The sequence below is a fragment of the Sphingomonas kaistensis genome (assembly GCF_011927725.1).
GTDB lineage: Bacteria > Pseudomonadota > Alphaproteobacteria > Sphingomonadales > Sphingomonadaceae > Sphingomicrobium > Sphingomicrobium kaistense.
The window spans coordinates 1,172,731-1,226,002 of record NZ_JAATJC010000001.1 but is presented as its reverse complement, the minus strand read 5'-3'; the positions used below and the strand labels follow the sequence as shown (position 1 = coordinate 1,226,002).

The 53,272-nt window shown below is 67.2% G+C and carries 61 protein-coding genes (2 of these 61 running past the window's edge); 17 read left to right on the top strand and 44 right to left on the bottom strand.

What is annotated here, in order from left to right:
* Together GGQ97_RS06050 and nadA are read left to right on the top strand one after the other, a co-directional pair.
* Window positions 1–468, top strand: the 3' portion of a protein-coding gene (locus tag GGQ97_RS06050) for a DUF4230 domain-containing protein (protein WP_168068105.1). 234 nt of this gene lie to the left of the window's left edge; 468 of the gene's 702 nt are visible here — the last part of the coding sequence; its start codon lies off the left edge, out of view; its stop codon occupies window positions 466–468.
* A gap of 16 nt (window positions 469–484) precedes the next feature.
* Entirely contained in the window at window positions 485–1,513 is a 1,029-nt protein-coding gene (gene nadA, locus GGQ97_RS06045; protein ID WP_168068104.1) for a quinolinate synthase NadA, read from the top strand.
* Here the strand turns inward: nadA and GGQ97_RS06040 are convergent.
* The 3 genes from GGQ97_RS06040 to GGQ97_RS06030 form a co-directional block, all read right to left on the bottom strand.
* Window positions 1,500–1,805 carry a hypothetical protein gene (locus GGQ97_RS06040; protein WP_168068103.1) on the bottom strand — a complete coding sequence of 102 codons (306 nt, stop codon included), beginning with the start codon at window positions 1,803–1,805 and terminating at the stop codon, window positions 1,500–1,502. The two genes, nadA and GGQ97_RS06040, sit on opposite strands and share 14 nt — an antisense overlap.
* A 16-nt stretch (window positions 1,806–1,821) precedes the next feature.
* Window positions 1,822–2,925, bottom strand: coding sequence for an alpha/beta fold hydrolase (locus tag GGQ97_RS06035; protein ID WP_168068102.1), 1,104 nt, complete (start codon window positions 2,923–2,925; stop codon window positions 1,822–1,824).
* A gap of 67 nt (window positions 2,926–2,992) precedes the next feature.
* Window positions 2,993–3,709 carry a sulfite exporter TauE/SafE family protein gene (locus GGQ97_RS06030; protein WP_280740545.1) on the bottom strand — a complete coding sequence of 239 codons (717 nt, stop codon included), beginning with the start codon at window positions 3,707–3,709 and terminating at the stop codon, window positions 2,993–2,995.
* A gap of 262 nt (window positions 3,710–3,971) precedes the next feature.
* Between GGQ97_RS06030 and GGQ97_RS06025 the strand changes: the two genes are divergently transcribed.
* Window positions 3,972–4,262 carry a UvrB/UvrC motif-containing protein gene (locus GGQ97_RS06025; protein ID WP_168070772.1) on the top strand — a complete coding sequence of 97 codons (291 nt, stop codon included), beginning with the start codon at window positions 3,972–3,974 and terminating at the stop codon, window positions 4,260–4,262.
* Window positions 4,259–4,510 (top strand): DUF3253 domain-containing protein, encoded by a 252-nt coding sequence (locus GGQ97_RS06020; RefSeq protein ID WP_168068101.1) that lies wholly within the window; start codon window positions 4,259–4,261, stop codon window positions 4,508–4,510. Before GGQ97_RS06025 ends, GGQ97_RS06020 begins: the two co-directional genes overlap by 4 nt.
* Window positions 4,511–4,582: 72 nt before the next feature.
* Here the strand turns inward: GGQ97_RS06020 and GGQ97_RS06015 are convergent, their stop codons facing one another.
* The 3 genes from GGQ97_RS06015 to GGQ97_RS06005 all read right to left on the bottom strand — a co-directional run bounded on the left by GGQ97_RS06015 (window position 4,583) and on the right by GGQ97_RS06005 (window position 7,276).
* A complete protein-coding gene (locus GGQ97_RS06015) occupies window positions 4,583–5,629 on the bottom strand; it encodes a methyltransferase domain-containing protein (RefSeq protein ID WP_168068100.1) in 1,047 nt (348 codons plus the stop codon).
* Window positions 5,630–6,120: 491 nt separating this feature from the next.
* The gene (gene arfB / locus GGQ97_RS06010) at window positions 6,121–6,531 is read right to left on the bottom strand and encodes an alternative ribosome rescue aminoacyl-tRNA hydrolase ArfB (protein WP_168068099.1); all 411 of its coding nucleotides are present in this window, start codon (window positions 6,529–6,531) and stop codon (window positions 6,121–6,123) included.
* Window positions 6,521–7,276, bottom strand: a complete 756-nt coding sequence (locus GGQ97_RS06005; protein WP_168068098.1) for an RluA family pseudouridine synthase — start codon at window positions 7,274–7,276, stop codon at window positions 6,521–6,523. The genes arfB and GGQ97_RS06005 overlap by 11 nt, the downstream gene beginning before the upstream one ends.
* A gap of 241 nt (window positions 7,277–7,517) precedes the next feature.
* Between GGQ97_RS06005 and ctrA the strand changes: the two genes are divergently transcribed.
* Window positions 7,518–8,231 carry a response regulator transcription factor CtrA gene (ctrA, locus tag GGQ97_RS06000; RefSeq protein ID WP_168068097.1) on the top strand — a complete coding sequence of 238 codons (714 nt, stop codon included), beginning with the start codon at window positions 7,518–7,520 and terminating at the stop codon, window positions 8,229–8,231.
* Window positions 8,232–8,241: 10 nt separating this feature from the next.
* On the opposite strand, the gene GGQ97_RS05995 is transcribed toward ctrA, so the two are convergent.
* The 6 genes from GGQ97_RS05995 to GGQ97_RS05970 all read right to left on the bottom strand — a co-directional run bounded on the left by GGQ97_RS05995 (window position 8,242) and on the right by GGQ97_RS05970 (window position 13,870).
* Window positions 8,242–8,769 carry a PEPxxWA-CTERM sorting domain-containing protein gene (locus GGQ97_RS05995; RefSeq protein ID WP_245197899.1) on the bottom strand — a complete coding sequence of 176 codons (528 nt, stop codon included), beginning with the start codon at window positions 8,767–8,769 and terminating at the stop codon, window positions 8,242–8,244.
* Window positions 8,770–8,842: 73 nt separating this feature from the next.
* Window positions 8,843–9,619 carry an arginyltransferase gene (locus GGQ97_RS05990; protein WP_168068095.1) on the bottom strand — a complete coding sequence of 259 codons (777 nt, stop codon included), beginning with the start codon at window positions 9,617–9,619 and terminating at the stop codon, window positions 8,843–8,845.
* A 122-nt stretch (window positions 9,620–9,741) separates the two neighbouring features.
* Window positions 9,742–10,776, bottom strand: a complete 1,035-nt coding sequence (locus GGQ97_RS05985) for an LLM class flavin-dependent oxidoreductase (RefSeq protein ID WP_168068094.1) — start codon at window positions 10,774–10,776, stop codon at window positions 9,742–9,744.
* Entirely contained in the window at window positions 10,773–11,684 is a 912-nt protein-coding gene (locus tag GGQ97_RS05980) for an ATP-grasp domain-containing protein (protein ID WP_168068093.1), read from the bottom strand. The genes GGQ97_RS05985 and GGQ97_RS05980 overlap by 4 nt, the downstream gene beginning before the upstream one ends.
* Before the next feature lie 71 nt (window positions 11,685–11,755).
* Complete coding sequence (locus GGQ97_RS05975) at window positions 11,756–13,180, bottom strand: NAD-dependent succinate-semialdehyde dehydrogenase (protein ID WP_168068092.1); 1,425 nt, start codon at window positions 13,178–13,180, stop codon at window positions 11,756–11,758.
* 9 nt (window positions 13,181–13,189) lie between these two features.
* Window positions 13,190–13,870 (bottom strand): PepSY domain-containing protein, encoded by a 681-nt coding sequence (locus GGQ97_RS05970; RefSeq protein ID WP_168068091.1) that lies wholly within the window; start codon window positions 13,868–13,870, stop codon window positions 13,190–13,192.
* 305 nt (window positions 13,871–14,175) lie between these two features.
* On the opposite strand from GGQ97_RS05970, the gene GGQ97_RS05965 reads away from it, so the two are divergent.
* Complete coding sequence (locus GGQ97_RS05965; RefSeq protein ID WP_168068090.1) at window positions 14,176–15,039, top strand: choice-of-anchor P family protein; 864 nt, start codon at window positions 14,176–14,178, stop codon at window positions 15,037–15,039.
* Between the two features lie 87 nt (window positions 15,040–15,126).
* Here GGQ97_RS05965 and GGQ97_RS05960 read toward each other — a convergent pair whose 3' ends face one another.
* Window positions 15,127–15,984, bottom strand: coding sequence for an ATP-grasp fold amidoligase family protein (locus GGQ97_RS05960; RefSeq protein WP_168070770.1), 858 nt, complete (start codon window positions 15,982–15,984; stop codon window positions 15,127–15,129).
* Window positions 15,985–16,099: 115 nt separating this feature from the next.
* Here GGQ97_RS05960 and GGQ97_RS05955 point away from each other — a divergent pair, with 115 nt between their 5' ends.
* Window positions 16,100–16,369 (top strand): YdeI/OmpD-associated family protein, encoded by a 270-nt coding sequence (locus GGQ97_RS05955; RefSeq protein WP_168068089.1) that lies wholly within the window; start codon window positions 16,100–16,102, stop codon window positions 16,367–16,369.
* A gap of 24 nt (window positions 16,370–16,393) precedes the next feature.
* Here the strand turns inward: GGQ97_RS05955 and lpdA are convergent, their stop codons facing one another.
* The 6 genes from lpdA to mdh form a co-directional block, all read right to left on the bottom strand.
* Entirely contained in the window at window positions 16,394–17,785 is a 1,392-nt protein-coding gene (gene lpdA / locus GGQ97_RS05950) for a dihydrolipoyl dehydrogenase (protein WP_168068088.1), read from the bottom strand.
* A 45-nt stretch (window positions 17,786–17,830) separates the two neighbouring features.
* On the bottom strand, window positions 17,831–19,069 hold the full coding sequence (gene odhB, locus GGQ97_RS05945) for a 2-oxoglutarate dehydrogenase complex dihydrolipoyllysine-residue succinyltransferase (protein WP_168068087.1): 1,239 nt from the start codon (window positions 19,067–19,069) through the stop codon (window positions 17,831–17,833).
* A gap of 8 nt (window positions 19,070–19,077) precedes the next feature.
* Entirely contained in the window at window positions 19,078–21,906 is a 2,829-nt protein-coding gene (locus tag GGQ97_RS05940) for a 2-oxoglutarate dehydrogenase E1 component (RefSeq protein WP_168068086.1), read from the bottom strand.
* Between the two features lie 72 nt (window positions 21,907–21,978).
* A complete protein-coding gene (sucD, locus tag GGQ97_RS05935) occupies window positions 21,979–22,863 on the bottom strand; it encodes a succinate--CoA ligase subunit alpha (protein WP_168068085.1) in 885 nt (294 codons plus the stop codon).
* A gap of 68 nt (window positions 22,864–22,931) precedes the next feature.
* On the bottom strand, window positions 22,932–23,444 hold the full coding sequence (locus GGQ97_RS05930; RefSeq protein ID WP_168068084.1) for a hypothetical protein: 513 nt from the start codon (window positions 23,442–23,444) through the stop codon (window positions 22,932–22,934).
* Complete coding sequence (mdh, locus tag GGQ97_RS05925; RefSeq protein ID WP_168068083.1) at window positions 23,437–24,411, bottom strand: malate dehydrogenase; 975 nt, start codon at window positions 24,409–24,411, stop codon at window positions 23,437–23,439. Before mdh ends, GGQ97_RS05930 begins: the two co-directional genes overlap by 8 nt.
* A gap of 180 nt (window positions 24,412–24,591) precedes the next feature.
* On the opposite strand from mdh, the gene GGQ97_RS05920 reads away from it, so the two are divergent.
* Entirely contained in the window at window positions 24,592–24,966 is a 375-nt protein-coding gene (locus tag GGQ97_RS05920) for a hypothetical protein (RefSeq protein ID WP_168067052.1), read from the top strand.
* Between the two features lie 57 nt (window positions 24,967–25,023).
* On the opposite strand, the gene GGQ97_RS05915 is transcribed toward GGQ97_RS05920, so the two are convergent.
* From GGQ97_RS05915 to GGQ97_RS05865, 11 genes are all read right to left on the bottom strand, one after another.
* Complete coding sequence (locus GGQ97_RS05915; protein ID WP_168068082.1) at window positions 25,024–26,400, bottom strand: M20/M25/M40 family metallo-hydrolase; 1,377 nt, start codon at window positions 26,398–26,400, stop codon at window positions 25,024–25,026.
* Between the two features lie 68 nt (window positions 26,401–26,468).
* Window positions 26,469–26,843 carry a VOC family protein gene (locus tag GGQ97_RS05910; protein WP_168068081.1) on the bottom strand — a complete coding sequence of 125 codons (375 nt, stop codon included), beginning with the start codon at window positions 26,841–26,843 and terminating at the stop codon, window positions 26,469–26,471.
* Window positions 26,844–26,897: 54 nt separating this feature from the next.
* Complete coding sequence (gene zapE / locus GGQ97_RS05905; protein WP_168068080.1) at window positions 26,898–28,004, bottom strand: cell division protein ZapE; 1,107 nt, start codon at window positions 28,002–28,004, stop codon at window positions 26,898–26,900.
* Window positions 28,001–28,468 (bottom strand): PaaI family thioesterase, encoded by a 468-nt coding sequence (locus GGQ97_RS05900; RefSeq protein ID WP_168068079.1) that lies wholly within the window; start codon window positions 28,466–28,468, stop codon window positions 28,001–28,003. Before GGQ97_RS05900 ends, zapE begins: the two co-directional genes overlap by 4 nt.
* Window positions 28,469–28,520: 52 nt before the next feature.
* A complete protein-coding gene (locus GGQ97_RS05895; RefSeq protein ID WP_168068078.1) occupies window positions 28,521–29,306 on the bottom strand; it encodes a succinate dehydrogenase iron-sulfur subunit in 786 nt (261 codons plus the stop codon).
* Between the two features lie 71 nt (window positions 29,307–29,377).
* A complete protein-coding gene (locus GGQ97_RS05890) occupies window positions 29,378–29,845 on the bottom strand; it encodes an MgtC/SapB family protein (protein ID WP_168068077.1) in 468 nt (155 codons plus the stop codon).
* Window positions 29,846–29,870: 25 nt separating this feature from the next.
* The gene (locus tag GGQ97_RS05885; protein ID WP_168068076.1) at window positions 29,871–30,326 is read right to left on the bottom strand and encodes a peroxiredoxin; all 456 of its coding nucleotides are present in this window, start codon (window positions 30,324–30,326) and stop codon (window positions 29,871–29,873) included.
* Window positions 30,323–33,007, bottom strand: coding sequence for a bifunctional [glutamine synthetase] adenylyltransferase/[glutamine synthetase]-adenylyl-L-tyrosine phosphorylase (locus GGQ97_RS05880; protein ID WP_168068075.1), 2,685 nt, complete (start codon window positions 33,005–33,007; stop codon window positions 30,323–30,325). Before GGQ97_RS05880 ends, GGQ97_RS05885 begins: the two co-directional genes overlap by 4 nt.
* 363 nt (window positions 33,008–33,370) lie before the next feature.
* Complete coding sequence (locus GGQ97_RS05875; protein ID WP_168068074.1) at window positions 33,371–34,066, bottom strand: sigma-70 family RNA polymerase sigma factor; 696 nt, start codon at window positions 34,064–34,066, stop codon at window positions 33,371–33,373.
* Window positions 34,067–34,079: 13 nt separating this feature from the next.
* Complete coding sequence (locus GGQ97_RS05870; RefSeq protein WP_168068073.1) at window positions 34,080–34,220, bottom strand: hypothetical protein; 141 nt, start codon at window positions 34,218–34,220, stop codon at window positions 34,080–34,082.
* A gap of 78 nt (window positions 34,221–34,298) precedes the next feature.
* Window positions 34,299–35,099 carry a response regulator gene (locus GGQ97_RS05865; protein WP_168068072.1) on the bottom strand — a complete coding sequence of 267 codons (801 nt, stop codon included), beginning with the start codon at window positions 35,097–35,099 and terminating at the stop codon, window positions 34,299–34,301.
* A 237-nt stretch (window positions 35,100–35,336) separates the two neighbouring features.
* Between GGQ97_RS05865 and GGQ97_RS05860 the strand changes: the two genes are divergently transcribed.
* The gene (locus tag GGQ97_RS05860) at window positions 35,337–35,555 is read left to right on the top strand and encodes a NepR family anti-sigma factor (RefSeq protein ID WP_245197898.1); all 219 of its coding nucleotides are present in this window, start codon (window positions 35,337–35,339) and stop codon (window positions 35,553–35,555) included.
* A 31-nt stretch (window positions 35,556–35,586) separates the two neighbouring features.
* Window positions 35,587–37,149 carry a sensor histidine kinase gene (locus tag GGQ97_RS05855; RefSeq protein ID WP_168068071.1) on the top strand — a complete coding sequence of 521 codons (1,563 nt, stop codon included), beginning with the start codon at window positions 35,587–35,589 and terminating at the stop codon, window positions 37,147–37,149.
* Between the two features lie 283 nt (window positions 37,150–37,432).
* On the opposite strand, the gene tatC is transcribed toward GGQ97_RS05855, so the two are convergent.
* Genes tatC through argS form a run of 9 tightly spaced genes read right to left on the bottom strand, consistent with a single transcriptional unit; the run spans window position 37,433 to window position 44,420 of the window.
* Complete coding sequence (gene tatC / locus GGQ97_RS05850; RefSeq protein WP_168068070.1) at window positions 37,433–38,203, bottom strand: twin-arginine translocase subunit TatC; 771 nt, start codon at window positions 38,201–38,203, stop codon at window positions 37,433–37,435.
* On the bottom strand, window positions 38,200–38,622 hold the full coding sequence (locus GGQ97_RS14320; protein WP_245197897.1) for a Sec-independent protein translocase subunit TatA/TatB: 423 nt from the start codon (window positions 38,620–38,622) through the stop codon (window positions 38,200–38,202). The genes tatC and GGQ97_RS14320 overlap by 4 nt, the downstream gene beginning before the upstream one ends.
* Before the next feature lie 12 nt (window positions 38,623–38,634).
* Complete coding sequence (locus GGQ97_RS05840; RefSeq protein ID WP_168068069.1) at window positions 38,635–38,913, bottom strand: twin-arginine translocase TatA/TatE family subunit; 279 nt, start codon at window positions 38,911–38,913, stop codon at window positions 38,635–38,637.
* A 32-nt stretch (window positions 38,914–38,945) separates the two neighbouring features.
* The gene (scpB, locus tag GGQ97_RS05835) at window positions 38,946–39,518 is read right to left on the bottom strand and encodes an SMC-Scp complex subunit ScpB (protein WP_168068068.1); all 573 of its coding nucleotides are present in this window, start codon (window positions 39,516–39,518) and stop codon (window positions 38,946–38,948) included.
* Window positions 39,515–40,261 carry a segregation and condensation protein A gene (locus GGQ97_RS05830; RefSeq protein ID WP_168068067.1) on the bottom strand — a complete coding sequence of 249 codons (747 nt, stop codon included), beginning with the start codon at window positions 40,259–40,261 and terminating at the stop codon, window positions 39,515–39,517. Before GGQ97_RS05830 ends, scpB begins: the two co-directional genes overlap by 4 nt.
* A 9-nt stretch (window positions 40,262–40,270) precedes the next feature.
* Window positions 40,271–41,281: a beta-N-acetylhexosaminidase gene (nagZ, locus tag GGQ97_RS05825; protein ID WP_168068066.1), complete on the bottom strand. Its 1,011-nt coding sequence runs from the start codon at window positions 41,279–41,281 to the stop codon at window positions 40,271–40,273.
* Between the two features lie 3 nt (window positions 41,282–41,284).
* Window positions 41,285–41,923 carry an SPOR domain-containing protein gene (locus GGQ97_RS05820; RefSeq protein ID WP_168068065.1) on the bottom strand — a complete coding sequence of 213 codons (639 nt, stop codon included), beginning with the start codon at window positions 41,921–41,923 and terminating at the stop codon, window positions 41,285–41,287.
* Window positions 41,924–41,941: 18 nt separating this feature from the next.
* The gene (locus tag GGQ97_RS05815) at window positions 41,942–42,691 is read right to left on the bottom strand and encodes an SPOR domain-containing protein (RefSeq protein WP_168068064.1); all 750 of its coding nucleotides are present in this window, start codon (window positions 42,689–42,691) and stop codon (window positions 41,942–41,944) included.
* Window positions 42,692–42,695: 4 nt separating this feature from the next.
* Window positions 42,696–44,420, bottom strand: coding sequence for an arginine--tRNA ligase (gene argS, locus GGQ97_RS05810; protein WP_168068063.1), 1,725 nt, complete (start codon window positions 44,418–44,420; stop codon window positions 42,696–42,698).
* A gap of 107 nt (window positions 44,421–44,527) precedes the next feature.
* On the opposite strand from argS, the gene GGQ97_RS05805 reads away from it, so the two are divergent.
* Genes GGQ97_RS05805 through GGQ97_RS05795 form a run of 3 tightly spaced genes read left to right on the top strand, consistent with a single transcriptional unit; the run spans window position 44,528 to window position 46,908 of the window.
* Window positions 44,528–45,895, top strand: coding sequence for a M48 family metalloprotease (locus tag GGQ97_RS05805; RefSeq protein ID WP_168068062.1), 1,368 nt, complete (start codon window positions 44,528–44,530; stop codon window positions 45,893–45,895).
* 4 nt (window positions 45,896–45,899) lie between these two features.
* Window positions 45,900–46,619 carry a DsbA family protein gene (locus GGQ97_RS05800; protein ID WP_342448458.1) on the top strand — a complete coding sequence of 240 codons (720 nt, stop codon included), beginning with the start codon at window positions 45,900–45,902 and terminating at the stop codon, window positions 46,617–46,619.
* Window positions 46,620–46,647: 28 nt separating this feature from the next.
* A complete protein-coding gene (locus tag GGQ97_RS05795; RefSeq protein WP_168068061.1) occupies window positions 46,648–46,908 on the top strand; it encodes a hypothetical protein in 261 nt (86 codons plus the stop codon).
* A 21-nt stretch (window positions 46,909–46,929) separates the two neighbouring features.
* Here GGQ97_RS05795 and GGQ97_RS05790 read toward each other — a convergent pair whose 3' ends face one another.
* Window positions 46,930–47,415 (bottom strand): hypothetical protein, encoded by a 486-nt coding sequence (locus GGQ97_RS05790; RefSeq protein ID WP_168068060.1) that lies wholly within the window; start codon window positions 47,413–47,415, stop codon window positions 46,930–46,932.
* Window positions 47,416–47,661: 246 nt separating this feature from the next.
* Between GGQ97_RS05790 and GGQ97_RS14315 the strand changes: the two genes are divergently transcribed.
* Complete coding sequence (locus tag GGQ97_RS14315) at window positions 47,662–48,477, top strand: choice-of-anchor L family PEP-CTERM protein (protein ID WP_168068059.1); 816 nt, start codon at window positions 47,662–47,664, stop codon at window positions 48,475–48,477.
* Window positions 48,478–48,601: 124 nt separating this feature from the next.
* Here GGQ97_RS14315 and GGQ97_RS05780 read toward each other — a convergent pair whose 3' ends face one another.
* From GGQ97_RS05780 to GGQ97_RS05770, 3 genes are all read right to left on the bottom strand, one after another.
* A complete protein-coding gene (locus tag GGQ97_RS05780; protein WP_168068058.1) occupies window positions 48,602–48,790 on the bottom strand; it encodes a hypothetical protein in 189 nt (62 codons plus the stop codon).
* The gene (locus tag GGQ97_RS05775) at window positions 48,787–49,335 is read right to left on the bottom strand and encodes a GNAT family N-acetyltransferase (RefSeq protein WP_168068057.1); all 549 of its coding nucleotides are present in this window, start codon (window positions 49,333–49,335) and stop codon (window positions 48,787–48,789) included. The genes GGQ97_RS05780 and GGQ97_RS05775 overlap by 4 nt, the downstream gene beginning before the upstream one ends.
* 96 nt (window positions 49,336–49,431) lie before the next feature.
* Window positions 49,432–49,827, bottom strand: coding sequence for a JAB domain-containing protein (locus tag GGQ97_RS05770; protein WP_168068056.1), 396 nt, complete (start codon window positions 49,825–49,827; stop codon window positions 49,432–49,434).
* A gap of 149 nt (window positions 49,828–49,976) precedes the next feature.
* On the opposite strand from GGQ97_RS05770, the gene GGQ97_RS05765 reads away from it, so the two are divergent.
* The 3 genes from GGQ97_RS05765 (at window position 49,977) to GGQ97_RS05755 (ending at window position 53,064) form a co-directional block, all read left to right on the top strand.
* Complete coding sequence (locus tag GGQ97_RS05765; protein ID WP_168068055.1) at window positions 49,977–50,771, top strand: thymidylate synthase; 795 nt, start codon at window positions 49,977–49,979, stop codon at window positions 50,769–50,771.
* Window positions 50,772–50,978: 207 nt separating this feature from the next.
* Complete coding sequence (locus GGQ97_RS05760) at window positions 50,979–52,694, top strand: sensor histidine kinase (protein ID WP_168068054.1); 1,716 nt, start codon at window positions 50,979–50,981, stop codon at window positions 52,692–52,694.
* 4 nt (window positions 52,695–52,698) lie between these two features.
* Window positions 52,699–53,064, top strand: coding sequence for a response regulator (locus GGQ97_RS05755; protein WP_168068053.1), 366 nt, complete (start codon window positions 52,699–52,701; stop codon window positions 53,062–53,064).
* A gap of 45 nt (window positions 53,065–53,109) precedes the next feature.
* On the opposite strand, the gene GGQ97_RS05750 is transcribed toward GGQ97_RS05755, so the two are convergent.
* Window positions 53,110–53,272 carry the 3' portion of a S9 family peptidase gene (locus GGQ97_RS05750; protein WP_168068052.1) on the bottom strand. It continues 2,255 nt past the right edge of the window, so the window shows 163 of its 2,418 coding nt (coding positions 2,256–2,418); its start codon lies off the right edge, out of view; it ends in the stop codon at window positions 53,110–53,112.

Genomic DNA, 53,272 nt, shown 5'->3' with positions numbered 1-53,272 from the left:
ATCCTCCGCTCCTCGCAAAAGGCGACGGTTCCCTACAGCGTTGGCTACACGCTGAACCTGTCCGACGTCGGCGCCGACGACTATCGGTGGGAGCCGGCCGCCCGAACGCTCACCATCCGCGTGCCGACCGTCACCGCGGAAGCCCCCAACGTTGACGAAGCCAACCGCGCCGTCGCCGGCACCAGCGGGATTTTCGTCACCCGCGGCGCCTCGGCCAATCTCGCCCGCCGCGCGTCGCAGCTCGCCACCGCCAAGGCCGGGGAGGTCGCGGCCGAGCCCGCCAATCTCGCCAAGGCCCAGCAGAATGCCGAAAAGGTCGTCGCCGACCTCGCTCGGACCCCGCTCGAAGCCGCCGGCCTCGGCCCGATCACCGTCCGGGTCATCACCCCTGCCGCCGGCGTCCGCGACGGCGAACGCTGGGACGTCAGCCGCTCGATCGAGCAGGTGCTGGCGGATCGCCCGCGCTGAGCCTATCTGGAGCCCCATGACCGCACCCCTCCGCCCGCCCGCCGGTACCGACCTCCTCGCCGAGATCCAGCGCCTCAAGCAGGAGCGGAACGCCGTCATCCTGGCGCATTACTACCAGAAGCCCGAGCTTCAGGACCTGGCGGACTTCGTTGGCGACAGCCTCGACCTCAGCCGCAAGGCCGCCGCCACCGACGCCGACGTCATCGCCTTTTGCGGCGTTCGCTTCATGGCCGAAACCGCCAAGATCCTCAGTCCCGAGAAGACCGTGATCCTGCCCGACATGGACGCCGGCTGCAGCCTCGAGGACAGTTGCCCGCCCGACCAGTTCGCCGCCTTTCGCGCCGCGCACCCGGACCATATCGCGCTGACCTACATCAACTGCTCGGCGGCGGTGAAGGCGCAGAGCGACATCATCGTCACCTCATCCAGCGCCGACGCGATCCTCGCCCAGATACCCAAGGACCAGAAGATCATCTTCGGCCCCGACCGCCACCTCGGCGGCTATCTCGCGCGCAAGACCGGGCGCGAGATGCTGCTGTGGCCAGGCATCTGCATCGTCCACCAGGCGTTTTCCGAAACCGAGCTGCTGAAGCTCAAGGCGCAATATCCGGATGCGCCGGTCGCCGCGCACCCCGAATGCCCGCCGCACATCATCGACCACAGCGACCATGTCGGCAGCACCCGCTCGATCCTCGACTTCGCCATCGCCTCGCCGGCAAAGGTGATCCTGGTCGCGACCGAGCCGCACATCATCCACCAGATGGAAAAAGCCGCCCCGAACAAGACCTTCATCGGGGTCCCGGGCGGCGACGGCAACTGCAACTGCAACATGTGCCCCTACATGGCGCTCAACACGCTGGAGAAGCTCTACGTCGCACTGCGCGACCTCGAGCCGCGGATCGAGCTCGAGCCCGAACTGATGGACCGCGCCCGCGTGCCGCTCGAACGGATGCTCGACATGGCCGGTCGCACCGTCGGGCAGGGCGATGTCGGTCGCCCGATCATCGCCCCCCGCGCGGGCGGCGAACCGATCAGCGGCGATTGACGCCCAGCCGGCCGACGCCCTCGACCGTGGTCGCGCGCCTGGTCCGGCGGTCGTAGGCGCACAGCTTCACGTCGATCACGTTGCCGCGGTTATAGCCCTCGACGATCCTGAGCTCGACCGGCACCCGGTCGGAAAAGCTCGCCTTGTCGGCGATGATCTTGGCCTGCTTGAGCCCCGACGCGGCGACACATGCCCGCGTCACCTGCCGGTCCATCTGCGCCCAGGCCGCCGGCGTCGATGCCGCCGCGCCGCCCGCCATCATCACCAGCATTCCCATCACGATCAGTCGCATAGCCTGTCTCCCCGGTTCAGAAACGCCCACAATCGCTTGGTGCACGGGCACCGGCAAAACGTTGATCAATCCACGCCAGCGTCGCCGCCGCGCTTTGCTTGGCGGTGGTCGCATGATCCTTGCCCGGCAGGTCGATCCAGCGCACCCGCACCCGGTTGGTGCACATCCGCCGCGCGAACTCCCGCGTCACCGCCGGCGCGACCAGCGGATCGCCCTGGGTCTGCGCAAACAGCACCGGCACCTGGCTGACCGGGCTGGTGCTGTTGGCCGCGACGTAGCCACTCCACGGCGGGGTCCGCCCGAGGTCGGTCTTCGCCAGGTCCTGCCGCAACGCCAATATCCCCAGCAGCGCGCCAAGCTTGGGCGTCGAATCGACGCTTACGCAATTGCGCGCCATCCGCTGGATGATTCCCGGCGTCCGCGCCCGCCCCAGCCGCAGCGGCACCTGGTAATATTTGCTCCAGCTGTCGGTCGCGAGCGCGGTCAGGAAGGCCCGCGCGCTGGCATCGCTGGCCTGACGCAGGTTGGCGGCAAGGTCGGTCGGCGGCGCGCCCGCTGCGACTCCGACCAGCCGAAGCCCGGCGCCGTCGACGCCCTGCAATTGGCCGGTCCACAAGGCGGCATGGCCGCCCTGGCTTTCGCCCCACACCGCATAGCTGCTGCCCGCCGCGGCGCCGGCAATGCCCTGCGCCGCCCGCACCGCGTCGAGGACCGAGCGAGCGGTCACGGTGCCGACCAGATAAGGATGCGGCCCGGGATTGCCGAGACCGGGATAATCGGGCGCCACCACAACATAGCCGTTGCGAACCGCGTCCAGCGCAGGCGTCAGCTCGAAGAAACGCGGGCTGGCCGACGGCGCGCATTGTTCGGCGGTGCCCCACGTCCCGTGGGTCCAGGCGATGACCTTGCGGGGATTGCGCGGGATTGCCTCGCGCGGGGCGACCACCATTCCGGTCAGCTCGCGCTGCACCCCGCGATCGTCGCGGCTGAGATAGCGGATCTTCCACGCCTGCATGCCGGCCGGCGCATTCACTACCGGCTCCGCCGCTACGAGAGTGGTGCGCTGCGCCGCTGCCGGAGCCGCCACCGCCAAACCGATCATCAGTGCAAGTGCGCGCATCAGCCGACTCCATGATCCAAGGTCTGACCAAGGCACTCCGAAACGGCGTACGGTGCAACCCCCTCCCTTAGCCGTAGGCCCGCACGAAGAAGACCGCCGTGGTCGCGCCCGTCACCGCCAGCGTCCACCACCGCACCGCCCGCGCCGACAGCCGCTTGCCGAGCTTGGCGCCCAGCCACCCGCCGGCGATCGATCCCGCCAGCATCGGCACGCACGCCCACCACCACACCATCGCGAAGCCGATGAACACCAGCGCCGCGGCGAGGTTGGCGACCGCCAGCATTGCCGTGCGGATCGCGAACAGTTCGCGCGGCTGGATATTCGCGAGCAGCCCGTAGAGCGCGGTGGTGATCAGCCCCACCCCGCCGCCGAAATAGCCGCCATAGACCCCAAGCATCGCCTGCGCGCTCAACAGCGTCGGCCGCCCGATCGTCACGCGCCGGTGCAGCCAGTCGGCGGCGCCCTTGCCAAGCGCCATCACGACGAAGGCGAACAGCAGCAACCACGGGATGATCACGTCGAACGTCTCGCTCGGCGTGACGACCAGCAGGATGCTTCCGACCAGCCCGAAGACAAAGGTCAGCGCCGCGAGGACCAGGACCGAAATCCCCGCCACCGGCCCCAGTTCCCGGCGAAAAGCCCAAGCACTCGTCGCCGCACCCGGCAGCAAGGCGACGTTGCTGGTCGCGTTGGCGATATTGGCCGGCAGCCCCAGCGCGATCAGCGCCGGCAGCGTCGCGAAGGTGCCACCGCCCGCCAGCGCATTCATCGCGCCGCCGACCAGCCCGGCGGCGAAGGCAAGGAAGAAGGGGAAAAGGTCGCTCAGGAGATCACTTCAGCATGTCGCCAGGACATGCCGAATACCGCGCTGCAGGGGATCGTCGAGGGTCACCGGATCACCGATAGCGGAGCAAGGGCATGGTTGCGAGTTGGGGGAAGGGATGTCCGCTGGACGTGCCGGAGCCGATAAGCCGAAAAAGCACCAAATGCCTCAGACGCGCAGGCGACGTCGGCATCCCGAAGGCCCGCTGCAGCGTTATGGCGGGATGCCGGATACGATCGAGAATCTTCACGCGAGGATGGAACGGGCCGCGCTCGCACTCGATTTCGAGGAAGCGAAGCGCTGTCGCGACCAGATCGCGATGCTGCGTGGCGGGGCAACCCCGGACGAGGCGGAACAGGCCGATTTCGCTGGGCTCGAGCGGCAGGAGCCCGGCGCCATGGGACTGGGCACAAGCCAACAACGGCTCACTCCTCCGCCCGGCTGGAAGCGACCGGCCAAACCCGATCCGCTGACCAGCGGGCGCTCGTCAAAAGGCCAGCGACGCCGGCCATGACCGCCGACGCGCGCCAGACGACGCTGGCGCTGCTCGCCTCCCGCTTGCCCGGAAAAACGATCTGCCCGAGCGAGGTGGCGCGCGCGCTGGCGCCGATGGCCGACTGGCGCGAGGCCATGCCGGCGGTTCATTCGGCGGTCGATCGCCTTCTCGAGGAAGGAAGAATCCAATTAAGCTGGAAAGGACTGCAGCTCAGATCGCGCGCCGGGCCGTATCGAATCCGTATCACAAGCCCGCGACCGGACTGACAGGGCGTGAGAGAGTTCAGCGGATCAGACGCTCCTGCTGGGCCTCCGCGATGGATGAAAATCGGGCCGACCTCAACAACAGCTGGTTGCTGCCACGCCCGATACTCCCTCATCGTCGAACGGTAGTGACGTCCCGCATCCGGCGAATACGCCGTAGTGCGTCGCGAAGTCTCCGAAGAAGTCGAAGTGCGGGGCGAAGCGGGTGTCCGCCAGCATCTTCCAGCTATTGCCGCACACGGGAAACGCCCGGCCAGCCTCGATGTGATGGTGCTTGTCGAGGGTGAAGCCACGCTCGGCGCCGGGGATGGTGCCGCGGTACCTGACTGCTTGGCCGTAATCCTCGCACTGCGGTTCCAGCCCGTCGAGCTTGAACAGCCGGTAGGTCGCCGAGAAGAAGCGGTGGCCGGCGACCTTCTCGGCGACGCTTCGATCCCCGATCCCCAGTGGCCGGTCCGTCACCAGACGCGGGTCGGCGAACCCCGCCGCTTTTGCCAGCGCGTCGAAGTCGCCCCAGTACAGCGCTCCGGCAAGGCATTCGCCGTGCAGTACCGGGTCGGCAAGCAACGCCGGCGCGACCCGGCGGTCGGCATAGACGTCCGAGAAGTAAAGCTCGCCGCCGGGCTTCAGCAGCCGGTGGGCAGCGCGAAACACGGAAGCCTTGTCGGCAACCAGATTGATCACGCAATTGGACACGATCACGTCGAAGGACGCTTCAGCAAGGTCGAGTTCGTCGAGCCGCTCGATGTCTCCGTGGAGGAAGCGCGTGTTGGCGAAGCCGAAGCGATCGGCGTGCCATGCCTGGTGACGCTCGGCGACCTCCAGCTGCTCGGGCGTGGCATCGACGCCGGTGACGCACCCGCGCGGACCAACCATCTGCGACAGGAGATAGGCGTCCTGCCCCGATCCCGACCCCAGATCGAGCACCGCGCATCCTTCGATCGCATCCGGGACGACCAGCCCGCACCCATAATAGCGGGCGCGCACCTCCTCGTGCACGTTGGCGAGTGCCGTGCGGACGGCTGGCGGCGGGGCGTCCGTGGTGCAGCAGGCGTCGGTCCTGAGATCGGCCGAGCCGGTCAGCACCTGCCCATAGTAGTTGCGACTGTTCTCGAGATTCATGGGGTCAGTCCGTTCGAGGGTCCGCTTTGTCTGGATGGCGGACGTTCCTCGACGCCCGCTTACCGAGGTTACCAGCCTTCTCTTCGCGCCCCAATAAGCAATCACATTACGTCACGTGACCGCAGCCGAGGTTGGCTACCAAAGGTGACGCGCGTTGAGCGCCAGTGGGACAATCCACAGATTTGATGCGCAGTCTGTTCTTGTTTCGTTCTCATCGGACTATGCAGGCGCGATGTCCACCAAGCATATCCGAACGACGGCCGACCTTTCTCGCTTCGGAGCAGCGCTCAAGGTCGACTGCGCCGACTGCGGAGCGTCACGGACGATCGAAGGACACGCGCTGGTAGAACTGGCTGGCCTGTGTGACCTGCGTCACCTCGCAGCCCGGTTGCGGTGTGCCCGCTGTGGCGGGAAAGCGGCCCGGGCTGCGATCTTGCCGCCCCTGTGACGTGACAATGCCGTGGCACTCATCCTGGGGGACATCGTTCGATTCAGTCCAGGCTGACCCGCCCTCGCATCGCCTTGACCGCGCCGCGCCCTTTCTTGGTGTCGACCCGCTTCGCCTTGGCCGAGCGACTCGGCTTGGTCGGACGGCGGCGGGCGTCGCGATGATGAGCCTCGGCGAGCAGTTCGCGCAGGCGGCGACGGGCTTCCTCGCGATTGGCTTCCTGGCTGCGGTGGGTGCGCGCGGTGATGATCAACTCGCCGCCCTGCGTCAGCTTGCTCCCGGCCAGCAGCTTCAGTTTCTCATAAGCGTGGAGCGGCAGTCCCAGCGCGAACACGTCGCAGCGCAACTGGCAGGCGGTCGCGACCTTGTTGACGTTCTGTCCGCCCGGCCCGGTGCTGGCGAGAAACGTCTCGCTCAGCGCGTCCTCGGGAAGGTGGACGTCGTCAGGCTTCATCGCCGGCCGAAGGCTCCGCGGGCGTCATCCCGGCGGCGCCTGTCTCGAGCTCTGTCGAAGGCGGCGCGACTTCCTCCACCGGCACGACGGCTTGCGGCACCAGGTCCGCCCACTCACCCCAATGGTCGGGCAGCGGCGCGGTGACGTCGATCGGCGGCTTGCCTCCGCGCGGCACCACCAGCCGGCTGGCGTGCAGCAGCATCGGCCCGCCCGGCGTGCCATAGACACGGTCGCCGACGATCCCCGCCCCCAGCCCCTCGCGGGCGTGGACCCGGATCTGGTGGGTGCGTCCGGTCAGCGGCCGGAACTCGACCAGCGTGCGGCCGTCCCGCTCGGCGATCTTGCGCCAGCGGGTCACCGCCCGCTGCCCCTTGGAATCGCCGATCATCTTCCAACCGGCCTCGGCCGAGCTCTTCTTGGCAAGCGGCAGGTCGATCTCGCCCTCGTCCGCGTCGAGCGTGCCGGCCAGCAGCGCGAGATAGGTCTTCTCGACCGCGCCGGCTTCGAACGCCTGCTGGATCTTGGCCCGCGCCGCAGGATGGCGGGCGAACACCAGGCAGCCCGACGTATCCTGGTCGAGCCGGTGCATCGCCGTCGGGAACCGCTTGAAGCCGAACCGCAGCTCGTCGAGCCGCCGCTCAATGCTGTCCCCGCCGCGCTTGGGCGTATCGACGGGGAGGCCGGCCGGCTTGTCGAGAACGAACGCCTCGCCGTCGATGAACAGGATGTAGGAACTGAGCAGCATGGCCCCTCCCTAGAGCAGCTTCGCCGCTTCCGCATCCCCACCCGGAAGCCAGACTTTCGCGACCGTCGCTGTTGCCGCCCCGTCGAGCAGTGATGCAACGGCGCAACGATTCCGCGGTAATCCCCTCGTTTATGCCATGTTAACCTTTTCAGGCGACACCCCGAATGGTTAACACACGCTTCAGGGCCGTTAAGCCGGCGTAACGCTTTGGCTTGGGCTCTCGAACGGGGGGCAAGAGATTATGCGCGTTCTGCTGATCGAGGACGAACCGACCACCGCCAAGTCCATCGAGCTCATGCTCGGGACCGAGGGGTTCAACGTCTACACCACCGACCTTGGGGAAGAGGGCCTCGATCTCGGCAAGCTGTATGATTACGACATCATCCTGCTCGACCTGAACCTGCCCGACATGCACGGCTATGACGTGCTGAAGAAGCTCCGGACCGCCAAGGTCGCGACCCCGGTGCTGATCCTGTCGGGCATCGGCGAAATGGACAGCAAGGTGCGTGCGCTGGGCTTCGGTGCCGACGATTACGTCACCAAGCCGTTCCACCGCGACGAGCTGGTGGCCCGCATTCACGCCATCGTGCGCCGTTCCAAGGGCCACAGCCAGAGCGTCATCCGCACCGGCAAGCTGGCGGTCAATCTCGACGCCAAGACGGTCGAGGTCGACGGCGCCCGCGTGCATCTCACCGGCAAGGAATATGCGATGCTGGAGCTCTTGTCGCTCCGTAAGGGCACCACGCTGACCAAGGAAATGTTCCTCAACCACCTGTACGGCGGGATGGACGAGCCCGAACTCAAGATCATCGACGTCTTCATCTGTAAGCTGCGCAAGAAGCTCAGCCTCGCGTGCGGCGGCGACAATTACATCGAAACGGTGTGGGGTCGCGGGTACGTTCTGCGGGACGCGGGCGAGGTCGAGATGGACGTCTCCGAAGCGGCAGTCGCCTGACGAAGGACGATCAGGCGGGCAGCAATGCCCGCCTGCGCGGTGCCTGGCGAAGGGCCGAGCCAACGGCAAGGAAACCGACCAGCATCAGCGCCCAGGTCGCAGGCTCCGGCACCGGGGAGACCGCGGCGACCGAGAAGGACGTCGCCGAGGCGGTGATGAAATTGCTTCCCACCGTGCCGAACCGCACGCCGTTGCTCTCGAACGAATAATAAAGGTCGCGTCCGGTCAGGACGCCGTTGTTATTGTTGATGATACCGGTGAACAGCCCGCCGCTCCGCAGCGCGCCATAGCTGAACGCATTGTCGCCCTGCTGGAGATCGATCGGCAACAAAGTCTGCATGAAGCTGGTGGCATAGCTTTCGGTGCGGACGCCGGTCGGATAATTGGTCAGGCATGTCACCGGCGAGCCGGGGCCGCACATGATGGTGCCCTGCGAGCCCATCACCGTTCCGGAAATAGTGAGCTGCGTAAGCGCCGCGCTGGCCGGGCTGGCCAGGCCAAACAGGCAAGCCGCCATTGGAATGAGCCACTTACGCATTCTACTTCCCCCAGAGTCTCTCAAAGTTTGCGTCATTCTGGAACACCATTCCAGTGGCGCAGACGCAACTTACTTATCCAGCCGTGCTGCTTACCGCAGCAACGGTTGTTAAAGTCTTAGGCTCGAACCGCTTCCAGCCGTCGCGGCCGAGCCGCTCCATCGGGCGGAACTTGGCCTTGTAGGCCATCCGCTCCGACCCTTCGACCCAGTAGCCGAGGTAGACGTAGGGCAGGCCGGCGCGGGCCGCGCGCTGGATGTGGTCGAGGATGATGAAGGTGCCCAGCCCCTTGCGATCCGCCAGGTTGGGATCGAAGAAGCTGTAGATCATGCTCAGCCCGTCGCTCTGCTGATCGCTGAGGCAGGCGCCGACCAGCCGGCCGGGGCGGCCGTCGACCGACGGTTCGCGATATTCAACGACATAGGTGCGGACCGGGGTCTGCTCGACCATGTCGGCGAAGTCGTTGTCGTCCATCTCGGCCATCCCGCCGCCCGGATGCCGGACTGCAAGATAGCGGCGCAGGAGGTCGAACTGCTCCTCGGTCGTCCACGGCTTGCACGCCGTCACTTCGAGATCGGCATGGCGCTTCATCAGCTTGCGCTGGGTGGCGGTGGAGGCAAATTCGCTTGCTGCGACGCGGACCGACACGCAGGCCTGGCAGTCGATGCAGCTCGGCCGGTAGGCGACCGACTGCGAACGGCGGAACCCGATCCGGCCCAGCGCCTCGTTCAATTCACCGGCATGGTGACCCGACAATTCGGTGAACACCTTCCGCTCGACCTTGCCCGGAAGATAGGGACAAGGCGCCGGCGAGGTGACGAAGAATTTCGGGAAACGAAACGGAGCGCTCAAGTCGGGCCTGCGAAGTCAGAATGGTTACGAGAATGTTTATGCGCCTCACCAACGCGCCTGCAAAGACCCCGCTCCTTAGCGAGTTTGGTTAAGCCCAAAGACTGTACCGGTTCGGGTCAGGGCTATAACCGTCCGGCCCGCATCGGAGCCATGACGCTGGCCGCGAAGCGATCCATTTCCTCGGCCTGCGGGCTCATCTGCAGCAGCAGGAGATCGAGCCCGATCGCCTCGTAGGCGCGGATGCGATCGGCGACCTGCTCGGGCGTTCCGACCAGGTTCGGACGAAGCCCGCGGTTGGACACGCTATACTCCTGCAGCTTGAGCGTCCGCTCGAGCTCGGTCCCCGACAGCCACTGGTCGAAGTTGGCGAAGCCAGGCGGCGGCGTCGCCGGCATGGCGGTGATCCGGTCGAGCTCGCGCCGTGCCTCCGCCTCGCTGTCGCGGACGATGACGTAGGCGGCCATTCCGAACGGCATCGGCGGGCCACCCGCCTGTTCGCGCCGGCTGCGCATGTCGGTGATCCTCGCCGCGATCGCCTCGACCGGATCGCCGTGCATCACATAGGCATCGCACTGGCGCGCGATCAGGGTCTTGGCCGCATCGCTTTCCCCGCCGGCATAGACGACCGGGCGGCGAACGGGCTTGGGCGCGACGATCGCCTGCTTCAGCTGGTAGCGTTCGCCCTGATGGGTGAAACGCTGCTCGCGCCACAGGCCGTCGACCACCGTCAGCCACTCGGCGGTGCGGGCATAGCGGTCGTCATGCTGGTCGAAGGCGAGGCCATACTGCTCGGCCTCCTCCTTCCACCAGCTCGACACCACGTTCAGTGCCAGCCGGCCGTTGCTGATGCGGTCGATGTTGGCGGCCTGCTTGGCGAGCAGCGCGGGGTGATGGAAGTTGGGCCTGACCGCCACCATCAGCTCGATGCTGGAGGTGACCGCGGCCAGCGCGGCGGCGGTGCTCCACGCGTCGAGCGCGGGCTGATCCACCCCCTTGATGTCGTTGAGAAACAGTTCGGCGATGAGGCTGAGGTCCCACCCGGCCTGCTCCGAGCGCAAGGTCAGGTCGCGGACCTGTTCCCAGCTTGCCGCCGGCCCCTCGTCGGGGTCGTTGCGGAGCCAGCCGCCGAACACCGGCATCCAGTAACCGAACCTCATGCCCGTGCCTCCGCGATCTTAGTCTTTAGCCAGTCCACCAGATTGTCGTGCGGATCGTAACCGAGCACTTCGGTGGGCTTGGCGACGAAATTGGACAGGGCGTTGATGTCGTAGAATTTGGCCGATCCGTCGCGGCTGTCGATCATCACCTCGACCCCGCCGACGTCCATCCCCATCGCTTGCGCGACCCGCTCCGCACCGGCGACGATCTCGGCCGGCGGAGTGAAGGCGCGCATCGCGATCGGCCCGCGCTCGTCACCGCAGGCATCGGCCGGGCAGAGGTCGAACTGGCCGGCGCCGGCAATCTCCAGCGCGTAAAGAAACCTGGCGTCCAGCGTCTCGATCCGCCAGATCATCCCGTCACGCGCCGGCACCGCTTCCTGCACCAGCAGCACCTGGTCGACCGACCGCGGCTGGTCCCCCGCGGCCACCACCGCCGCCAGCTCGGCCGCGCTGTCGAAGCGCATGATGCCGGCGCCGGAGCCGCCGACATTGGCCTTGACCAGCAGCGGATAGCCGATCTCCTCCGCAGCCCCAGCGAGATCGGCGGCGCGGTGGACGACGCGGGTGCGCGGGGTGGTGAGGCCGAGGCGGCCGAGCAGCGACAATTGCCGCGCCTTGCTGCTGTCGATCGCCATCACCTCGGGCCCGTTCAGGACCAGGGCCCCCTGCCCTCGCCAATGATCGAGCAGCGCGGCGGTGTAGAACAAAGGATGCTCGGGCTCGCGCAGGAAGCTCGACATGGCGACGCGGTTGAAGATCACCGGCGCCGGCGGCGGCGAGCCGGCCGGGTCGAAATGGTGGTCGCCCACCGCGATCTTCACATAATCGACGCCCGACCGGTCGAGCGCGGCGAACAGCGGCTCGAACCACAAGGGATGTTCGTACAGCAGGGCAAGCTCGGGCATTCGCTTCCTCGTCGGAGTGCGTTCGCCCGAGCACGTGGGCTGGCGGGATGTGGAGCCGCCCGCCCGATGGGTCAAGCCTGGTGGATGGCCTTGGTCACCTGGTAGCTGGCAAGCCCTTCCTCGCCGCCTTCGCTGCCGAAGCCGCTTTCCTTGACCCCGCCGAAGGGCGCGTCGGCGACCGAGATGGCGAAGTTGTTAATGCCGACCATCCCGCTTTCGAGCGCATCGCCAAGGCGGTTGGCGCGGCGGCCGTTCTCGGTGAAGACGAACGAGGCGAGGCCGTAGGGCAGGCGGTTGGCCTGGTGCAGCGCTTCGTCCTCGGTGGCGAAGCTGCGCATCAGCGCGACCGGACCGAACGGTTCGACGTTCATCGCGTCAGCGTGGTCGGGGACATCGGCCAGCACGGTGGGCTGGAAGAAGAAGCCGCCGTCGCCCGGCTCACCGCCCGCAAGCACGCGGGCGCCCTTGGCCTTGGCATCCTCGACCAGCCCGGCGATCGCGGGCAGCCGCCGCTGGTTGGCGAGCGGTCCCATCCTAGTGTCGGCGTCGAGACCGTTGCCGAGCTTCACGGCCGCCGTGCGGGCCGCAAAGCCTTTGGCGAAGGCGTCGTAAATGCCTTCCTGCACGAAGAAGCGGGTCGGCGAGACGCAGACCTGGCCGGCGTTCCTGAACTTCTGCGGCACCAGCATGTCGAGCGTCTTGTCGAGGTCGCAATCGTCGAACACCAGCACCGGAGCGTGGCCGCCAAGCTCCATCGTGATGCGCTTCATGCCGTCGGCGGCAAGCTTCATCAGATGCTTGCCGACGCCGGTCGAGCCGGTGAAGCTGATCTTGCGGATGACCGGGCTGCCGATCAACTGGCGCGATACCGCGTCAGGAACGCCGTGGACGAGCTGGAACACGCCCTTGGGAATGCCCGCATCGTCTAGCGCCCTGGCAAGCGCGCCGGTGCAACCGGGAGTTTCCTCGGGCGGCTTGGAGATGACGGTGCAGCCCGCCGCAAGCGCCGCCGCCACCTTCTTGGCGAGCAGGTAGATCGGGAAATTCCACGGCGTAAAGGTGACGGTCGGGCCGACCGGCTGCGGAATGACGATCGAACGCTGGCCGGTCGGACGCACGAGGACGCGCCCGCCGGCACGCTTCGCTTCTTCGGCGAAATAGTCGAACATGCCGGCCGCGCCCATCACCTCGCCGATCGCCTCGGCCAGGGGCTTGCCCTGTTCCTGGGTCAGCAACCGACCGATCGGCTCGGCCCGCTCGCGCAGCAGGCTGGCGGCCTTGCGGAGGATCGCCCCGCGCTTCTCGACGTCCATGGCGCGCCATTCGGGCCAGGCCCGCCCGGCCGCCGCCAGCGCCTCGTCGAGGTTGGCGGTGCTGGCGAGATGCAGCTCGGCGATGGTGTCGCCGCTCGCCGGATTGATCACGGGCGAAAGGTCGCCCTCGCCCTGGCGCCACGCGCCGTCGATGAAGAGCTTCAGCTCGGTCTCATATCCCATGACCCCGATCTAGGGGCGGCGGCGCTTGATTGAAAGCGGCAGCAGGACCAGCGCCAGCAGGACCGTCAGCAGGCTGATCGCGGCAAAGGCGACGAGGGTCGGATGGTGGGTGTCCTCGCGGCCCTTGAGGTCCATGATGTGGAGCCCCCACATCCAGTCGTAGACGCGCCACCAGCGGGTGCGGGTGGCGACGATCGCCCCGCTGTCCGCCGCGACGAACAGGTGGCTGCCGTCGCTCATGTCGACCTTCCAGCTCGCCACCGGACGGCGCAGTTCGAGCGGCGGGTCGTCGGCACTGGTGCGGCTGACGGAGGCGATGGTGCCGGTACCGCGGTAGCGGGCGAGCACCTCGGCCGAGGCGTCGGCGGCGCTGAGCGGTGGAAGCAGCCTTCCGGTCACTGGATCGGCAAGCCGGGTCGGACCGCCGCGCACCTCGATCACCCAGCGCGGACCGGCGGCCCGCTGCTCGAGGGTGACCTTGGCGAGAGGCAGGCCGGCGACGACCGAGGGCAGGATGGCCGGCGCCCCCAGCACGACCGGCGCGGCCGGCGCGAGAAGATCGGTCCCGCGCACCTCCTCGATCGGCTTCCACACCATGATCAGGCCCGACAGCGCCCAGAACAGGAACGGCACGCCGACCAGCCAGCCAAGCCAGATGTGCCAGCGGCGAAGGGTGGCGCGAACCTTCAAGGCCGTGATCCGGTCGGCATTGCGGCGCCGCCTGGGCGGCCCGCGGGCGAAAGAATGGCGATCATGGGTCACCGCTTAAGGGGAGTGAGCGCCCCGCGGAATAGTCCTCATCACATCGCCACGGCAGCCTTGGCATGCGCAGCCTTTTAGCCCGCGGCTGACATTGTCCCAGTTCGTGACAGTGCCAAAAGGCGCCGCATATGACCCCTGTCCCCAAGCGTAGCTGCCTTTGCCGGATCTATTGGAACACCCAGAGCGCAAGTGGTCGTCGCTGGCCGCGGCGCGCCGGGTGGATGGAGAAGGTTATGCGGAAGTCTCTGACATGTCTCGCAACTCTCAGCCTCAGCCTGCTGGCCACACCTGCCCTCGCGCAGACAGCCTCCAGTTCGGGCTACGCCCTCGGAGCGAATGAAACGGTAAAGGTCGGCGGGATCACCACCGCCACCGTCAGCATCGGTCCGGTTGCCGCCACCAGCGGCAGCGCTCCCCCCGACTACAATGTCTCGAACTCCGTCGCGTCGGTCCAGGAAGCGGCCTCCCTGACGACCGGCCTGACCGGGCTCAGCCAGCGGGTGGAAACAGGGCTTCTCAGCTCCAACTCGACCGGCACCGCGACCGGCGCTTCCGCCACCGCGACCGTGAACGACCTGGCGGCCGGCATCGGCCTGACGGTCATCAACGATCCGCGGCTGGCCGGGCTGTTCAGCATCGGTGCGACAACCATCCAGTCCCAATCGACGGCATCGTCGCTCGGCGGGCTCAGCGCCACCGGGTCGACGACGATCGAGGGGCTGGTGATCGGTGGCTCCGTGCTGTCGGGCCTCAACATCAACGCGTCGCTGTTCAGCAATCCGGACCCCAACACCGTCCTGTTCGACCTGGGCGGCCTGTTCATCATCCTCAACGAACAGATCATGGAAGGTGACGGCCTGACCAGCCTCGGCATCACCACCAACGCCATCCGCGTCGGGTTCAACAATTTCGCGCTTGGTACGGGGGTCGCCAACGGCAACCTCATCATCGGTCAGTCGCGTGCCTCGGTCACGGCTGCGGTGGCCGCCGTGCCGGAGCCTGCGACCTGGGCGATGATGCTGCTCGGCTTCGGTGTGATCGGAGCGACGTTCCGCCGCCGCCGCCGGTCGCTCACCCTGGCGATGGCGCCCGCCTGACGAGAACATCGGCCGCCTCCCCTGCGGTTGATGAGCCCGATGCCCGGCAGCCAGGTGGTTGCCGGGCATCCTGGCGTTGGTGAAAGCCTAGGCCGACAGCAGCGCGATGGGCTCGAGCCAGCGAGGCAGGGCCGCGCTCCACAAGAGGCCCATCAGCAGGTCAAGGCGAGGCGGCTCGACCCGTTCAAGGCCGCTGCCGGGATAGAAGGTCAGTTCCCCGAACCGTGGCTGTCCCCCGATCTCGTAGAAATCGGCACGAACGAAGCAGAAGCCGGCCGCAAGCCGCTCGGCTGCTTCCAGCATCCGATCCAGTGTCGCGGGGCGTTCGGGATCTGGATCTTCGGTCGGCGGGGAGACGCGGTTCCAGTCCGGATCGAGAACGATCCAGCGATGATCCTCGCCGCGGCCAAGATGGACCTGGACGAAGCGCGCCCGGCCTCCGAACACGAAGATCTTGTAGTCGACGGGAAGCGCCGCCGCGTCGCCGATATACGGCTCCACCAGCAATCCGCGCTCGATCTCGCCGTACAGCCACTCGTCGAGCCAGGCCCCGTAGCTTTGCCGCATCCAGCGCCGGGATTGCTCGATCGCCTCGGCATGGTCCTCGCGGTTGCGCACCACGCGGAACTGCCCGCAACCGTGGCGCGACTTCACCACATATGGAAAGTCCCAGGCCGGCTCGGTGGGCAGGGTCGCCCCTTCCCACAAGGTTGGCGTGACCCACCCTTCCCCCAGCGAACCGGCAACGAAGGTCTTGGCGCGGACCTTGTCGGCAAGGATCGGCATGCGCGGGTCACGGTCATGCAGCTTGCGGTGTTGCACCCACTCGGTGAACAGCAATGGCTTCTGCAACTGCGCCAGTCGGCGGTGGCGCCACCAATAGGTCAGCTGAACCCGCAATTTGCTGCTGCCGGCGGCGGTTGGCGGATCGAGAAAGGTGAGCATCGTCACTGAAGCGTTACGAACCGCCAGTCGGTTCCGACCGGGTCCAAAGCCCTGCCGTGGCAATGCATGCGCTCACCTCTTGATGCTGGGCTCGATTGGGATGAAAACTACGGCGATGGCCGACCAGAGGACCCTTGCCGGCGGCACCGTGCACGACCTGCCGGATGACCTCGCCGCCGCACTGCTGGGCGCGCCGGCGGCCCGATCGACCTGGGAGGACATCACCCCGCTCGCCCGCAACGAGTGGATCTGCTGGGTCACGTCACCCAGGAAGGCGGAAACGCGGACCAAGCGGATCGCGTGGGGCCTGGAAAGCCTGTCCGAAGGCACGCGGCGCCCGTGCTGCTGGCCCGGCTGCCCGCACCGCCTTAAGGGCGGCGGCTAGGCCAACACCGGACCTGCCCACCCCTCAGATGTGGATCGGCTTGCCCTGCACCGCCATCGCCGCTTCCTTGAAGGCCTCGGCATGGGTCGGGTGGGCGTGGCAGGTGTAGGCGATATCTTCGGACGTGGCGCCGAACTCCATCGCCTGCGCGGCCTGCGCAATCATGGTGCCCGCCAGATTGTTGATCATCCACACGCCCAGCACGCGGTCGGTCTTGGCATCGGCGATGACCTTGACCAGCCCGTCGGGCTCGCCGTTGGTCTTGGCGCGGCTGTTGGCCATCATCGGGAACTTGCCGACCTTGATCTCGCCCCCCGCCCTGGCCTGTTCTTCGGTCAGGCCGACACCGGCGATTTCGGGGGTGGTGTAGACCACCGACGGGATGATGTTGTGGTTCACGATGCCGGTCAGGCCAGCGATGTTCTCGGCCACCGCAATGCCCTCGTCCTCGGCCTTGTGGGCGAGCATCGGGCCGGGGATGACGTCGCCGATCGCCCACACGCCCGGCACCGAGGTGCGGAAGCTGTGGTCGGTTTCGATCTGGCCCTTGGCGTTGAGCTGCAGCCCGGCGGCCTCGAGGCCCAAGCCGCCGGTGTTCGGACGGCGACCGATCGACACGAGCACATGGCTGGCCTCGATCGTCTCCGCCGCGCCGCCCTTGGCGGGCTCGACCGTGACGGTGACCGCGTCGCCGTTACGCTGGACACCGGTAACCTTGGTGCCGAGCTTGTAGGCGAAGCCCTGCTTCTTGAAGATCTTGTTCGATTCCTTGCGGATCTCTTCATCCATGCCGGGCAGGATCTGATCGAGATATTCGACCACGGTGACCTGCGCGCCGAGGCGACGCCAGACGCTGCCAAGCTCCAGCCCGATCACGCCGCCACCGATGACGACGAGGTGGCTCGGCACTTCGCCCAGCTCCAGCGCGCCGGTCGAATCGACGATCCGCTCCTGGTCGACGGTGACGCCCGGAAGCGGGGTGACCGACGAGCCGGTAGCGATCACGATGTTCTTGGCGCGAACCGCCTGCCCGGCGACGTCGACGGTGTCGGCGCCGGTGAACTTGGCGAGGCCCTTGAGCCAGGTGACCTTGTTCTTCTTGAACAGGAACTCGATGCCCTTGGTCAGTCCCTCCACCGCCTCGACCCGACCCTTCTGCATGGTCGGGATGTCGATGTTGAACTGGCCGGTGATGCCCCACTTGGCCATGTGCCCGTGGGCGGCTTCCTCGAACAGCTCGGACGCATGGAGCAGGGCCTTGGACGGGATGCAGCCGACGTTGAGGCAGGTTCCGCCGAGGGTCTCGCGGCTCTCGGCGCAGGCGGTCCTGAGCCCGAGCTGCGCAGCGCGGATCGCGGCCACATAGCCGCCGGGGCCGGCGCCGATCACCAGAACGTCGTAGTCGTAGTCAGCCATGGTCTTCCTTCGGGGCTCCCGCCGGACGGGGAGCAAAAAATCTGCTTAGAGGTCGATGAGCAGGCGGGTCGGATCCTCGATCGCTTCCTTGATGCGAACGAGGAAGGTCACCGCCTCGCGGCCGTCGACCAGGCGATGGTCGTAGGACAAGGCGAGATACATCATCGGGCGGGCGACGATCTGGCCGTCCTTGACCACGGCACGTTCCTCGATCCGGTGCAGGCCGAGCACCGCCGACTGCGGCGGGTTGATGATCGGGGTCGACAGGAGCGAGCCGAACACGCCGCCGTTGGAGATGGTGAAGGTGCCGCCCTTCATGTCGTCGGCGGTCAGGGTCCCTGCCTTGGCCTTCTGGCCGAAGCCGGCGATCGCCTGCTCGATCTCGGCAAAGCTCATCTGGTCGGCGGAGCGGACCACCGGGACGACGAGGCCCTTGGGCGCCGACACCGCGACCGAGACGTCGAGGTAGTTGTGATAAACGATCTCGTCGCCCTCGATCCGGGCGTTGACCGACGGCACGTCGCGCGCGGCGAGCGCCACCGCCTTGGTGAAGAAGCCCATGAAGCCGAGGCGGATGCCGTGCTTCTTCTCGAACAGGTCCTTGTAGCGGGTGCGCGCCGCAATCACCTCGGTCATGTCGACGTCGTTGAACGTCGTCAGCAGCGCCGCGGTGTTCTGCGCATCCTTGAGGCGGGTCGCGATGGTCTGGCGCAGGCGGGTCATCTTGACCCGTTCCTCGCTGCGCTCGCCCTTCGGCGCCGCAGGGGCAGCGGCCTTGGCCGGCGCCGGGGCAGCAGCCGGCGCGGCTGCGGGCGACGCCTTGGCCTTGGCCACGTCTTCCTTGGTCAGGCGGCCGTCCTTGCCGCTACCGGTGAGCCCAGCGGGATCGACGCCGCTTTCCTGCACCGCGCGGCGGACCGATGGGCTAAGCCGAAGCGCCTGGGCCTGGTCGTCGCTGATGCCTTCGCCGCTCGGCGCTGCCGGTGCGGGCGACGCCGCGGGAGCGGCCTCGGGAGCCTTGGCCGCAGGCGCCGCAGCAGCGCCGCCGCCCTCGCCGATGGTTGCGATCACCGCGCCGACATTGACCGTGTCACCCTCGGCCACCAGTGCTTCGCCGAACACGCCCGCAACCGGCGACGGCACATCGACCGACACCTTGTCGGTCTCGAGGCTGGCCACCGGTTCGTCGACCGCGACCGCATCGCCCGGCTTCTTGAGCCAGGCGCCAAGCGTCGCTTCGGTGATGCTTTCGCCCAGTGCCGGGACTTTGACTTCCGTGCCCATTCTTCCCCTCAAGCGTTCGCTTTGCCGGCGTGCCGGACAGTATTCTGAGCCGCGTCGGTCGCGGCGGATGAAGCGGCCCTGGTCCCCAGCGCGGCGGCAATCAGCGCGGTTTGTTCGGCGACGTGGCGCTTGGCAAGTCCGGTCGCCGGCGAGGCCGAGGCGTGGCGGCCGGCATAGTCCGGACGGAAGCCCTTGCCGGCGGCACGCAGCGCTTCTTCGAGATAGGGCTCGACGAAGAACCAGCTGCCGTTGTTGCGCGGCTCTTCCTGGCACCACACCAGTTCCTCGAGCGCGGGCATCGCCGCGAGGCGCTTGACCAACGGTTCCGACGGGAAGGGATAGAGCTGCTCGATGCGGAGGATCTCCACATCGTCCATCCCGGCTTCGTCGCGCGCTTCCATCAGCTCGTAGGCGACCTTGCCCGAACACAGCACGACGCGGCGGGTGCGGCCCTCGGCCGGCGGCTTAAGGTCCGACAGGATCCGCTTGAAGTGGCTCTCGCCCGAGAAATCGGCGATCGCCGACACCGCCGACTTGTGGCGAAGCAGCGACTTGGGCGTCATGATCACCAGCGGCTTGCGGAAATCGCGCAGCAACTGGCGGCGGAGCAGGTGGAAATAATTCGCCGGGGTGGTGATGTTGGCGACCTGGATATTGTCCTCGGCGCAGAGCTGGAGATAGCGCTCGAGCCGGGCCGAGGAATGCTCCGGCCCCTGCCCTTCGAAGCCGTGCGGCAGCAGCATGACCAGGCCGCTGGCGCGCAGCCACTTGGCCTCGCCCGAGGCGATGAACTGATCGACGATCACCTGCGCGCCGTTGGCGAAGTCGCCGAACTGCGCTTCCCACAGCACCAGGGTGCGCGGATCGGCGAGGCTGTAGCCATATTCGAAGCCGAGCACGCCGAACTCGCTGAGCGGCGAATCCCGCACCTCGAACCGGCCGCCCTCGATGGTGGTCAGCGGTACGAACTTGTGGCCGTCCTTCTGGTCGGTCCAAACCGCGTGGCGCTGGCTGAAGGTGCCGCGGCCGCTGTCCTGGCCCGACAGGCGGATGTTGTGTCCCTCGGCGATCAGGGTACCGAAGGCCAGAGCCTCGGCGGTCGCCCAGTCGAAGCCCGCGCCGCTGTCGAACATCGCCTTCTTGGCGTCGATGATCCGGGCCAGCGTCTTGTGGATGTTGAGGTCGTCCGGGACGCGGGTCAGTGACTCGCCGACCGAGCGCACTTCTTCCTCGGGCACCGCGGTACCGGTGTTGCGGCGGCCCTCGACCGGCTCGATCGGCTTGCTGAGACCGGCCCAGCGGCCTTCGAACCAGTCGGCCTTGTTCGGCAGGTAGTTCGCGCCGGCGGCAAACTCAGCCTCCAGATGCGCGACGAAGTCGTTCGTCTTGCCGTCGATCCACGCCTGGTCGACCACGCCCTCGGCCACCAGCCGGTCGCCATATTGCTTGCTGACCGGCGGATGCTTGCGGATCGCGTCATACATCAAAGGCTGGGTGAAGCTCGGCTCGTCGCCTTCGTTGTGGCCGAAGCGGCGGTAGCACCACATGTCGATCACGATGTCGCGATTGAACTCCTGGCGGAACTCGGTCGCGAGCTTGCAGGCGAAGGTCACCGCTTCGGGATCGTCGCCATTGACGTGCAGGATCGGCGCCATGATGCCCTTCGCGACATCGCTCGGATAGGGCGAGCTACGCGCGAATTGCGGGCTGGTGGTGAAGCCGACCTGGTTGTTGATCACGAAGTGGATGCAGCCGCCGATGCCGTAGCCCGGCAGGCCGGAAAAGCTGAGGCATTCCCACACGATGCCCTGGCCTGCGAACGCAGCGTCGCCGTGCAGCAGGATGGGAAGGACCTTGTCGCCTTCGACATCACCCTTGATGACCTGCACCGCGCGGGCCTTGCCGAGCACCACCGGGTTGACCGCCTCGAGGTGCGACGGGTTGGCCTGCAGCGAGAGGTGGACCTTGGTGCCGTCGAACTCGCGATCGGACGAGGTGCCGAGGTGATATTTTACGTCACCCGAACCGCCGACGTCCTCGGGGTTGGCGCTACCGCCGGCGAACTCGCTGAAGATCGCGCGGTAGGGCTTGCCCATGACGTTAACGAGGACGTTGAGGCGGCCGCGGTGGGCCATTCCGACGACGATCTCCTCGACCCCCGCCTGCCCGCCATATTTGATCACGGCCTCCAGCGCCGGGATCATGCTTTCGCCGCCGTCGAGGCCGAAACGCTTGGTCCCGACATACTTCTTGGCGAGGAACTTCTCCCACTGCTCGCCCTGGATCACCTTTTCGAGGATCGCCTGCTTGCCCTCGGCGGTGAAGCTGGCGCCCTTGTCGCGGCCCTCGATCCGATCCTGGAGGAAGCGGCGCTCCCCCAGATCGTTGATGTGCATATATTCGAGGCCGATCTTGCCGCAGTAATTGGCGCGCAGGATCGCGACGATCTCGCGCACGGTCGCGGTCTCTAGCCCGAGATTGCCGCCGATGAAGATCGGACGGTCAAGATCGGCGGCGGTGAAGCCGTGATATTCGGGGGTGAGGTCGGCCGGAAGATCGCGCTTGGCGAGGCCGAGCGGATCGAGGTCCGAAGCGAGGTGGCCGCGCACCCGGTAGGTGCGGATCAGCATCATCGCGCGGATCGAATCCTCGGCGGCGCGGCGGACCTCCGCCTCGGACGCACCGCCCGCGGCGGCCTTGTCCCTGGCGCCCTTGGCGACCTGCTCGATGGTCGCCTCGGTCGGGTCGAGACCGAGGTTGACGGCGTCCAGTTCCGCCAGCGGCCAGTTCGCCCGCTGCCAGCTCGGTCCTTGCTCGGTCTCGTACAGGTCGGTCATTCCATCCTCGTCGCCCCGCTCGACAAGCCGGGGCCTCAGGCCATTATAGCGCCGCACCCTTGCCAGGGTGTGTCAGCCGTTGAGCAGGTCCTTCAGCGTGCGGCCAAGCTCAGATGGGCTCGGGGACACCCGAATGCCAGCGGCTTCCATCGCGGCGATCTTGGATTCCGCGTCGCCCTTGCCGCCGGATACGATCGCGCCGGCATGGCCCATGCGGCGGCCAGGAGGGGCGGTGCGGCCGGCGATGAAGCCGACGGTCGGCTTGGACCGGCCGCGCTTGGCCTCGTCGGCCAGGAACTGGGCGGCTTCTTCTTCGGCCGAGCCACCGATTTCGCCGATCATGATGATCGACTTTGTTTCGTCGTCGGCCAGGAACATCTCGAGCATGTCGATGAACTCGGTGCCCTTGACCGGATCGCCGCCGATGCCGACCGCGGTGGTCTGGCCGAGACCCTCGTTCGAGGTCTGGAACACCGCTTCATAGGTGAGCGTGCCCGAGCGCGAGACGACTCCGACGCTGCCCTTCTTGAAGATGTTGCCGGGCATGATGCCGATCTTGCATTCGTCCGGGGTCAGGACGCCCGGGCAGTTCGGGCCGATCAGCCGCGACGACGAACCGTCGAGCGCGCGCTTGACCTTGACCATGTCGAGCACCGGAATGCCCTCGGTGATGCAGACGATCAGCGGCACCCTGGCGTCGATCGCCTCGAGGATCGAATCGGCGGCGAAGGGCGGCGGAACGTAGATCACCGACGCGTCGGCGCCGGTCTTGGCGACGGCTTCCTCGACCGTGTCGAACACCGGCAGGCCGATGTGGGTCGAGCCGCCCTTGCCGGGGGTCACGCCGCCGACCATCTGGGTGCCGTAGGCGAGCGCCTGCTGGGTGTGGAAGGTGCCGGTCTCACCGGTCATGCCCTGCGTGATGACCTTGGTGTTCCGGTTAACGAGAATGCTCATCTAGGCTCCTGATCTGTCTTCTGGCTCGAGGCATCTGGGTTGGTCGCGGGCACGCCACGTGGGGGCAGCTACCGGCCCTTCTTGGCCGCGGATTCGGCGGTGACGGTGTAGCGGACGCTGGGCTGTTCCTTGGTCCCGGTCGGCTCGATCAGCGCGATCCGCCCACCGCCCAGGAAGGCAGCACCATTCTTGCCGGCGCGGCCGGCCTTGAGCGCAGGTTCGACCTGCTTGAGCCGGGTCTGCAGCAGGTCCATCACCGGGCGATAGGCATCGAGCCCGGTCACCCCCGACACCACGCTGCAGGCGCCCGAATTGGGCAGCACCATCACCACCACGGTGGAGGTCGGCTTGGCATAGAATTTGAGCGGAGAGGCGACCGCCTTGCCGGTCTTCTCCCTGAGCTCGCCAGCCTTCCAGCCCTTGGCGACCAGCGCGGCCTGGTCGACCCCGGCAGGACCGACGACCTGCCAGCAATCCGCCGCCGCTTCGACGATCGCGGCGGGAGGATTGGTGGTCTGCGCCGCTGCCGCCACCGGGATGGTCAGCAACGCAAGGGCGGCAAGGCGGACGGCCTTAGCCAAGGCTCGGCTCGATCGCCCGGCAGGCGTCGAGCAGTTCCTTGACCGCATCGACGCTGACCTTGAGGTTCTGCTTCTGCTCTTCGTCGAGCGCGATCTCGATCACTTCCTCGGCGCCGCCGGCACCGATCACGACCGGAACGCCGACATACAGGCCGTCGAGGCCGTACTTGCCGTTCACTTCAACCGCGCAGGGCAGGATCCGCTTCTGGTCACCGAGATAGGCTTCGGCCATCGCGATGGCGCTGGTGGCCGGGGCGTAGAAGGCCGAACCGGTCTTGAGCAGGGCGACGATCTCGCCGCCGCCGCCGCGGGTCCGCTTGACGATGGCGTCGATCTTTTCCTTGGTCGAGCGACCCATCTTGACCAGGTCGTCGACCGGAATGCCGCTGACCGTGGTGTAGCTGGTGACCGGAACCATGGTGTCGCCGTGGCCGCCGAGTACGAAGGCGTTGATGTCCTTCACGCTGACCTGGAATTCCTCGGCAAGGAAGTGAGCGAAGCGCGCCGAGTCCAGCACGCCGGCCATGCCGACGACCTTGTTGGCCGGGAGGCCCGAAAATTCGCGCAGCGCCCAGACCATCGCGTCGAGCGGGTTGGTGATGCAGATCACGAAGGCGTCGGGGGCATTGGCCTTGATGCCCTCGCCGACCGCCTTCATCACCTTGAGGTTGATGCCGATCAGGTCGTCGCGGCTCATGCCCGGCTTGCGGGCGACACCGGCGGTGACGATGATCACGTCGGCGCCGGCGATGTCGGCATAATCGTTCGAGCCGGTGACCTTGGCGTCGAAGCCCTCGATCGGGCCGCACTGCGAGATGTCGAGCGCCTTGCCCTGGGGAACGCCTTCAACCACGTCGAACAGGACGATGTCGCCGAGTTCCTTCTGGGCGGCGAGGTGGGCAAGCGTGCCGCCGATGTTACCGGCGCCGATGAGGGCGATCTTCTTGCGGGACGTCGTTGCGGACAAAGGGGGGTCTCCGTCGGGTTCTTGGGCGTGAGGCCGCCGCCGGGACGGACAGCCGGGTCGGTCAGGGCCTCTAGCCCGTGAGCACCGCCGGGGCAACCGCGCGAGCGGGCCATTTGTATCCATCACACATGAATGGCGCCGTCACACCCGGTTAAGGGCGCCAGGCCGATAAGCCTGGGCATGAAACAGGCACTCATCCTAGCGGGCGCAGCGCTCGCCTTCGTCGCGGCCCCGGCCGCCGCCAAGCCCGGCAACGGGCACGGCAATCATGGCAAGCATGGTGGCTATGCGCAAAACTATGGCTGCCCGCCGGGCCTCGCGAAGAAGAACAACGGCTGCCTGCCGCCGGGCCAGGCAAAGAAGCTGGCGATCGGCCAGCGCTACGCGCAGAGCTATGGCTATGACCGCTATGCCTACAACCAGATCCCGTACGACGTGCGGCAGCAGTATCGCCTCGATCCGTACAACCAATATTATTACGATCAGGGCCAGCTTTACGGGGTAGACCCGCAGACCCAAATCATCGAGCAGATCATCGGCGCCCTGCTGCGCTGACCGGCTCGCGAGAAACAGGGGCCGTCCGGAGCGATCCGGGCGGCCCTTTTTCGTGTCTCAGCTGCCGACGCGGCGGATCAGGTCGGCGATGATCGGGACCTGATCGTGAAAGCCCTCGACGACCACGCGCTCGTCGAGGCCGTGGGCGTTGCTCGGCTCGGTCAGGTAGCCCCACAGGCCGCCCACCCCGTAGACCGGGATGCCGACCGCGCGAAGGTAGGCGCCGTCGGTCGCGCCCGCCGACTGCACGGGGATGATCGACGCGGTCGCGAAGCGGGTCCGGACCGCCGCCTGATAGGCCGCGACAAGATCGTCGCGCAGTGGGCTGACATCGGTCGGCGGGGTGCTGCTGTCGGTGTCAAGCGTGACCGTCACGTCCTTTCCGGCGATCCGCTGCAGGTCCGCCTTGACCTGGTCGAAGCTCACTCCGGGGAAGATCCGGCAATTGACGTTGGCCTCGGCCCGCTGCGGCAGGGCATTGGGGGCATGGCCGCCCGAGAGCTGGGTCGCGACGCAGCGCGTGCGGGTATAGCCGGGCTCATTGGCCTCAAGCAGGTCGGCGGTGCGGCGATCGGTGGGGTTCTCCAGCCACTTCGTCACCAGCTCGCCGAAGCTGCCCTTGTCGCCCGCCGCGATGCGCTCGAAAAAGGCGCGGGTGGCCGGGTTGATCATCGGCTCGAAGCGATATTCCTCGAGGTTCTTGAGCGCCCCGGCGAGGGCATAGATGGCATTGTCGGGCCGCGGCGCGCTGCTGTGGCCGCCTTCGTTCTCGACCCTCAGCTTGAAGTCGGCATAGGTCTTCTCGGCGATCTGCAGGTAGTAGGCGTCGACCCGGCCATCCTTGTAAAGCGCCCCGCCGCCGGCATCGAAGTTGAGCGCATATTCGGCGTCGATGAGGTCGCGCCACTCGGTCGAGGCGCGCTTGACGCTCTTCATCCCGGTTTCCTCGTCCCCGGTGAACAGCACCACGATGTCGCGATTGGGCGCCCAGCCACTCGCCTTGAGCTTCTGCAGTGCGAGGACGACGCCGGTCAGCGCCGCCTTGTTGTCGCTCGATCCGCGGCCGAGGTAGAAGCCCTTCTCCTCCCGGAACTCGAACGGCGGGTTCTTCCAGTCGGCGGCCTTGGCCTCGACCACGTCCATGTGGGCAAGCAGCAGGATCGGCTTCTTGCCGCTCGGACGCGGGGCCTTCCAGCGCGCGATCAGGGTCTGGGTGCCGTCGTGATCCTTGACCACGGTGGTCATGCCCGCCTTGCGGAATTCACTGGTGAGGAGGGTCGTCAGCTTGCGGAATTCGGCGGTCTTGCCGGTGACCGTCTGCATCTCGACGATCTGCTTGAAGAGCGCGCGCTCGGCCGCCCGGTTGGCAGGCGGCGAGGCAGGAGGCGCGGCGGCCGGCTGGGCGGCGGCGAGCAGCAGTGACGTGAGCAGCATGGTTGGTCCTCCCCCGGGATGCGGGGGAGGCTAGGTCGACAGCGGCGCGGCAGCAAGCGCCCGAATTGTCAGCCTTCGATCAGGCTCAGGATATTGCCGTCGGGATCCTTGAACCAGGCGGTTTTCATGCCCTCGGCGACATAGACGTCGCCCTGCCGTTCGAGCCCGTCCATGTCGTAATGCTCGAAGGCGATGCCCTTGCCCTTGAGCTCGGCGGCCTCGGCCTCGACGTCGTCGACCGAAAAGGTCAGCGCGGTCGCCTTGTTGGTGCCGGCATATTGCGACCGGTAGATGTCGAAGCGAGTGTCGCCGGTCTGCAGGTTGACGACTTCCTCGCCGACGCTTCCGACCTCTCTTGCACCGAGCACGTCGGTGTAGAAGCGGCGGGCCCGGTCGAGCTCCTCGACCGCGATCATCGGTGTGGCGTTGGCGTTGCCAAGCATGGTCCTCTCCTTCTTGCCGTGAAGGCAGAACCGGCCGGGCGTGCCGCCGTTCCCCTAGCCCTCCGCGCCGTGGCCCTCGGCGAGGTAATCGGTGCTGCGCATCTCTTCCAGGCGGCTGACGGTGCGCTGGAATTCGAACGCGCGGGTGCCAGCGGGGTAGAGCGCGGCGGGCTCGGCGTCGGCGGCGGCGAGCAGCTTGACCTTATGTTCGTAGAGCGCGTCGATCAGCGTCACGAACCGCGCCGCCTCGTTGCGCTTCTCCGGACCCATGACGGGAATTCCGACCAGGATCACGGTGTGGAAGCGCTGCGCGATCGCCAGATAATCGGCGGCGCCGCGGGCTTCGCCGCACAGCCGCTTGAACGAGAAGACCGCGACCCCCTTGAGGCTCTTGGGCACTTGCAGCGTGCGGCCGCCGCCGACCGCAAGCTCCTCCGAGGGAACGTTGGCACGGTCCTCGACCGGATAATCGGTGAGCTTGAAAAAGGCCTTGGACAGCGCCTCGGTCGCGGTTGGGCCGTTGGGCACGTGCCAGGTTTCCACCCCGTGCAGGCGGTCGAGGCGGTAGTCGGTCGAACCGTCGAGCGGCACCACTTCGAGCCTGTCCTCCAGCAGGTGGATGAAGGGCAGGAACAGCTCGCGGTTGAGGCCGTCCTTGTAGAGGTCGCGCGGGCAGCGGTTGGAGGTCGTGACCACCGCCACGCCCTCCTCGAGCAGGGCGGTGAACAGCCGCGACAGGATCATCGCGTCGGCGGGATTGTTGACCACCATCTCGTCGAAACAGAGCAGCACGCTCTCCTCGGCGATCGCTTCGGCGAGCGCCGGGATCGGGTCGCCATGCCCCCTTGCGCGCTCCGCCCGGAGCCGGTCGTGGACCTCGAGCATGAAGGCATGGAAATGGACCCGGCGCTTCGGCTCGACGGCGATCTCATCGAACGCGAGGTCCATCAGCATCGACTTGCCGCGGCCGACCCCTCCCCACAGGTAAACCCCGCAAACATCGCGGCGCCGGCCGAGCAGCCGGGCAAAGAAACCGCGGCGCATGGCCAGTTCCTGCCCCAGCCGGTCAAGCTCGGCAGCCGCGCGGGCCTGGTCGGGATCGGGCTTCAGTTCCCCTGCGGCGAGCAGGCGGTCGTAGGCGGCGGCGACGGCTCCCGTCACGTGACGTCGCGAAGCTTCTTCAGCGTGCCGGAGAAGCTGTAGCAGGCCTCGCCCTCCTGGCGGACCACGCCCTGGAGGAAGGCCAGGCTGCGGGTCTGGCGGACCAGTTCGACGTGCGCGTCCAGTGGCTTGCCCGCTTCGCCCCGCCCCATGAACTTGGTGGTGAGGTCGAGAGTGACGTAATGCGCGCGGCGCATCCCGGCGCAGCGGCCGCCGCCAAACAGCGCCATGTCGATGAAGCTCATCACCATTCCGCCGTGCAAGCTGCCGCCAAGGTTGAGGTGGCGCTGATCGGGGAACATCCGAACCACCGCGCGGCCCGGCCCATCGGGACGGAAGATCATCTTGCCGGTCTGCGCCGCGAAGCTGTCGGGATCGAGGTCGATCCAGCTGTACCAGCCGGGGTGATCGGGATCCTCGCGTGCGCCGGACGGGCGGTTGTCGATGTCTTCAGGTGCGTCCATGCGCGCAGCTTCTAGGAAGCTCCCCACCGCGCAGCAATGGGGAGGTGCAGGGTCAGGCTGCGCGTTCGGCGATCAGCTTCTTGGTTTCGGCGATCGCCTTGGCCGGGTTCAGCCCCTTGGGGCAGACGTTGGCGCAGTTCATGATCGTGTGGCAGCGATACAGGCGATACGGATCCTCGAGCTGGTCGAGCCGCTCGCCGGTCATTTCATCGCGGCTGTCGGCAAGCCAGCGATAGGCCTGCAGCAGAATCGCGGGCCCCAGGAAGCGGTCGCCGTTCCACCAATAGCTCGGGCACGAAGTCGAGCAGCAGAAGCACAGGATGCACTCGTACAGGCCGTTGAGATGCTCGCGGTCGTCAGGGCTCTGCAGCCGCTCCTTGCCGCTCGGCGCCGGGCTGGCGCTCTTCAGCCACGGTTCGATCGAGGCATATTGGGCGTAGAGGTGCGAAAAGTCGGGGACGAGGTCCTTGATCACGTCGCAATGCGGCAGCGGCGTGACCCGCAGGTCGCCCTTCACGTCCTCGATGGCGGTGGTGCAGGCGAGGCCATTCTTTCCGTCCATGTTCATCGAACAGGAACCGCAAATCCCTTCGCGGCACGAGCGGCGGAAGGTCAGCGTCGGGTCGAGCTCGTTCTTGATCTTGATCAGCGCGTCGAGGACCATCGGCCCGCACTCATCGAGGTTGACCTCGTAGGTGTCGTAGCGCGGGTTCTCGCCGGTATCGGGGTCGTAGCGATAGATCTTGAAGGATTTGACCCGGTTGGCCCCGGCCTCCGCCTTGTAGTGACGCGGCTTTCCAGTGATCTTGCTGTTGGCGGGAAGCGTGAACTCGGCCATTTCAATCCTCTGACGTTGGGCGCGAGATAGAGACGACAGAGGGGAAAAGCCAGTCCTCCCGAAGGTCCGTATCACTCCTTGTCAGGCGGCGGTCCCGGTTCACGAATGATCAGCCCTTTTAGAGGCGAGAGCAGCGACAGGGTGAAGAAGGCCAGAACCGTCAGCATCACCGCGACGTCGATGGCGCCGAGGCCGACCGCAAGCCCGATCGCCCCTGTCACCCACAGGCTGGCCGCAGTGGCGGTGCCCCGGACGCTGTCCTTGACCTTGAGGATCGCGCCGCCGCCGATGAAGCCCATGCCGGTGATCAGCCCCTCGACCACGCGGGCGGTGGCTTCGGGATTGTCACCGATGATCCCCTCGCACGCCTGGAGGAAACCGCAGGAAGCGACGGCGACCAGCGGAAAGGTGCGAATGCCGGCGGAGCGTTCCTCCTTTTCGCGGTTCCACCCGATCGGAAGCGCAAGCACATACGCCAGCAGCAGGGAGGCGAGATGGGGCCAGAGATCGAAACGGTCGGTCCCGAATAATTCTGTCATGGAGCCGTAACAATCGCGGCGGCGCTTAGCTCCCGCGGGCGGCCTTCAGCACCTCGGCAGCGTGATTGGGCACCTTGACCTTGCGCCAGGCCTTGATGACCGTGCCGTCGGCGCCGAGCAGGAAGGTCGCCCGTTCCATACCCATATATTTGCGGCCGTACATGCTCTTCTCGACCCAGGTCCCGAACGCCTCGCTGAGCGGGCCCTCGTCGATCCCGAGCGGTACCTTGAGGTCATATTTGGCGATGAACTTGTCGTGGCTCTTGGCGCTGTCGCGCGACACCCCGATGACGCGGGTGCCGGCGGCGGCGAAGTCGTCGGCAAGCGCGGTGAAGTCCTGCGCCTCGCGGGTGCAACCCGACGTGTCGTCCTTGGGGTAGAAGTAAAGCACCAGCTTGCCACCGGGGTTGGCGAGGTCGATGCGCTCGCCGGCGCTGGTTTCCACTTCGAGTGCCGGTGCCCGGCCGCCTTCCTCGATCATGTCTTGCCTTCCCTTACCTGCTGCCAGCGCGCGGCGATCCGCGTCCGCGCCGCGTCGAGCGCCGCCAACAGCGCATTCCAGTCGCTCTGTCCACACAGGCTTGCGACGAGGGCGCGGGTGGGCGTCGGCACCTCCGCCGCGGAATCCGGGCCAACCAGCCGAAGCACGACCAGGAAGCGGGTGAGAAGGCGCAGGTCGGGGTCGGCCTCCTCGTCGATCAACCCCGCCTCCGTCAGTTCGGCAAGCGCGCGTTCGAGGCGCGGATTGAGACCGATACCGCTGGTCAGCTGCAGGACGTGAACGGCGAATTCCAGGTCGACCAGCCCACCGGGCCCGAGCTTGACGTCGAGAGGTCCGGACGGGGGCTTGTGGCGGCTGATGTCGAGCCGCATCGCAGCGGCGTCCTGCCGGACCTTTGCGGGGTCGCGAGGCTCCTTCAGGATCGACTGGATCAGCGCGGCGACCTCGGCCTGGAAGCCGGAGCTTCCCGCAAGCGGACGGGCGCGGCACAGCGCGAGATGCTCCCACGTCCAGGCTTCGTTGCGCTGGTAGGCGGCGAACGCCTGGCAACTGACCGCCAGCATCCCTTGCTCGCCCTGCGGACGGAGCCTGGTGTCGACATCGTAGAGTGGGCCGGCGGCGGTCTGCACCGACAGGCCGGCGACGATACGGCTCGCAAGCCGGTTGAAATAGTCGGTCGGCCCGAGCGGTCGCGGACCGTCCGAGCGCGCACCGTCCGGCGCGTCGAACAGGAAGATGAGGTCGAGGTCGCTGGCATGGGTCAGTGCCCTGCCCCCAAACCGGCCCAGTGCCACCACCGCAAGATCGCCGCCGGCGATCCGGCCATGCGCTTCGGCAAAGGCATCCCCGACCTTGGCGGCGATCACCCGCACGGCGGCCTCCGCAAGGGCGCTATAGCCTTCGGCGATGGCGATCGGATCGCGGGTCGCGGCGATCAGCTGCACCCCGAGGGCGAAACGTCGTTCGCCAACCAGCCGCCGGACGCGGTCCAGCGCGGCATCGAGCGGATCGTTGCGAACGGCGAGGAGGAAGCGCTCGGCAAGCGTGTCGGCTTCGGGCAGTTCGGCGAGGCTGCTTTCGTCGATCAGCCCGTCGAGCAGGGTCGGCCGCCGGGCCAACTGGTCGGCCAGCGCCGGAGCCTGGGCGAGGATCAGCGCGAGCAGGTCGGCAAGCTGCGGCCGGGCCTCGAGCAGGCGGAAGAAGTTGAGGCCGCTCGACATGCGATCGATGACGTCGCTCAGGCGGTTCAGCGCGCGCTGCGGATCGGCCGCGGAGGCGATCCGGGGCAGCAGGGTCGGCAACATGCCCTCGAAGGCCGATCGCGCCGCCGGCGAGCGCAGCGCCCGCGCCTTGCCGGTGCGCCAGTCCGCGACCCGCCGGGCAGCTTCGGCCGGCTGGGGCCAGCCCATCCCGCCGAGTTCCTGGAGAAGAAGGTCGGGATCATTGGACAAGCGGCGGTCGCGGGTCCGGACCAGGCTGTCGAAACTGTGTCCGACAGCCTCCACATGCGGACGCAGCGTGTCGAGCAAGGCGGCCGCGCCGTCGTGACCTCCAAGCCGCGCCACCGCCTCCAGCGCTTCACCGGCCGGAAGGCGATGTTCCTGCCGGTCGTCGATCATCTGGACCCGGTGCTCGGCGGTGCGCAGCGCGCGATAGGCCGCCCCGATTCCCGCGGCCTGCGCCTCGTCGAGCCGCCCTTCCGCCGAAAGCACGGCCAGAGCATCGAGTGTGGCGGGCGCCCGCAGCGCCGGTTCGCGGCCACCGTGGACCAGTTGCTGGACTTGGGTGAAGAACTCGGCCTCGCGGATCCCGCCGCGTCCACGCTTGAGGTCATAGCCGGGGCCGAATAGCTGACCCTGCGCATAATGATCGCGGATCCGCAGCGAGATGTCGCGAATGTCGTCGATCGCCCCGAAGTCGAGCGCGCGGCGCCACACGAACGGGCGGATTTCCTCGAGGAAGCGCTGCCCCAGCGGAATGTCGCCCGCGCAGGCCCGGGCGCGGATGAAGGCGGCCCGTTCCCATTGCAGCGCCGAGCTTTCGTAATAGGAAATGGCTGCGCCGACCGGGAGGACGATGGGCGTCACCTCGGGCGAGGGACGCAGGCGAAGGTCGACGCGCGCGACATAGCCCTCGGCGGTGCGCTCCTGCAGCAATTCGACCAGTCGCCGGCCGAGGCGCACCGCGGCCGCGCCCGGCTCGTCGCGGGCGCGGCGCGGCAGGGTATCGGGGTCGAATAGCAGGATCAGGTCGACGTCCGAACTATAGTTGAGTTCGCGGCTGCCAAGCTTACCCAAGGCAAGTACGGTCAGGCCGGCGACCGGTTGTCCGGGCGTGCGCTCCTCGATGGCCTGGGCGAGGGCGGCATGGATGGCGGCGTCGGCGAAGTCGGATAGCGCCGCGGTCACCGCTTCGAGCGGCAACTCCCCCGACAGGTCGCCGAGCGCCGTCGCGAGGGCAAGCCGCTGGCGGGCCCGCCGCAACCCGACCGCGACCGGAAGCTCGGCCGGGTCGGCCATCGCAAGGGCGGCTTCGCTACCCTGTCGCTCGAACGCCTCGACAAGATCCGGGTGCCGTTCGGCGAGACCGCGGAGGAACGGCGACCAGCGCCGCGCCCGTTCCAATGCGTCCCGCCGAAGTGTCGCCGAAGCCTCAGTCATGCGCCGTTCCGTCGCTCAGCCGACGTACAGAGAAACGAAACACGCCTTTCTGCGTTGAACTCGCAAATGAAACCCGCACCTGACAATAAGGCGGCGGCGGTGCTCACGACTTCCCAGCTTGATCGACGTATCATCAGGGTCGAGCTACCGCCTGCACATGCCGGTGTCACCGCTGCCCTGCGGAGAGCCTTTGCGGCTGTCCCCGCAGGCAGTGAGGACCGCCAGTTCGAAGAACTGCTGGCGCGTCTGGGGTGATGCCCTTTCCGGCGAAATCCGGTTGTTGGCGTAAAATATAAAAAAGGCCGTGTTCCAGGGAATACCCGGGACACGGCCTGTTTTTTTGGGGTCTTTGTCAGAGCAGGTTCAGTGGCGTGGCCCGGCCAGCTCATCCACTTCGCCCATGATCTGCGACAGCACGCTGTTGTTGGGGTCGGTCTTGTGCTGACGGCGGCTGGGCAGCTTGCCGCCCGACAGCAACTGCTCGAGCGCGACGCGGCCACGGGCGACGCGGCTCTTGATCGTGCCCACGGCGCAGCCGCAGATCTCGGCCGCTTCCTCATAGGCGAATCCGCCCGCGCCGACCAGGATCAGCGCTTCGCGCTGCGGTTGCGGTTGCGGCAGGTGCTGCAGGGCGCGCTGCATATCACCAAGCTCGACATGGCGATCCTGGCTGGCGGGTGCGGCAAGCAGCTTGGAGGCGGTGATCTCGTCCCACTCGCCCTTAAAGCGGGCACGCCGCATCTGGCTGAGGAACAGGTTACGAAGGATGATGAAGGTCCACGCCCGCATGTTGGTGCCGGCCTGGAACCGCTTGCGGGCGGCCCATGCCTTGAGCAGGGTTTCCTGGACCAGATCGTCGGCCAAATCGCGGCTTCCGGACAGCGACCGTCCGAACGCGCGAAGATGCGGAATGACCTGGGCCAGCTGCGTCTTGAATTCCGGATCTGACAGCGGAACGGGCTCGGCCCGGGCCGCTTCCGCCGGTTGATTATCCAGATCGTCGTTCACGTAAGCCCGCCCGCCTTCACTGTTGCTCTCGGCGCGTATCGCGCCCGCCATCGCGCACTCCAACTCAGCCCGCGACGAAATAGATGATTGCAAAGGCGATAATGACAAGGGTCAGTCCGCCAAACAGGGCAACCCGAGCGACGCCCGGAGTGGTCCCGGCACGCGCTTCGGTTCCGGTCAGATGATCCGGATGATTGGGATCCATGAGTAAGTGCACTCCCCGAAAGTATTTGGAGCGCCAACGCAACGATGGGAACCAAGGTTCCCGGTCCGTCGAGAGGACTCAGCCTGCCGGTACGGTCGCCGCATCGAAGAACAGCGCCTGGGCAATCGCCGCCTTCACCGTCGCCCGCTGGAAGGGCTTGGTAATCAGGAACGTCGGCTCGGGCCGGGTGCCGGTGAGGAGGCGTTCCGGGAAGGCAGTGATGAAGATGACCGGAACCGCAAACTCGGCAAGGATATCGCGAACCGCGTCGATGCCGCTGGAATCGTCGGCCAATTGAATGTCGGCAAGGACCAGGCCCGGCGGGTGGGCACGAGCCTGCGCCACCGCTTCGTCGCGGGTCACCGCAACGCCGGTGACGCTGTGTCCAAGGTCACGGACGATGGTTTCAATGTCCATCGCGATGATCGGCTCGTCCTCGATGATCAGGACGTCGGCAAGCGTCTGGCGCTCGATCTCGCCGAGCGCTTCCTGGACGAGATTGTCGATCTCGTTGGGCTCGGCCCCGATCAGGTAGCCGGCGTCGGCGGCGGAAAAGCCCTCGAGCGCGGTCAGCAGCAGCGCCTGGCGCGACAGCGGCGTGATCCGGCTGAGACGGGCCTGCGCGATCGCCTCGGGATTGCCGAGGCCATTATCGCCGTCGGACCCTTCCTCGATGTTGGCGGTCGACCAGATGGCGTGGAAGGTCTTGTACAGCCCGAGGCGCGGCTCGACCTCCCGCGGGAAGCTTTCGGGAGCAGCGACAATGGCTTCAAGGGTGGCACGGACAAAGGCGTCGCCATGGGTCTGGCTGCCCGTCAGGGCGCGGGCGTAGCGCCGCAAAAATGGCAGATGCGGCGCGAGTTCCTGGCCTAGCGACATGGGTATCTCGTTGCTCCTGTGTTCAGATCTAGCGCCCCTATTGGGAGCCGGCCGGCGAAACTGCAAGCCTAGGCCCGGCGCAGCGGAACCGCCACCGGGACACTTCGTTTTTCCTTGTTCAGCGGTCGGAACAAAGAAGCGGGCATTTGGTTTCGTGTGCGAGCAGCCCCCGGTTGACGGGTCGGCTGCCCGACTCATAGGGGGCTAGACGCTACGCCCGTTCACAAGGACAGGAACTTGCGCGAAGCTACGCTGCGGCGGGAGGGGATCGAAGGATTGAGTGCGAATAGCAACGAGTCCCATCCACAGGACGACAAGACGAAGAGCACAAAGGGCGCGAAGCGTCGCAACCCCGCTGCCGACGATGTCGGCAAGGCGCTGCGCAGTGCGTATGATGAAGCTCTGCGCGAAGACGTTCCCGATGATTTCCTCAACCTTCTTGGCAAGCTGAGCTGAGCGGGGCCTACCTCGTTCAGGCGACTGCTTGATGACATCCCTGAAAAACTGGTTCCGGCAGCTTCCCACCGCCGGAAGGCTGCTGCTTTTCATGAGCGCGGCCCTGTTTCCGCTGGGGCTGGTGCTGGTTGCTGCGGCAAGCAGCGGGATCAACCAGGCCAATACCGCACTTTCCTCACGCGCAAGGGACCAGGGTCAGCTGGCGGTGCGCGCCATCGACGGCCTGATCGCCCGCAACCTGCTTGCACTCCGGATCGCAGCCAATGGCGAGCTCGGCGCGGAGGGGGATCCCTGCGACCGGGTCAGGCGCGCGCTCGACGCGGCCCCCAACGCGCCCGAGAATTTCCTGCTGTCTGACCCGCTCGGAACCCGCATCTGCTGGCGCGGCAGGCCCGACGACGGCGGCCGCCCGACGGTGCTGGTGGCGCCGCAGGAAGTCCGCATGTGGCTCGTCCCCGAACGCGGCCGGCTGTTCTACAAGGTCGGGATCGTCGGTGGTTCGGTGACCGGCTCGATCGATCGGGAGCAGTTCCGCACGGCGCTCAGCGCTGCCCGGGCCGGGACCTCCGGGCTTACGCTGGTCGCCGCAGGCGGCGGCGAGCTCCAGATCAGCGACGAGGGCGAGCGGAGCGGCAACCTTGGTCCGGACATGACGATCACGAGCTTCCGGCAGCCGATCGCGAACGGGCAGATCGACGTCGCGGTGGATGTTCCGAGCGAGCATATCGCGTCGGTCGACCGGTTGCTGATCCTGCTTCCACTGTTGATGTGGATCGTTGCCGCCCTGCTCAGCTGGCTGGTGGTCCGCACCTTCCTGCTGTCGCCGCTGCGCAAGATCAGCCAGTCGATCGCTGCCCACGAGCCGGGATCGGGCCCGCTGCAGCTGCCCGCGCGGCTCGGATCCGCGATCGAGATCCGCGAGCTCGGCGCCTCCTTCACCCGCGCGGTGGAACGGATCGAGCAGAGCGAAAAGGACATGGGCGAGGCGCTGGAGGGCCAGCGCAAGCTGGTCCGCGAAGTGCATCACCGCGTGAAGAACAACCTCCAGGTGGTCGCGTCGCTGCTCAACATCCATCGCCGCAGCGCCAAGTCGGACGATGCGCAGAACGCTTATTCCTCAATCGGGCGGCGGGTCGACGCACTTGCCGTGGTGCACCGCAACCATTTCGCCGAGCTGGAGGAAAATCGCGGGATCGCGCTTCGTCCGCTGATCAGCGAACTGGCCTCCAACCTGCGCGGCAGCGCGCCCGACAGCGCCCGCCGGCTCGACATCAACCTCGATCTCGAAAGCCTCAACACCACGCAGGACGTGGCGGTCGCGACGGCGTTCCTCACCACCGAGATCGTCGAACATGCGATGCTGACGCGCCCCGACGCGCCGGTCACGCTGACCCTGCACCGGATCAGCGACAGCAGCGCGCGCTTCACCCTCGCCACCGGTGCCCTGGCGAGCGACATCGCCAGCCAAGCCGAGCACCAGCAATTCGAACGGATCATCGCCGGACTGGCCAAGCAGCTCCGCTCGGTGCTGGAGCGGACCGAAGGGCACTACAGCGTCGATCTCCCGGTCTTCGCGCCTCGCCCGCAGGTCTAAACCGCCGCGGCGGGGAGCGCCCCGCCGAGGCCAATCCATGGCCGTCAAAAAAATTTACATCGGCTCGGAACCCCTCGCCGACATCACCGTTTTTATCTTCGGATAGCGACCTTTTGCCCCCCCGCTCTCGTTATCCGCTTACACGGGCCCGAAGTCGTCAACCCTCCCCCCCCCGGTGACGATTTCGGGCCCGCTTTGCGTCCGGGGCAGTTCCTTCACGAAATCCTGGCTTTGCACGACGCGCGGTCCATTGCCTCGCGGAGATCCCTCGTCGACCGGGCGATTACTCGCCGGGTGAAGCGGATTGCGGCTCCCGCCGGCTCGCCCGCCAATGGGTCAAGCGGATGGCGATGATCGAGCTTTCGTAGAGCATCCACAACGGGATCGCGAGCATCAGCTGGCTGATCGCGTCGGGTGGGGTGAGAACCGCCGAGAGCGCGAACGCACCCACGATGGCGTAGCGGCGCTTGGCCGCCAGCTGGGCCGCAGTGACCAGTCCTGCCCGTTCCAGAAGCATGAGCAGGATCGGCAGGAGGAAGGCGACCCCGAAGCCGAACAGGAAGCGGGTCACGAAGGACAGGTAATTGCCGACCCCCGGCAACGCTTCCTGGCTGACCCCGCCGATGTCGCCCTGGAACCCGAGCAGGAAATGCAGCGCCCACGGCATAGCGAGATAATAGGCAAAGGCAGCCCCGCCGCCGAAGAAGACCGGGGTCAGGAGCAGGAACGGCAGGACCGCCCTCTTCTCCTTGGCGTAGAGGCCGGGCGCGACGAACCGCCAGCCTTGCGTCGCGATCACCGGGAAGCAGATCATTAGCGCCGCGAACAGACCGACCTTCACCTGCACCCAGAAGGCTTCGAACACGTCGGTGTAAATCACCCGCGTCTCGCCGGCGTCCTTGAGCGGCTGGATCAGGACCGCGAAGATCGGGCGGGCAAAGGCGTAGCAGGCGAAGAACGCCACCACGAGCACGGCGATGCAGATGAGCAGCCGCTTCCGCAGCTCGACCAGATGGTCGAATAAGGGCGCCTTACTCTCGTCGAGGTCGTTCACGGCAGCTCGCGCCGCTGGTGCTCGGGCTCGGGCAACGGAAGCCCGGGCTCGTCTGGCGCGAGACTGGGCGCGGGGGGCGTGCGCTCCTCCTCAACGGCAGGCGAAGGCTCCGGGGCGGGCGAAGGCTCCGGAGCGGGCAAGGGGCTGCTCACCGCCTCGGCGGCTCCGGGATACGGGGCTGCCACCGGGTGATCGCGCATGATGCGTTCATTTTCCTCGCGCCAGCGCTTTTCCATTTCCTCCAGCTCCGCTTCGCGCATCATGTTCTCGATGCCGGCGGTGAAATGGCGCGCATGGGCGCGGGCCCGGCCGACCCAGCGGCCGACCTGCCGCATCGCGCCCGGCAGCTCCTTGGGTCCGATGAACACAAGCGCTGCAAGCGCGATGATCAACAGCTCCGTCGAATCGACGCCGAACATGCGGCGGCGGGATCAGCGCGGAATGGTGTCGGAGGGCGGTGGCGGCGGCGGCGCGACAGGATCGGCCACGCGCGGGTTGGGCGTCACGTCGATGGGGCGCTCGACCGAACCCAGGCGGCGCTGCTCCTCGGCCTTGCGACGCTGTTCGTCTTCATCATCGGCCATGCCGTGCTTGAAGCTCTTCAGGCCCTTGGCGACATCGCCCATCATCGACGAGAAACGGTTGCCGCCGAACAGGAGCAGGATGACCACGCCGAGGATGAGCCAGTGAATGAGGCTGAAACCGCCCATGAGAACCAAAACTCCCTAATGTGAGAGGCTATCTAGTCCTCTTCATCGCCGCTTTCTAGTTGCAGTCCCGGTATAACGCTCTGCGGGGCCTCCAGGAGCCCGGCGGCGCGCAAATCGTCGATTCCCGGCAGGTCGCGGCGGCTCGTCAGCCCGAAATGGGACAGGAACTCTGCCGTGGTGGCGTAAAGCAGCGGTCGCCCCGGGCCGTCGCGGCGCCCGGCCGGCCGCACCCACCCCGCTTCCATCAGCACATCCAGCGTGCCCTTGGACGTCTGGACCCCGCGGATCGCCTCGATCTCGGCCCGGCTGACGGGCTCGTGATAGGCGATAATGCTGAGCGTCTCGGTCGCGGCGCGGCCCAGCTTGCGCGGCTCCTCGCGCGTCCGGCGCAGGAGGTGGGCGAGGTCGGGCGCGGTTTCGAAGTGCCAGCGCCCGCCCCGCTCGACCAGGCGGATGCCGCGATCGGCATAGAGCGCCTGGATGGCGGCAAGCGCGGCACCGACGTCGCCGTCGCCGGCATGGGCGACGATGTCCTGGACCCGAAGCGGTTCGGCAGCGGCGAACAGCACCGCTTCCACCGCCCGGTCGTAGCGGTCGCCGCTCATCGCTGTGCCCGCCGCAGTTCGAGGGGGGCGAATGGCTGGGCCTGGCGAAGCTCCACCCGGCCCTGCCGCGCCAGCTCGAGCGCGGCGACGAAGGACGAGGCGAGCGCCGACCGGGCCCGCTCCGGATCGGCGGTCGGTTCGAGGAACAGCTCCAGCACCGTCCAGTCGATCGCGCTTCCGATCAGCGACGACACCCGCTCGATCGCCTCCTCCAGCGTCACCACCGCCCGGCGCGCGACGACGTGCATTACCGGCGCGGAGCGGGCGCGGACCTGTCCGTAAGCCGCGGCAAGTTCGAACAGCGACACCTGCCAGCGCGACTTGCGGATCTGGCGCAATCCTTCGGGCTGGCCGCGAGTGAAGACGTCGCGTCCCAGGCGGTCGCGTCCCATCAGGCGCGCCCCGGCCTCGCGCATCGCGTCGAGCCGCTGCAGACGTAGCTGGAGCAAGGCGGCCAGTTCCTCGGGGCTCGGGTCCTGGGTCGGATCCTTGGGCAGCAGCAGGCAGGATTTGAGGTAGGCGAGCCAGGCCGCCATCACCAGGTAATCGGCAGCGACCTCGAGGCGCAGTGCGCGGGCATTCTCCAGGAAGTCGAGATATTGCTCGACCAGGGTCAGGATCGAGATCTCGTGCAGGTCGACCTTCTGGGCCCGGGCGAGGTTGAGCAGCAGGTCGAGCGGCCCCTCCCACGCGCCGAGGCTGAGCTGAAGAGTGTCGTCCGGCGTATCCTCGAGCAGGCTCATGCCGCCGGATCAGGCGAGCGCCAGAAGCTCGTCACGAACCGCCACGGCCCCGGCGAAATCGGGTCCGTCGGAAGCGCCCAGCATGGCCCCGGCCATCGCCCGGGCAAGCCGCCCCTCGGCCTCGCCGTCCATTGCCCCGACGTGCGCGGCGACATCCAGCATTTCCGCGAAGTCGCCACTGCAATGAAGCGTCAGGTCGCAGCCGGCCGCAAGCGCCGCGGCCGACCGCTCGCCGGCCGAGCCGTTCAAGGCCTCCATCCCGATGTCGTCGGTCATCAGCAGGCCCGAGAAGCCGATCCGCTTGCGGATGATTTCCTCGATGATGAAAGGCGACTGGCTGGACGGCAATTCGCGGTCCCAGGCTTCGAACAGGATGTGCGCGACCATGCCCATCGGCGCCTCGCGCAAGGCCTCGAAGGGTTCGAGGTCGCTGTCGAGTTCTTCGGCGGAGGCCGTGACGCGGGGCAATTCCTTGTGACTGTCGACCGTGGCGCGGCCATGGCCCGGCATGTGTTTGACCACGCCGACCACGCCCGCTGACGCCATGCCGTCGAGGACCGCGCGGCCGATCGCCGCCACCTGCATCGGCTCGGTGCCGTAGGCGCGGTCACCGACCACCTTGTCCGCGTCGGGCTGGCGGACGTCGAGGTTGGGGACGCAGTTGACGTTGATTCCATGCGCCGAGAGCATCAGGCCGATTGCCCGGGCATTCATCCGCGCCGCCTCGATCGCCGACGAGGGCGCGGCCTGGTAAAGCTTCTCGAACGCGCCGCCCGCCGGTAGCGAAGGCCAGGCAGGGGGCTTCATCCGCATCACCCGCCCGCCTTCCTGGTCGATCAGGATCGGCAGGTCGGCCCGGCCGTGGAGGTCCCGCAAGGAAGCGGTCAGCGCCTTCAATTGCTCGGGGTCGCCGCAGTTGCGCGCGAACAGGATGTAGCCGGCCGGATCGACGTCGCGGAAAAAGGCCTGCTCGTCGGCGGTGAGGGTAAGGCCGGACAGGCCGTAGATTGCTGCCTGCATGGCTCAGCGCACCACGAAGCAGGCATCGCCCGCCGCCTTGAGCAGCTGGCACGCCGACCGCGCTTCGGCGGGGCTGGCGAAACCGGCCCGGAGCCGCTGTCCCGACTGATAGGGAATGACGATCTTGCCGGCACCGGCGATCACCGGGAAGCGGCCGGACAGCGTCTTCCATGCCGCTTCGGCCTCGGCTGCGGAGCCGTAGAAGCCGAGCTGGACCTGGTTGGCGGCACCGGCCGGCGGCGGCGGCGCAGGCGTGGCCGGCTGGGCCTCCTCGGCGGCCGGCGCAGGCTCGGCCTTCTGCGGACGGGCGATCGCTTCCTCCGGAACGGCGTCGAGGTCGAGCTGGCCGTCGACCTTCTCGCCCGCGCCGGTCGCAAATGCGGTCTCGCTGTCGCCGGCGACGTCGATCCCGCCGGGATCGTCGGGCTTGATCTTGGCCGGGCCCGGCTCGGCCCTGATCAGCTCGGGCGCGCCGGTGCCTTCGTCGGCATTGCTGCGGCCGATCCAGTAGAGGGTTCCGGCAACCAGCGCCGCGGCCAGCAGCACGACCAGGATCGCAGCGCCCATCTTGCGCGCGGAAAGCGCAGGCGGCTCGTCCTCGTCCTCGACCGGTTCAAGCCACGGCAGCGGCTCGCCAGTCATCCCGCCCCTAGTCGCCATTCAATATACCACCACGCATGAGTGACCCGCCCGCTCGAGCTGCTGGCATATGACAACCGACTGCGCTTGCGAAGAGGTACCGAGCTGAAGCCGGTACATTCGCGTCGGGCGCCCGCCGCCGAGCCCGCGGACGTCCACCGTATTCACCATCTTGGGCTTGCTGATGAGGTAAGGGTAGCGGCGCGTGATCCGCTGCCAGTTGGCCTCGGCCTGCGCGCGGGTCGGAAAGGCCCCGAGCTGGACCACCCGCCCGCCATAAGGCCGCGGATTATAAGCGACGACGGGCGTCGGGCCGGGTGCCGGCAGCGTGTCGGTGGCGTCATCGGCGGGGAAGATCGAGCGTCCCACCGGGCCGTCCGACCCCTCGACATCGCTCGCCACCGTCGCTGCGGAGCGGCGCTCGGCGGGCCTGCCGGCCGGACGCCGGGTAACGGTCGCGGTGGATGACGGCCGGGGGGCTTCCACCGCTTGCCCTTCCGGCTCGGCCGGGACCGGCCCGGCGCCCGGATCCGCGGGGGGTGCCTGCGTGATGGGAATGGGGATGGACTGCTCGGCGGGAAGCTGCGGCGGGGCGGCTTCCTTGCCGGTGCTGAGCCACCAGGCACCCGCCCCAACGGCCGCGACGACCAGCGCCAGCAGAAGATACCACGGCCACATCATTCCGGCCGGCTTCTTCTTTGCAGGCATTGCCGAACCCGCCGCGGCAGGCTCGTCGTTCAGCCAGGGCAGACGCTCGGACGTGGCCGCCATGATCTCAGCGCATCTCCTCGGCTGCCTCGACGCCCATCAGGGCCAGACCGTTCCCGATCACCTGCGCGATCGCGCTCGCAAGCGCCAGCCGGGCCGCGCTGAGCCGAGGCTCGCCGTCGATCAGGAAGCGCCGCGAGGGATCGTCATTGCCGCGGTTCCACAAGGCGTGGAAGGCGGCGGCGAGGTCGTACAGGAAGAAGGCGATGCGGTGCGGCTCATGCGCCAGCGCCGCCGCCTCGACCACCCGCGGATAGTGGCTTGCATGGCGAACCAGGGCGAGCTCTTCGGCATCGAGCAGGTCGAGGTCGGCATCGCCGGCCTGCAGGCCGGCCTCGGCCGCCTTGCGCTTGAGGCTGCAGATCCGGGCGTGGGCATATTGGACGTAGAAGACCGGATTGTCCTTCGACGCCTCCACCACCCTGGCGAAGTCGAAGTCGAGCATCGTGTCGGGGCGCTTGGTCAGCATGATGAAGCGGACCACGTCCTTGCCGACCTCGCGCACGACGTCGGCGAGCGTGACGAAATTGCCCGCCCGCTTGCTCATCTTCACCGGCTCGCCGGCGCGGAGCAACTGGACCATCTGCACGATCTTGACGTCGAGCACCTCGCGCCCGGCAAGCGCGGCGACCGCGGCCTGGGTCCGCTTGACCGTGCCCGAATGGTCGGCGCCCCAGATGTTGATCAGCTCGTCCGAGCGCTCCAGCTTCTGGAGGTGATAGGCGGTATCGACGCCGAAATAGGTCCAGCTGCCGTCCGATTTCTTCATCGGGCGGTCCTGGTCGTCGCCGAAATTGGTCGACCGGAACAGGGTCAGCTCGACCGGTTCCCAATCCTCGGGCGCCTTACCCTTGGGCGCTTCGAGGATGCCCTCATAGGCAAGCCCCTTGGCTTCGAGGGCCGCAAGCGCGCGGTCGGCGGCGCCGGAAGCGACCACGTCTGCTTCCGAGGAGAAAAGGTCGTGCCGGACGCCGAGCAGCGACAGGTCGTGCCGGATCAGGTCCAGCATCGCCGCCACCGTCTTTTCGCGGAACACGGGCAGCCACTCGGCTTCCGGGGCGGCCACCATGCGGTCGCCATATTCGGCGGCGAGCAGCGCTCCGACCGGCTTCAGATAGTCGCCGGGATACAGGCCTTCCGGGATCTCGCCGATGTCCTCGCCCAGCGCCTCGCGGTAGCGCAGGTGCGCCGAGCGCGCGAGCGTGTCGACCTGGCTGCCGGCGTCATTGACGTAATATTCCTTGGTGACCGCAAAGCCGGCGGCGGCAAGCAGGGTGGCAAGAGCGTCGCCGACCACCGCCCCGCGGCAATGCCCCATGTGCATCGGGCCGGTCGGGTTGGCCGAGACATATTCGACGTTGACGCGGCGTCCGTTGCCGATGTCGCTGAGCCCGTAGCGTGCGCCTTCCGACGCGATCCGGCGCAGTTCGTCGCGCCATACCCCGTCGTCGAGGCGAAGGTTGATGAAGCCGGGGCCAGCGATCTGCACCTCGGCCACGCCGGCAATGACCTGAAGCTCGGGCACCAGCAGCCCGGCAAGGGCGCGCGGATTGGTCCCGGCGGGCTTGGCCAGCACCATCGCGGCATTGGTCGACAGGTCGCCATGGCTCGCATCACGTGGCGGCTCGACCGTGATGTTGCCGCGCGGCAGTTCGGGCGGCAGCGCCCCGCTTGCGGAGAGCTCGTCGAGGATGCGGTTCACGTGCGCGGTAAAGGTGGCAAACAGGCTCAAGGCTTTGGCAATCGCTCGAAGTTTGTGTCAGGAAGGGACATGCCCTTACGCCAGTCTGCCGGCAACAGTCACCCCCCGTTCAGCCGCTGTGCCAGAGGGACCCGCCCATGCGACGCGTGAACCCGCTCAGTACCAGGCTGATGCTTTTCCTCGCCCTGGTCTTCGCCGCGGCCCAGCCCGCCGCGGCCCAGTCGATCCTCCGCGACAGCGAAACCGAGAAGCTGTTCAACGACATGTCCAGGCCGCTGATCGAGGCGGCGAAGCTCGACCCCAAGAACGTCAAGATCGTCCTCATCAACGATCCCGAGATCAACGCCTTCGTCGCCGGCGGGCAGATCGTCTATGTCCACACCGGGCTGATTACCTCGGCCGACAATGCCAACCAGGTGCAGGGCGTCATTGCGCACGAACTTGGTCACGTCGTCGGCGGGCACGTCATCCGCTCGGGGGAGGGCGCCAAGCAGGCGACCGGGATCTCGATCCTCAGCCTGGTGCTCGGGGGCCTCGCCATGGCCGCCGGCGCGGGCGAGGCGGCGATGGGAGCGATGGCGATCGGCCAGCAGGTGGCGATGGGCCAGTTCCTCGCCTTCACCCGCGCGCAGGAAACCAGCGCCGACCTTGCCGGCGCTTCCTACCTCGCCAAGGCCGGGGTGTCGGGCCAGGGCTCGATCCAGTTCTTCAAGAAGCTGCAGAACCAGGAATATCGCCTCGCCGTCTATGCCACCGACAGCTACAACCGGACCCACCCGCTGTCGTCCGAGCGCGTCGCGTCGCTGAGCGAATTGTACCAGAAGGACCCGGCCTGGAACCGCCCCACCGACCCCGCGCTCGAAGCCCGCTTCCAGCGCGTGCGGGCCAAGCTGATCGGCTTCATCAGCGACAAGCAGGGCGTGCTTCGGACCTATCCGACCAGCGATACCAGCGTTCCGGCGCACTACGCCCGCGCCTATGCCTATCACCGGATGGGCGACCGCGATGCCGCCCTGCGCGAGGCCGACGCGTTGCTCGCCACCGCGCCGCAGGACCCCTTCTACCTCGAGCTCAAGGGCCAGATCCTGCTTGAAAGCGGAAAGCCGATGGAAGCGCTGGCGCCGCTTCGCACCGCCGTCGCCAAGGCGCCCGACCAGCCGATGATCCAGGCGATGCTCGGCCATGCGCTGCTGGCGACCGAGAAGAACGACAATCTGCCCGAGGCGGAGAAAGTGCTTCGCGCCTCGATCGGCCGCGACAACGAACAGCCGTTCGCCTGGTACCAGCTGGGCGTCATCTACGACCGCAAGGGCGACCAGCCGCGCGCCTCGCTGGCGACTGCCGAGCGCTATAGCCTGGAGGGCGAGCCCAAGCTTGCACTGGCCAGCGCCGAACGCGCGCTCAAGGGCATTCCCCAGGGCACGCCCGATTTCCTTCGTGCCCAGGATATCGCCATGGTAAGCCGCACCGAGGTCGAAAAGGACCGCAAGGGGCGGGGAAAGTAATCACGTGAGCGAAGCCAAGGGAATGAGCGGCCTGGGCGCCTTGCTGGCCGGCGCGGCGGGCGGTGCCCTAGCCACGGTGGCGCTGGCGTTTGCGGCGTTCCAGGCCGGATGGGCCGACCGCCTGGTCCGCGACAGCCTGGTCAGCAACCCGACCGTCCTGGTCGCAACCGCCGACGCGCTGCGCGACAGCCAATATGCCCCGGTGCTGGCGGCCAACCGCGCCGCGCTGGAAACGCCCTTCGGAAGCAGCTGGCAGGGCGCCGACGCCAAGACGGCCGACGTCACCCTGGTCGAATTCTACGATTATGCCTGCGGCTACTGCAAGGCGTCGCTGCCGGTCATCGCCCGGCTGGTGAAGGAAGATCCCAAGCTGCGGGTGGTCTACCGCGAATTCCCCATCCTCGGCCCCGACAGCGAAGCGGCCGCGCGGATGGCGCTGGGGGCCAGCAAGTCGGGCCGCTTCATGGCGTTCCACGACGCGCTTTACGCCGCCGGCCGGCCGAGCGAGGCGTCGCTGACCAAGGCCGCGACCGATGCGGGCGTTCCGGCGGCCGTTCCCAACTCGCCTGAATTCGACACCGAACTGCGCAAGAACTTCCAGCTTGCCCAGCAACTGGGAGCGACCGGCACTCCCCTGTTCATCGTCGGCGACAAGGTGATGAATGGCGCGGTCGGCTATGACGCGCTGAAAAAGGCGATCGCCGACGCCCGGGCGAAGGGTTGAGGCGAGTGCCGCGTCCGGGGCCCGCCCGGTGAACATCGACGACCTGCTGCAGCGGATTTTTGGGACGAGCGATCTCGGCACGCTGACGCCCGCCGCGCTGGAAGCCGGGATCGAGCGGTTGCAGGTCGACCTCGGACTTGCGAGCGACCGCGACCAGCGCTTCGCCCTGTGGTCGCTGCTCTACACGCTGGGCAGCGCACCCGACCTCGACGTCGCCTTCCCCGACCCCGCCGACCGCGACGCGGCCCGCAACCTCATGGACCTGATCGCCGCTTCCGGCGGGGAGTGACCCCGGAGCAATTGCGAGCGCTCAGCGCGGCGGCTTGCAGGGCTTGCCTTCATACTGGAAACGGATCGTCCGATATTCGGTACCGTTCCACCGTTGCACGGGGAAGCAGAAGCCTTGCCCGCCGATCTCGAGGTCGGGCCAACCGTTGGCACCCCTGGTCTTGAGCACGCGGGCGATGCCCGCGCTGCTGAGGATCCGGGTCCAGCTTGCACCGGCACCCTTGCTGACCAGCGAAAAGCCGACCTCGTCGCCGCCGTAGCAGAAGCTGCTGCCTTCGGTGATGATCGCTTCGGGGCGTCCGTCACCGTTGAGGTCCTGGACCAGTTCGATCTTCCCCGGTTCGTAGACGCTGCCCTGGGGCGCATCGCAGGAGCGCCACTGGCCGCCGACCTGCCGGAAGCCCGCCGCACGAAAGGCGGCCGCCCTGTCGGCGCTGGACAATTGAGCCTGCGCCCAGGCCGGGGTGGCAAGGACGGCCGACGCAACGATCGCGACAAACAGACGCATATCAGCTTCTCCTGCTGTCCGGAGTGATCCGGCGATCATGATGCCGTTCGGTCGGGGATACAATGACGGGCCGTGGCCATTCGCTTGCGTGCAACGAGCCTTGAGGCGGTCATGTGACGGTGCTTAAATCCCACTATGGGACGTTAACGAACTTAAGTAATACCGCGGCGCTTGACGCAGTTTAACAATAGATTAAGCCCAGCCGCCTGGCGCCAGTCGAGCGTTTGTAGCGGGGGGATTACCAAGATGGGCAAGTTTACCTGGGTCGCGGCCGCGGCTCTGATGGCTTCTGCCGCGCCGGCAATGGCTGTGGACACCGTTCTCAACAATAACGGGACCCAGCTTGGCTCCGCGCTGACCGGCACCGGCATCACGGTAAACAGTTCGTCGCTAACCACCAATACCCAGAACGGTACGTTCACGAACGGCACGGCCGGCGTTGGCATCAGTCAGGGCGTCGTCCTGACAACCGGCTCGCTCGGCTGCGTTGGAAGCGCCAACACGACCTCGCAATGTTCGGGTGACGGCGATAGCAGCAACCTCACCCTGAATTTCACCACGACGTCCGACAGCCTGTTCTTCAATTACGTGTTCGCGTCCGAAGAATATAACGAGTTCGTCGGGACGAACTTCAACGACTTCTTCCAGCTTCTGCTGAATGGTCCGGGCTTCAACAACGTCAACCTGGCGCAGGTCCCCGGCGGCGGCGGCGCGGTCACGATCAACAACGTGAACCTGGGCAGCAATGCCGGCTTCTTCCGGAACAACGAAGGCGGCGCGCTGCCGGTCGGCTACGATGGCCTGACGACCGTCCTCACCGCCTCGGCCCTCGGGCTCACGGCCGGCGCCAACTATTCGCTGAGCTTCATCATCCAGGACGTCGGTGACAGCTCCTACGACTCGGCCGTGTTCATTGGCGGTGGTTCGGTCGGAACCGTGCAGACCCCGATCGGCGCGGTGCCCGAGCCTTCGACCTGGGCGATGATGCTGCTCGGTTTCGGTGCGATCGGTGCCAGCATGCGCCGCCGCCGTTCGGTCAACGCGGTTGCGCGACTGGCCTGAACGACCAACGAGACGTTCGAACAGGAAAAGGGCGCCCGCGATGCGGGTGCCCTTTTTCATGTGCCCGGCGTCAGATCGCTGCGGCGTGGCCGCCCCCCGTCCGAATTCCACTGGAAGCGGTCGCTTACAGTGATGCGGCGACCGGCCGGGGCACGCGCTTGCCCTTGCGGCGGCTGGTGAGGTGGTGGGCGCGGCAGCGGTCGCAGGGGTAGGGACGAAGGTCGAGCCCGGCGGCGAGCGCGGCGGCGCGGGCGTCGGCTTCGGACGGATAGGCGCACTTGGCCCGGCAGATGCTGAGCCGGGTGCGTTTCACGCGGACGTGGCGGCTTGCCGGGCGAGCCACTGATCGCGCGACTGGCCCCAGGCATGGACGTTATACTTGTCGAGCGGCGGCGGAAGCGCGCACGGCCCCAGGTCGGTCGATCCCAGCCGCTCGGCGAGCGCGATCGAAGGGGCGTTGTCGACGTCGATGACGTGGATGACCTCGCTCCACCCGAGATTATCGAAGGCCCAGTCGATCGCCGCGGTGGCGCCCTCGGCGGCATAGCCCCGCCCCCACGCCGACTTGAGCAGGCTCCACCCGACCTCGGTGCCTGGCCATCCCTCGGGTTGCCACGGGCCGAGGCGGCCGATCCACCGGCCGGTCGACTTTTCGACCACCGAGAACATGCCAAACCCCTTGAGCGACCACGATCCGGCAAACGCCGCCATGCTGCGCCAGGCACCGGCCCGCTTCATCACCCCGCCGATGAAGCGCGCGCTGTCGGGATCACCCATCAGCTCGGCCCAGCCGTCGAGGTCGGCTTCCTGTATCCCGCGCAGGATCAGGCGTTCGGTCTCGATGGTGGGTGGCGACATGGGCAGGCTCCTCCGCCCGGCAAATGCGCCGGAGGTCGCAGCCCGGTCAACGGGGGATGAGCGGCCGGACGGCACCGCGTCGCGCGGAAAGACGGCCTAGAGCAGGCCCAGCCGGCGGAAGCTGGCGCAATCGTCGCCGGCAAACACGAGGTGGTCGAGCAGGGTCAGGTCGATCGCTTCGGCAGCGATGGCCAACGCCCTGGTGGCGACCTTGTCTGAGCGCGAGGGAGTGACCCGTCCGCTGGGATGGTTGTGGGCCAGGATGATGCCCGCGCTGTCGAGGCGGATCGCGTCGCCGATGATCGCCCGCACCGGGATGTCGACCGCGTCCGCGTTGCCGTCGTAGCTGGCGAGATGGATGCATCGCGCCTCGTCATCGAGGTGGGCGACCCACAGACTTTCGGTGGTGGAGCGGGCGAAGCAGGGAGCGAAGAACGACCGGCTCGCCTCGACCCCATTGAGTGCAACAGGAGTTTCGGCACGCTGAAGCATGACACAGGGCTATGCCGCCCGACGCGCGGCAGCCAGCGCAAGCGTGTCCGCTTTGGAGGTGTGGCGGGGAAGCCTGATCCGTTTCGGACGAACCTCGGGCGGGCGCGGGGGGACTACGCAGGCGCGCGCGACCGCGCTACCGTTGCCGCATGCAGGCTTATCACGATCTCATGGCGCAGGTGCTGGAGCACGGCGTTCCCCAGGCCGACCGCACCGGCACCGGCACCCTGTCGCTGTTCGGCGCCCAGATGCGCTTCGACCTGGCCGACGGGTTCCCGCTGGTGACGACCAAGAAACTGCACCTGCGCTCGATCATCGTCGAACTGCTGTGGTTCCTGAACGGCGACACCAACGTGCGCTGGCTGCAGGAGCGCAAGGTCAGCATCTGGGACGAATGGGCCGATGAGGCGGGCGATCTTGGACCCGTCTACGGCAAGCAGTGGCGCGACTGGGAAGCGGCGGACGGGCGGCATATCGACCAGATCCGCGAGCTGGTCGACCTGATCCGCAAGGACCCGGTGAGCCGGCGGCAGATCGTCACCGCCTGGAACCCGGGCGAGATCGCGCGGATGGCGCTGGCGCCGTGCCATTGCCTGTTCCAGACCCAGGTCGCGGCCGGGCGGCTGAACCTCCAGCTTTATCAGCGCAGCGCCGACCTGTTCCTCGGCGTGCCGTTCAACATCGCCAGCTATGCGCTGCTCACCCACATGCTCGCCCGCGAATGCGGGCTGGAGCCGGGCGTGTTCGTATGGACCGGCGGCGACGTGCATCTTTATTCCAACCACCTCGACCAGGCCCGGCTGCAACTGGGCCGCGAGGTCAGGCCCCTGCCCCGGCTTCGGATCAAGGACCGGGGACAGGACCTGTTCAGCTACGATCTGGAAGATTTCGAGGTGGTCGGATACGATCCGCATCCGCACATTTCCGCCCCGGTCGCGGTCTGAACCCAGGCATCGGTTTTCCTTCCCGCCCGCTGATTCTAGGACGCCACGATAGCTAGCACTCCCCATCAGGCGCTCCACGCCAACCCCGCGGTCGCCTTCCTCGACTGGCCGTCAGAGACGGCGCGGCAGATCGCCGAGGCCGATTGGGGCGCGGCCGGGTTCCGCTCGCCTGCCGAATGGCCGGCCGGGCTCAAGGGCATGGTCGGCATGATGATCCGCTCGCCCGCCGCGATGGTGCTGCTGTGGGGCGAGCAGGGGCTTATGATCTACAACGACGCCTATGCGGTGCTGACGCAGGGCGTGAACAAGATGGCGCTGCCGGTCGCCGAGGCCTGGCCCGAGATCGCGGACTGGAACGCCGACATGCTGCGCAAGGTGCGTGGCGGGCATGTCGAGACCTTCCGCAACCAGCGCATGGTGCTCCACCGCCACGGGCGCCAGGACGTCATCTATTTCGACCTCGCTTACTCACCCGCGCTCGACGACGACGGCGCGATCGGCGGCATGATGGTGGTGGTGAACGAAACCACGCAGGAAGTGCTGCAGGACGAGATCCGCACCGCCGAGGAAATGCGGCAGCGCGCGATGCTCGACCAGATGCCGGGCTTCGCTGCGGTCCTGACCGGGCCGAGCCATGTCTTCGCCTACGTCAATGATGCCTATCGCGAGATCGGCGGGGAGCGCGACTATGTCGGCCGACCGGTGCGGGAGGTGTTCCCCGAACTCGAAGCCCAGGGCTTCTTCACCGTCCTCGACCAGGTTTATGCGACCGGCCAGCGCTATGTCGCGGCGCGCAGCGAGCTGCAGCTGTCGCACAACGAGGACACGAGCTTCATCGAGCTGCTGTTCGAGCCGATCCGCGACGATTCCGGCGCGGTCATCGGCATCTTCGTCGGCGGCTACGATTCGACCACGGTCCACCGCGCGGTTGCCAGCCTAGCCGAGCGCGAGGCCTTCCTCAGCGAAGTGCTGCGCAGCTCCACCGACTGCATCAAGGTGCTCGATCTCGACGGCAACCTGACCTTCATGAGCGAAGGCGGACAGAAGGTGATGGAGATCGACGACTTCGCCGCGGTCGCCGAATGCCCCTGGCCTTCGTTCTGGGAAGGCGAAGGCAACAACCTTGCCAAGGACGCGATCGAAGCGGCGCGCGCCGGCCGGCCCGCCAAGTTCATCGCCGAGGCCAACACCTTCAAGGGCACGCCCAAATGGTGGGACGTGTCGGTTGCGCCGATCCTCGACCCGGACGGCAAGCCGGCCAGGATCCTGTCGGTGTCACGCGACACGACCGAGCTTGTGCAGGCGCAGGAACGGCAGCGGCTGCTCAACGCCGAGCTTGGCCATCGCCTCAAAAACGTCCTCACCATGGTGCAGGCGATCGCCAGCCAGACCTTCCGCCGCGCAAGCAGCGTCGACGAGGCGGCCGAAGCCTTTGCAGCGCGGCTGACCGCGTTCGGCAAGGCGACCGACGTGCTGACCGCCACCGCATGGGATGAAGCCTCGCTCAAGGACATCGTCGCTTCGGGCCTGAGCGCCGCGGAAGGGTTCAAGGACCGGATCGAGATCGTCGGCGGCGATGTGGTGGTGCCGGGGTCGGCCGGCCTCGCCCTGACGCTCGCGCTCCACGAACTGGCGACCAACGCCTGCAAATATGGCGCGCTCAGCAACGAGCATGGCAAGGTCCTTATCCAGTGGCACGAGGACGGCGACGACCATTCATCGAAACGCTTTCGTTTCGATTGGAAAGAAGTCGGCGGTCCGCTGGTTAGCGCCCCTCAGAAACGAGGCTTCGGGTCACGGATGATCGAGCGTTCACTCCAGTCCTATTTCGACGGCAGCACGGTCCTGCGGTTCGATCCGGCCGGGGTCGAATTCGCGATCGACGCGGACATGTCCGCCCTGTCGCCCCCGCGCTCAGGGTGAGGCGATGACTGGTCCGGCCAGCCGCAAGTCCATCCTCGTTGTCGAGGACGAGCCCTTCGTGCGCGACGATCTCGTCGATTTCTTCGAGGATCGCGGCTTCATCGTGTACGGCGCGGGCGACGCCGACGAGGCGATCCGCATCCTCGACCAGCAACAGAGCATCTTCGCGGTGCTGACCGATATCGAGATGCCCGGCTCGATGGATGGCCTGCGCCTTGCCCATTACGTGCGCGAACGGCATCCGCCGACCGTGTTGCTGGTCGCGTCGGGCGTGGTCCGGCCCGAACCCGCCGACCTGCCGACCAACGCCCACTTCTTCGCCAAGCCGTTCAACCCGCGAGTCTTGCTCCAGCAGCTTCGCCAGTCCTGAAGCCGGGACGCCTCCCCGCTGGCCCGCGGCAGGGAGGCGCGAGACTTATTTCTTCGCCGGCTTGAGGTAGCGGTCGAGCCAGCCGGTCATCTCCCACAGGGTGTGGCCGACGCTTTCACGGGCGCGATAGCCGTGGGCCTCGTAGGGGAGCACGACGTAGCGGACATTGGCCCCGGCGCCCTTGAGCGCGGCGTAGAAGCGTTCGCTC

Coding starts and splice junctions, on each gene's coding strand:
- GGQ97_RS05820 (WP_168068065.1), bottom strand. CDS start 41,923: ATGACTGGCGAGCCGCTGCCGTGGCTTGAACCGGTCGAGGACGAGGAC.
- GGQ97_RS05910 (WP_168068081.1), bottom strand. CDS start 26,843: ATGCTTGGCAACGCCAACGCCACACCGATGATCGCGGTCGAGGAGCTC.
- GGQ97_RS05760 (WP_168068054.1), top strand. CDS start 50,979: ATGATGATCCGCTCGCCCGCCGCGATGGTGCTGCTGTGGGGCGAGCAG.
- GGQ97_RS14315 (WP_168068059.1), top strand. CDS start 47,662: ATGGGCAAGTTTACCTGGGTCGCGGCCGCGGCTCTGATGGCTTCTGCC.
- GGQ97_RS05885 (WP_168068076.1), bottom strand. CDS start 30,326: ATGATCGAGGAAGGCGGCCGGGCACCGGCACTCGAAGTGGAAACCAGC.
- GGQ97_RS05855 (WP_168068071.1), top strand. CDS start 35,587: ATGACATCCCTGAAAAACTGGTTCCGGCAGCTTCCCACCGCCGGAAGG.
- GGQ97_RS05900 (WP_168068079.1), bottom strand. CDS start 28,468: ATGGACGCACCTGAAGACATCGACAACCGCCCGTCCGGCGCACGCGAG.
- GGQ97_RS05980 (WP_168068093.1), bottom strand. CDS start 11,684: ATGCCCGAGCTTGCCCTGCTGTACGAACATCCCTTGTGGTTCGAGCCG.
- GGQ97_RS05770 (WP_168068056.1), bottom strand. CDS start 49,827: ATGCTTCAGCGTGCCGAAACTCCTGTTGCACTCAATGGGGTCGAGGCG.
- GGQ97_RS06035 (WP_168068102.1), bottom strand. CDS start 2,925: ATGCGCGCACTTGCACTGATGATCGGTTTGGCGGTGGCGGCTCCGGCA.
- nadA (WP_168068104.1), top strand. CDS start 485: ATGACCGCACCCCTCCGCCCGCCCGCCGGTACCGACCTCCTCGCCGAG.
- sucD (WP_168068085.1), bottom strand. CDS start 22,863: ATGAGCATTCTCGTTAACCGGAACACCAAGGTCATCACGCAGGGCATG.
- GGQ97_RS05880 (WP_168068075.1), bottom strand. CDS start 33,007: ATGACTGAGGCTTCGGCGACACTTCGGCGGGACGCATTGGAACGGGCG.
- GGQ97_RS05875 (WP_168068074.1), bottom strand. CDS start 34,066: ATGGCGGGCGCGATACGCGCCGAGAGCAACAGTGAAGGCGGGCGGGCT.
- GGQ97_RS05870 (WP_168068073.1), bottom strand. CDS start 34,220: ATGGATCCCAATCATCCGGATCATCTGACCGGAACCGAAGCGCGTGCC.
- GGQ97_RS06040 (WP_168068103.1), bottom strand. CDS start 1,805: ATGCGACTGATCGTGATGGGAATGCTGGTGATGATGGCGGGCGGCGCG.
- GGQ97_RS06015 (WP_168068100.1), bottom strand. CDS start 5,629: ATGAATCTCGAGAACAGTCGCAACTACTATGGGCAGGTGCTGACCGGC.
- ctrA (WP_168068097.1), top strand. CDS start 7,518: ATGCGCGTTCTGCTGATCGAGGACGAACCGACCACCGCCAAGTCCATC.
- GGQ97_RS05840 (WP_168068069.1), bottom strand. CDS start 38,913: ATGGGCGGTTTCAGCCTCATTCACTGGCTCATCCTCGGCGTGGTCATC.
- scpB (WP_168068068.1), bottom strand. CDS start 39,518: ATGAGCGGCGACCGCTACGACCGGGCGGTGGAAGCGGTGCTGTTCGCC.
- GGQ97_RS05960 (WP_168070770.1), bottom strand. CDS start 15,984: ATGCTCACCTTTCTCGATCCGCCAACCGCCGCCGGCAGCAGCAAATTG.
- GGQ97_RS05940 (WP_168068086.1), bottom strand. CDS start 21,906: ATGACCGACCTGTACGAGACCGAGCAAGGACCGAGCTGGCAGCGGGCG.
- GGQ97_RS05775 (WP_168068057.1), bottom strand. CDS start 49,335: ATGTCGCCACCCACCATCGAGACCGAACGCCTGATCCTGCGCGGGATA.
- GGQ97_RS05975 (WP_168068092.1), bottom strand. CDS start 13,180: ATGGGATATGAGACCGAGCTGAAGCTCTTCATCGACGGCGCGTGGCGC.
- GGQ97_RS05890 (WP_168068077.1), bottom strand. CDS start 29,845: ATGACAGAATTATTCGGGACCGACCGTTTCGATCTCTGGCCCCATCTC.
- GGQ97_RS05920 (WP_168067052.1), top strand. CDS start 24,592: ATGAAACAGGCACTCATCCTAGCGGGCGCAGCGCTCGCCTTCGTCGCG.
- nagZ (WP_168068066.1), bottom strand. CDS start 41,281: ATGCAGGCAGCAATCTACGGCCTGTCCGGCCTTACCCTCACCGCCGAC.
- odhB (WP_168068087.1), bottom strand. CDS start 19,069: ATGGGCACGGAAGTCAAAGTCCCGGCACTGGGCGAAAGCATCACCGAA.
- GGQ97_RS06005 (WP_168068098.1), bottom strand. CDS start 7,276: ATGCTGCTCAGTTCCTACATCCTGTTCATCGACGGCGAGGCGTTCGTT.
- GGQ97_RS05985 (WP_168068094.1), bottom strand. CDS start 10,776: ATGAGGTTCGGTTACTGGATGCCGGTGTTCGGCGGCTGGCTCCGCAAC.
- lpdA (WP_168068088.1), bottom strand. CDS start 17,785: ATGGCTGACTACGACTACGACGTTCTGGTGATCGGCGCCGGCCCCGGC.
- GGQ97_RS05755 (WP_168068053.1), top strand. CDS start 52,699: ATGACTGGTCCGGCCAGCCGCAAGTCCATCCTCGTTGTCGAGGACGAG.
- GGQ97_RS05830 (WP_168068067.1), bottom strand. CDS start 40,261: ATGAGCCTGCTCGAGGATACGCCGGACGACACTCTTCAGCTCAGCCTC.
- GGQ97_RS06025 (WP_168070772.1), top strand. CDS start 3,972: ATGCCGGATACGATCGAGAATCTTCACGCGAGGATGGAACGGGCCGCG.
- GGQ97_RS14320 (WP_245197897.1), bottom strand. CDS start 38,622: ATGTTCGGCGTCGATTCGACGGAGCTGTTGATCATCGCGCTTGCAGCG.
- GGQ97_RS05895 (WP_168068078.1), bottom strand. CDS start 29,306: ATGGCCGAGTTCACGCTTCCCGCCAACAGCAAGATCACTGGAAAGCCG.
- GGQ97_RS05865 (WP_168068072.1), bottom strand. CDS start 35,099: ATGTCGCTAGGCCAGGAACTCGCGCCGCATCTGCCATTTTTGCGGCGC.
- GGQ97_RS05965 (WP_168068090.1), top strand. CDS start 14,176: ATGCGGAAGTCTCTGACATGTCTCGCAACTCTCAGCCTCAGCCTGCTG.
- arfB (WP_168068099.1), bottom strand. CDS start 6,531: ATGAAGCCTGACGACGTCCACCTTCCCGAGGACGCGCTGAGCGAGACG.
- GGQ97_RS05805 (WP_168068062.1), top strand. CDS start 44,528: ATGCGACGCGTGAACCCGCTCAGTACCAGGCTGATGCTTTTCCTCGCC.
- GGQ97_RS05815 (WP_168068064.1), bottom strand. CDS start 42,691: ATGGCGGCCACGTCCGAGCGTCTGCCCTGGCTGAACGACGAGCCTGCC.
- GGQ97_RS06020 (WP_168068101.1), top strand. CDS start 4,259: ATGACCGCCGACGCGCGCCAGACGACGCTGGCGCTGCTCGCCTCCCGC.
- GGQ97_RS05995 (WP_245197899.1), bottom strand. CDS start 8,769: ATGCGTAAGTGGCTCATTCCAATGGCGGCTTGCCTGTTTGGCCTGGCC.
- GGQ97_RS05765 (WP_168068055.1), top strand. CDS start 49,977: ATGCAGGCTTATCACGATCTCATGGCGCAGGTGCTGGAGCACGGCGTT.
- GGQ97_RS05955 (WP_168068089.1), top strand. CDS start 16,100: ATGGCCGACCAGAGGACCCTTGCCGGCGGCACCGTGCACGACCTGCCG.
- GGQ97_RS05790 (WP_168068060.1), bottom strand. CDS start 47,415: ATGCGTCTGTTTGTCGCGATCGTTGCGTCGGCCGTCCTTGCCACCCCG.
- GGQ97_RS05915 (WP_168068082.1), bottom strand. CDS start 26,400: ATGCTGCTCACGTCACTGCTGCTCGCCGCCGCCCAGCCGGCCGCCGCG.